Source organism: Candidatus Nitrotoga sp. 1052 (genome assembly GCF_927312905.1).
Taxonomy (GTDB): Bacteria; Pseudomonadota; Gammaproteobacteria; order Burkholderiales; family Gallionellaceae; genus Nitrotoga.
In genome coordinates this window covers 1-57,671 of the sequence record NZ_CAKMHQ010000045.1, presented here as the reverse complement: position 1 = coordinate 57,671, position 57,671 = coordinate 1, and the positions used below count along the sequence as shown (strand labels likewise).

Genomic DNA, 57,671 nt, shown 5'->3' with positions numbered 1-57,671 from the left:
GAATAAATTTGCACAGATCGCGTCTGTAGCTTTCCAGTGTGTTGCGCGACAAGCCGTCCTCCAGCCACAGGCAGTCGCAGAATTCATCCAGGATGTCAGTGTTGTTCATACATTTTGCACATAACGCATTGATTTTTATATATTAATTCGTGTGGTTAACAATTGGCGCATCAATGTAATTAATTGGTTACGAGCGAAGTCCGACAGACTCCCTGGTTTGATTGTTCTTCATATGCTAGCAACCAGCATTTGATATCCAACGCATCCCCTCCGCGCTGGTGTATGAAGCCGCCGATACCAGACTTGCTCACCACGCGATGGCAGGGGATGACAATGGGAATGGGATTTGCACCACACGCCTGACCAACCGCTCGCGGGCTGGAACCTAGCAAAGTGGCAAGATCGCCATAATTTCGTGTTTGTCCAGATGGAATAGCAGATATTGCTTGCCACACTTTTGTTTGATGGGTAGTGCCGTTAAGCTTGAGTGAAAGATTAAAATGAAAATTTGGATCAATGAAATAGGCCTGTAATTGTTCGCACACCTCTCGAGCGCACGCTTGGCTCGGCGGTTGTGGCGTGGCACCCGGCTCCAGAAAGTCGATGCCGGTAAGCGCATCCGCCTCACAGCGGATACCAAGCATACCAAATGGTGTAGGTAGCTTTGCCTGGTAATTCATTTACCTTCCTTACACGAACATTTGGCTAGTTTCATGAGGTAAACCCTCGGCTTCGCCGGGGGCTCCCCAAGGTTTGACCTGTACGTCGGCCGTATTGAAACTTCTGTGTTTATCAAAAGAAGGAGTTTCAAAATAAAAGAATATCAGGGTCTGAGCCATATGGGATGGAACCTGAAAATATCAGGTAGTTTATATTCCCAAGAGACGGAAGCAAGCAATATTTGGTGCATTGCGCAAGCATTCATTCAGGAGAGATATTTCGGGAATTGGCGTTACAAAGAATGTGCAAGGTAGTCGAATGGTACTTGATGGTTGACACATGTTCATGTGTGTTTAATCAGGAGCAGGAAGACGAACGTTACAACCAAATGAAATTTGGGCTATAACCGCTTATAGGTGGCTTATGGGTTACCAGAGCCTTTGAGGTGCCCCAGCAGAAAACCTCCGGTTTTGCCGGAGGCAATTAATTTGTCAATTCTCATTTTAATTAAATAAAAATGAGGATGACTAACTGCAAACTTAAACTGCTTTGCGGTTAGGGAGTTTTTCCTTGATACGTGCGGATTTTCCGGAACGGTCACGCAAGTAGTACAGCTTGGCACGACGCACATCACCACGCCGCTTTACTTCGATACTGGCGATGGCTGTTGAATAGGTTTGAAAGGTACGTTCCACGCCTTCACTAGCGGAAATTTTCCGCACAATGAAAGATGAATTCAGGCCACGATTGCGCTTTGCAATCACTACGCCTTCATAAGCCTGAACGCGTTTGCGTTCACCTTCGACCACGTTCACATTGACGATAACAGTGTCGCCAGGAGCGAAGCTCGGGATTACTTTTCCCAGGCGGGCAATTTCTTCTTGTTCAAGTATTGCGATAAGATTCATTTTATTTCCTCTTGTTGTACGGACGCTTGTTCCTGCTGGTACTCTGCCAGTAGCCGAGCTTCCTGTTTTGTTAACTGGCGTTGTGCCAGCAAATCTGGGCGGCGTTGCCAGGTCCGTCCCAACGCCTGCTTCAACCGCCACTTCTCTATCTCGGCGTGGTGCCCGGAAAGTAAAACCTCCGGTATGCCTTCGCCTTCAAAAATTTCTGGCCGCGTGTAATGCGGACAATCCAGCAAGCCCGCTACAAACGAGTCCTGCTGTGCTGATTCGGCATCCCCAAGCACACCGGGCAAGTGCCGCACCAAACTGTCTATCAGCACCATTGCTGCCAGCTCGCCACCGGATAACACGTAGTCGCCGATGGAAAGTTCTTCATCCACCTGCTGTCGTATCAGGCGTTCATCTACACCCTCGTAACGGCTTGCCAGCAGAATCAATCCATCATTCCGCTCCAAAAATTCCTTTACCACTTCGTGGGTTAGTTGTCGTCCTTGTGGTGACAGGTGAATTACACAACTTTTGACCACGCCAGTTTGCGCTTGGCTTTGTTTCGCTGTTGCGATTGCCTGCGCTAGTGGCTCTGCCAACATCAACATTCCCGGACCGCCGCCATAAGGCCGGTCATCCACGGAACGATGCTTGTCGCTGGTGAACTCACGCGGATTCCATGTGTGGAGCACAAACTTGCCTTGTTCCGCCGCACGCCGCGTTACCCCATATTGGGTAATCGCGTCGAACATTTCTGGGAATAGCGTAATAACATCAAAGCGCATCGCCGCCGCTCAGTGTTTTGCGGCCCAATCGACACGTATCACTTTTTTCGTCAAGTCCACTTGCTTGATTGCGCTGGCAATGAACGGGATTAATAATTCCCCCCGATTTTTTTTGGACAGATCTTCCTGCACACACAGCACCTGATTAGCACCGGTATCCATAAGGTTGTCCACCACTCCCAGGCATTCGCCAGCGAGATTAACGACCGTCAACCCGATTAGATCCGACCAATAATATTCATCCTCAGGCATTTGAGGCAGACTGCTGCGCGGCACTGCCACCAGCAAGCCTTTATATTTTTCGGCGGTGGTTCTGTCGTTGCTGCCGGGGAACTTGGCGACCAAGCCTTTGCTGTGCACAGCAAAGGCTTCCACAGTTATCTCGCACCAAGGTTGCTTCTCGTCTCCTAGCCACCAAGTGGGATAGTCGGCAAGACTATCCACGGACTCGGTGTAAGTTTTAATCTTCACCCAGCCGAGAATTCCCTGCGCACCTGCCACGCGCCCCATAACTATCATGGAGTCTGATTGGTTATGCTTTTGCTGCGACACCAGCGCGCTTGACCAGCTTGGCGACGGCGTCGCTCAATTGCGCGCCTTTCTCTTGCCAGAAAGCCACGCGATCCAGTTGGATACGCATGCCTTCAGGGCCTTCCGGGGCAACCGGGTTATAAAAACCAACGCGCTCGATGAACCGGCCATCACGGCGATTGCGCGAATCGGCCACAACTACATTAAAAAACGGGCGATTCTTGGAGCCGCCACGTGCAAATCGAATAATAACCATAGTTTCTACTTTATCGTTAGCAAATGCCAAAGGGCGCAGATTTTACGACACTTTACAGAGTTATGGCAAGTGACATCAGCGATGCAGTAATACTTCCAACACGAATTTGGTGCCCAGATAGGCGAGTAGCAAAAAAATGAAGCCGCTCATTGTCCACCGCACCGCAGTGCGCCCGCGCCAGCCTTTATAATGATGGCCCAGTAATAACACTGCGAACACGCACCAGGAAATGAAACCGAACAGCATTTTGTGATTGAATTGCCACGGCTTGCCAAATAGCTGATCGGAAAAGACAACGCCCGACACCAATGTCAGAGTGAGCAGAACAAAGCCAGCGCCGATGATGCGGAATAATAAGGTTTCCATGGTGAGCAATGGTGGCAAGCCTTGCAGCACGCGCGGTAGCGTAGCATGGTGCAGGCGTTTTTCCACCAGTGACATCAGGCCCGCATGCAGCACCGCAATGGTGAATAGACTGTAGGCGAGCATTGCTGCCAGAATATGCGCCTCAAGGATAAATGAAAGATTGTTCGTTAGCGGATGGACCGCAGGAAACAGCGCCGGCAGTAACGCACCTACTGCTGCCAGAGGCAACACTAAAGTTTGCAGGCTGGCAATCGGGTAAAAAAAACGTGCTACCCAATACACCAGCATGGTCAGCCACAAAATCAACGATAGCGCATTAATTAACCCCAAGTTCAGATCACCTCCACTGAATAAATTGCCATACAGCAGGTATGCATGGAGTGCTAGCGGCAGCAATACAGCATGGCCAATCATTCCACGGTTTAAGACATCTATACTTCCGGCAGATTGTGCACGCCAAAAATAAACTGCTAACACGCTGTACGCAAGAAAGGTGATTACATAGAGCGGAAGATTCGACATTTTTGGTCAGGATGTTTTAGACTTCACAGATTCTACACTATAGCCAATGCTGCGGAAAACAGGAGCGAGATCATGCTAGACAACCTTACACAACGCCTTTCAGGCGTTATAAAAAACCTGCGGGGACAAGCGCGCTTGTCTGAAAGCAACATTCAGGATGCCTTGCGTGAAGTACGCTTGGCCCTGCTGGAAGCTGACGTGGCGTTGCCCGTGGTTAAAGAATTTACTGCCCAGGTGAAACAGGCTGCGTTGGGACAAGAAGTGTTGAGCAGCCTGACGCCGGGACAAGCATTGATTGGTATCGTACATCGCGAGCTGACCAAGCTGATGGGTGAACACAACGATGCGTTGAATCTCACCACCGTGCCGCCGGCCGTGATTTTGATGGCTGGTTTGCAGGGCGCAGGCAAGACTACCACTAGTGGCAAACTTGCCAAATTGCTGCGCGAGCAAATGAAGAAAAAAGTGTTGCTGGTTAGTTGCGACGTTTACCGTCCTGCTGCTATCGAGCAATTGCGTACCCTGGCGCAGCAACTTGAAATCGATTTTTTCGCCTCTGACATTAGCCAGAAGCCGCGCGATATAGCACTGGCGGCGCTTGATTACGCGCGCAAGCATCACCACGATGTGCTGATTGTGGATACTGCTGGTCGCCTTGCGATCAATGCGGCAATGATGGAAGAAATTCAGCAATTGCACGCCGCCCTTAATCCGATTGAAACTCTGTTTGTTGTGGACGCCATGACCGGTCAGGACGCCGTGAATACCGCAAAAGCATTTGGCGAGGCATTGCCGCTAAGCGGTATTATTCTCACCAAGCTGGATGGTGATGCGCGGGGCGGGGCGGCCTTGTCGGTACGGCACATCACCGGCAAGCCGATCAAATTTGTTGGCGTGAGCGAAAAGCTTAATGGCTTGGAGGCCTTCCATCCAGAGCGCATGGCTTCGCGCGTGTTGGGCATGGGAGATGTATTGTCGTTGATTGAAGATGTCCACCGTGAGATTGATCAGGCCGAGGCTGAAAAACTCGCCAAAAAAATTAAAAGTGGTCACGGATTTGATCTCAACGATTTCAAGATGCAAATCGTGCAAATGCGCAAAATGGGCGGCATGTCTGCCCTGATGGACAAACTACCTGCACAACTCGGTCAGGCTGCGGCGGGCGCCAAGATGGACGACCGCGCCATCAACCGCACTGAAGGCATCATTAACTCGATGACGATGCAAGAACGTTCCCACCCGGAACTCATTAAAGCTTCGCGTAAGCGCCGCATCGCCGCCGGAGCGGGGGTTCAGGTGATGCACGTCAATCAACTATTGAGCCAGTTCGAACAAACGCAAAAGATGATGAAGATGTTCAGCAAAGGCGGCATAGGTAAATTGATGCGCGGCATGAAGGGCATGTTGCCCGGCAAACGTTAAGCTCTGGAAGCTGAAGATGGTCAGTCATAGCAAGGCAAAGTTAACAAGTAAAATCAATTAAGTAACAAATTATTAAATTTATTGATTTTAATCCGCCATTGATTAATCTGTAGTTGTGTTTGCTCAATGGAATAACTTTATTGAACCAACATGACATCACTGTATATGCAGCTAGGCTCTATGAGAGTCGTAATGAAGTCACCATACTTAATCGGGCGGTAGTATCTTCGGAATCGGTCCATGCAGGAGATCATCAGGGAACATCGGGATATTCCATTACCGATAAAGGGAACAGGCCGCCCAGGCTACCTGTCCCCCTTGCTTTCATGCAGCGATACCATGCAAATCTACTCGCTGCTTGACCCGTTGAATTTCACAATTGCCAGCCCCTCACTTCAAGCGGTCTTTGATCTTAGCGATTCCTGCCTCCGCGCACTGTTCATCGAGATGGCCGCCGGGTGCGCCACCAATGCCGATGGCACCAATTGTGTCGCCTTCCACTTGAATTGGTATTCCGCCACCCAAGGCAATGAAATCATTTATGTAGACAAGATTGGCAGCTGCGGGGTTCTTCTGTGTATTTTCCATGAGCCGCGCGGTCGAAGTTTTCATCGAAAGAGCTGTGTACGCTTTCCTGCGGCTGGTATCAATCGTATGCGGGCCTGCGTTGTCTGCACGTTGTAGCGCCTTGATCTGTCCAGCGCGGTCGACCACAGCTCCGCTGACGTTATAGCCCTTCGAAGAGCAGTCAGCGACGGCGGCGGCGACGGCTTCTACTGCCAGTGCGGTCGGAATGTCCCTGACGGTGCGAACCTGTGCATGAGCATTGCCCGCAGTAACGAGAGTTGCGAAAATGAGAGTGCATGTGACGCGAGAAATCATGGTAATTCTCCTGGTGATTGTTGCGCTTATTAAGCGTTTCCAATGAAGTTTCAAAAAAAATTTCGGGGTAACTTTTAAATCTTTAGTTAGGATTTCGTTGAAGAAGTTTCAGCTGGGTTGAGTCTGTTTTCTTCGGCATGTCGCTATTTTGGCCCAGCTAATAAAATTAAAGTTAACATGTCCATTAGCAATAGGAAATGATAGCTTGGCGCATGGATGCCTCTAATTGAGTGATTAATTTCAAACAAACTTATTATTAAAATATAACATTTAAAGGTTGATTTCTGTGCGCTACTGAACAGACAATGTTTTGAGATTGGCAATCCGTAATAAATGGCTATCATCAATTAAATCCGTAAGCTGCTGAAAAATAGTGGTGAGATAGCCAGCGCTTCAATTTGGAAAATTGGTGGTTCTGAGACGTTAATCAATAATAGAGAAGAAATGATGTCAGGAGCGATTGAACGAGGAAATACGCCGTCGGGAATGGGTGTTCATATCTTCCAGTATGACGATGTGACGATGATTCAGCGATGCAACTGATCGGTGCATTGCTTGCTGAACAGAACGAGATTTGGCAGGAATGCCGCTACCTCGGCATGGACGAATTCGCTGAGAGAGCCGCCGCACGAGTAATAGCTGGCGAGTACAACAATGCCGTTGCGCTCGCCAGCTAATAACCAAACGTCCGTGAACCAACTGAAAAAAATTTACAGCAGATTTTAAACTTGGCCCGATTGTACGAGAACACGAACGTGGCTGTCGTATTGTTCATGCATGGTGAAGTGCGGTAGTACTATCGAACATCGAACAGGAGACCTAATTATGATCTATGAGCTCTATTACTGGCCTGGAATTCAGGGACGGGGCGAATTTGTGCGCCTCGCGCTCGAAGAGGCAGAAGCGGAGTACATCGACGTAGCACTGATCCCGGAAGAAGAAGGCGGCGGAATAACGGCCATGGAAAAATTCTTTGAAGATGAGAGCATCGAGCGTCCTCCATTCGCTCCCCCGTTCCTCAAAGCCGGTCGGCAATTAATTGGGCAGACTCCAAACATTCTCTTGTTTCTCGGCGGCCGCTTGGGTCTCGCCCCGCGAGACACGGCCAGCAAGCTGTGGACTCATCAATTGCAACTCACCATCGCTGATTTCGTCGTGGAAATTCACGACACTCATCACCCCCTCGGCAGCGGACTTTATTACGAGGAACAGAAGCTGGCCGCGAAGCGGCGCTCGAAGGATTTTCTGGCAAATCGCCTGCCGAAGTTTCTCAATTATTTCGAGCGCATATTGGACCGCAACTCGGCCGACGGCCCGTGGATGGTGGGCACGCGGCTTACCTATGTAGATTTGTCCATGGCGCAGATCATCGCGGGGCTGCACTATGCCTTTCCATCAGCAAGTCGAAAAACATTACGCGCTTGTTCGCGCTTGCGCGCGCTGCATGACCTGGTTTTTGCCCGGCCGCATATCAAGCGTTACGTGGCGTCCGGCCGTCGGCTCGCCTTCAACAATGATGATATTTTTCGTCGCTATCCAGAGCTAGATGGATGACAGCATGCATAATGCTGCGCGTTCCGTTAGAGCAGGTCCGCAACAACACAACCCCGGAGGAAAACAACCTTCAGGTCAAACTGCTGGAGCAAACCTGTTCGCACGAAATCGTGCCTGTCGGATCAGCACATCCGTTGGCATTATTCAGAGGGACACGAATTTGGCGTTGCCAGGCATGGGCGTGATTGCAGAATGCTCTTTATTGAACCGATAGCTCATGTTTTGCTTGGTGAGCAGGTTGAGCGGAGGTGGCAGCCGATTATCGTTACGCCCTTGGTGCGGGCTACGGGACATGCCGCTTATCCCAATAATCCCGCAAATTCTGCCGGCTATGTCCAATTGTATTGGAGTCATTTCATCGTTACGAGGTGCCGAGTACCGGGTTTCACCACTCAGGTAAATATCAATCTCGTTGGCAAGAGCAATCATCTCCACTTCGGCTTCAAAAACAGTGAGTCGCCCGACATCCGTCACCACGACCTGATATCTCGGCGATCTCATTCCCCTGAGCGTATAGCCCCTGACCAGACGCTCCACCTTGTTGCGCTTGCCGCCGAGTTTACGGCACACCTCCTCACTCGCCGCTTGCTTGCCTTCCGGATGTTCAGGGCAATGGGTGTATGTCGCGTGCAGCAGTCCAGCCATCACGACTTCAATCCCAAAATCATAGCGCAGGAGCACGCTGGCGGTACCTGATAGATGGTTAATAATGCTTGGCGACAAGTACAGCGCTATTTGATCTCCATAGACTGTTCTCATGTAATTCCGCATAACGCCTGTTTTTCGCCACGCGATAATTCTTTAATCTGTAGCTCGCGCTTTAAGGCAGCGGATTTGTCGGCGCATGGCTCGACATGCATTAGCCGCACTGGGCGACGGCCGCGAGTATATTTCGCCGCCTCACCAGCATTGTGTGCGGCCAGACGTTTTTCCAGATTATTGGTGATGCCGCAATAGAGAGTGCCGTCAGTACAACAAACGAGGTAGCAAACCCAGTTCATTGTAAATCCCTCAATGCGTTCTTTCACCTTGATTTTTTTACACTGGGAGAATGCGTTGAAGGTGAGTGAGAGCGTGACCTGCGCTGCACCAGTTTGGCCAAGACGAGCATCATTAGCAAAATAATCAGCACTGCCGCATTGCCCCAGCGCACATATGGTGTGCTGCCGGTATAGCCCTGCGCCTGTCCAGTGAGTACGCCTTCCTCATGCTGTGGCAACATCTGCTGAATGCTGCCATCGCGCCTGATGATCGAGGTTACGCCAGTGTTCGTGGCGCGCAGCATCATGCGCCCTGTTTCCAGTGCGCGCATTTGTGCGATCTGGTTGTGCTGCATCGCTGCGTGCGATTTGCCATACCAGGCATCGTTGCTGACATTTACCAGCAAGCTTGCCTCCGGCAAGTAACGGATGACTTCTTCGCCGAATACATCCTCATAGCAAATCTGCACGGCAACGCGTTGGCCCGCTATGCGCAATACCGGTTGTCGCTCGCCGCCGCGCGCTAAGTCAGACATGGGGATATGCAATACTTCGTTAATGATCCAGCCCAACGCCGGGCGCAACGGGATGAATTCGCCGAATGGCACCAGATGGTTTTTACGGTAATTTTGGCTATTTGCTGTGCCAAGCGTGAATACGCTGTTGTAGTGCAGCTCGTTGTCACTTTCAAATGCACCGATAAGAATATCGCCGCCGTTTTGCCTGGCGTGCTTGCGAAAAATATCCATGTAATTTTCCGGCAGGTCGTGGCGTAGCAGTGGCAATGCGGTTTCCGGTAAAATGATCAAACGCGCATCGGTTTGCAGCACCAGTCGGCGATAGGTTTCCAGTGTGTCGACAAGCTTTCCTTCGTGGAATTTTAGATCTTGCGGAATATTGCCCTGCAACAACGCAACCTTGAACGGCTCGCCTTCAGGCTGTGTCCAGTCTATGGTACGCAGCGCCGCAGCGCTAGCCCATAGCAGCAACAGCGCCACCAGCGCCGCTTTTCTTTGAGCATTCCAACGCATTTGCCACAACAGCGCCAGCAATCCCGCACTTATCGTTACCGCTAGTGATACACCATAAACGCCGAATATTGGCGCATATCCCACCAAGGGGCTAGCAGATACTTGTGAATAAGCCAGTGTCAGCCAAGGGAAACCAGTGAACAGCAGCCCGCGTATCCATTCCAGAAGAACCCACAACGCAGGCATTACAAGTATCAAGCGTGCCCAAGAAGGAGCTCGCAACCTTGCCTGCGCATATCCAATCAACGCGGGAAATAACGCCAAGAATGCAGCGAACAGAGCGGTAGTGGAGAGCGCCAGTAAGAACGGCATGTCGCCGTAATCATGCTGCGCAATGTATAGCCAGCCTATGCCGGCACTGAATAAGCCAAAACCAAAGGAAAACCCCAGCAATGCTGCCGCACGCTTCCCATTTGCGTGCTGCCACTGCCAGAATAGTGCGGCTAGTGAAAAAATAGCGAGAGGGAACAGCGAAAAAGGTGCAAAGCCTAGAACGGTAAGCAGGCCAAGACAAAAAGCTATAATGATTCTATACGCAGAAATGAATTTCACTAAAAATTACCGCCGGATTGATCTTGCCAATTATATGGCTTCTCCAATATTATTTAAAATTACCTCTGGGGACTCGGAGTTCGACTAAAATGCAAGGTGCAATTTTTAATGAGTATTGCTAAATCGCTAATGGAAAGTGCAGAATGAAAACTAAAGCTATAATATTTGACGTAGATGGCACGTTAGCAGATACCGAAGAGGCGCATCGCCTCTCGTTCAATAAAACATTCGCGGAAAATCATCTCGACTGGAACTGGGATGTTGCCCTGTATGACAAGTTGCTTAAAGTGACCGGCGGAAAAGAACGAATCAATCATTTCGTTACTACCTATGTGCCTGGTTTCCAGAAGCCGGCTGATTATGAGAGTTTTGTGAAACACCTCCATTTGGTCAAGACCGCGCATTACACTGCGATGTTACGCGAAGGCGGTATTCCATTGCGCCCTAATATAAAACGACTGATAACCGAAGCCAAACAGGCAGGATTGAAGCTTGCCATTGCCACCACCACTTCGCTGGATAACGTCGTCACGCTTTTACAACAGGGGTTGGGCGTGGGTAGCGAAGCTCTGTTTGATGTCATTGGTTATGGCGATATCGTTCAGCATAAAAAACCCGCACCCGACATTTATTATTGGGTGTTGGAGAGGCTAGGCCTCGATGCTGCTGAGTGTATTGCGCTGGAAGACTCTGAGAATGGTCTGCGTTCCAGCTTGGCCGCTGGATTGAAAACTTTCATTACAATTAATCACTACACGAGCAAGCAGGATTTTTCTGGAGCGTCAGCGGTGCTGGATGATTTAAGTAATTTAGAAAGCTTTTATCAGGTTGCTGGTCTAGACTTTTCCAAACGGACGGCATCTGTTTAAATTTCTGCAACCCAATTTTTTTTCATACACTCTCCCAATAGGAAGAATTTCCTTCTTGCTGAATAGCGTGAATTTTGTGGCTCCTCTCTATAGCTATCAAAATCACGTTCGCAGCGAATGACATAACCATAGGGATAATACGAGATGCAATCGTGTAGCATAGCGCTCCCGCATCGTTTCTTGAATAGCCGCACAGTATGTATTGCTGCTACTGCATTAGACTTGAATACAAAAATTTATGGAAAAAATACGTCTCTCCAAATTGATGTCCGAACAGGGCTTGTGCTCCCGCCGCGAGGCAGACAGCTATATTGAACGTGGGTGGGTGCTGGTGGATGGCAAGCCAGTAACTGAGCTGGGCACAAAAATAGATCCCACCCAGCGCATCACGCTGAACCGCGCCGCCCAAGCGCAACAACAAACGCGCGTAACTATCTTGCTGAACAAGCCTATCGGTTTTGTTTCCGGGCAGGCGGAAGACAACCACAAGCCCGCAGTTACACTGATTAATGCTTCATCGCGCTTTGCCAACGATCAATCACCGCTGTCTTTTCATCCCATGCATTTGAATGGCATCGCGCCCGCAGGTCGGCTGGATATTGATTCGCAGGGTTTGCTGGTATTGACTCAGGATGGCCGCATCGCCAAACAACTGGTCGGCGAGGATTCCGAGCTTGACAAGGAATATCTGGTGCGCGTGCAGGGCAAAATTTCAGCTAACGGCCTAACCATGTTGAACCACGGCCTCAAACTGGACGGCGAGATGCTTAAGTCCGCCAGAGTGAGCTGGCTGAATGACGATCAATTGCGCTTCATCCTGCGCGAAGGCAAAAAACGCCAGATTCGTCGCATGTGCGAACTGGTCGGACTTAAAGTTACCGGGTTAAAGCGCGTGCGTATCGGCAAAATTAAATTGGGCGATTTGCCCATTGGGCAATGGCGCTACCTGCGCGAAGATGAAGCGTTCGGATAGCTGCAAATTTTTTTGATGTTCACCGACGAATTTAACTTCGAACTTCCCGAGCACTTGATCGCGCAACACCCACCCAAGCGGCGCGATGCCAGTCGCTTGTTGTGCGTACACGGGGAGTCTAGAGAAGACTCCGTGTTTGCCCAGTTGCCCTCCTTGGTACGTGAACACGATTTGCTGGTATTGAACGATGCGCGCGTGCTCAAGGCGCGTTTCTTCGGAGTAAAGGAAAGCGGCGGCAAAATTGAGGTATTGATCGAGCGTATTCTCGATGAACATCATGCGCTGGCCCAAGTGCGCGCCAGCCATGCGCCCAAGCCGGGCAGCCAGTTGTTGCTGGCAGGCCATCTCCCCGTTACGGTGCTGGGACGCGAGCGAGAATTTTTCCGCTTGCGCTTCGACAGTAAAGAAAATGTGTCGTTATTGCTGGAACAATATGGGCGGTTGCCGCTGCCACCCTATATCACTCATGCAGCAAATGCCGAAGACGAAGAGCGTTATCAGACGGTGTATGCATGCCAGCCCGGTTCGGTAGCCGCGCCTACGGCAGGGCTGCATTTCGACGACGCAATGCTTGCCGTTTTACGCGCTCAAGGTACGCAACTGGCCTATCTAACTTTGCATGTCGGCGCCGGCACTTTTCAGCCAGTGCGTGTAAATAATGTCCGTGATCATGTGATGCACCGCGAACGCTATGCTATTCCGCAAGCAACGGTGGAAGCCATTATGCAGGCTCGGGCGCGGGGCGGACGGATCATCGCGGTGGGTACTACCAGTTTGCGTGCGCTGGAAAGTGCAGCGCAACAAGACAGGTTGTGTGCCGGGGAGGGTGAAACAAGTATATTCATTACTCCAGGTTACCGTTTCAAAGTAGTGGATGTTTTACTGACTAATTTCCATTTGCCCAAGTCTACCCTGCTGATGCTGGTGTGCGCCTTCGGTGGCATGGACGCAATGCTTGCCGCCTATAACCATGCGGTAGAACGGCAATACCGTTTTTTCAGTTATGGTGATGCCATGCTGATTGAGCGGTAGCATGTTTGAGCAAGTAATCTGTTCAGGCTTCTTTTTAAAAAGGAATAATCGCTTTGCGTGAATGACTGTGTCATTACCAGACACTCGTTTGGTGTTTCACTAGGAACCTCTCGTCAATAGAAATTGACCATTCGTCCCATATAAATTGACAGTATTGGAAGTGCCCAATAACCTGCACTCACTTGGCAACTTTGCTGAAAGGTATCTTGTTTCGATAAGCCTAGGATAGACATGATGATTAGTATTGAAAATGACACGCCTGCCGTGTTAGATGCTTTCGACGATGTGTCGCCGATTAAATCATCGCAGCCACAAGGTGTCAAAGAGCTCCGCAAGGGAACTCGTTATAAGGCCTCATGGAGAGTTGCCGCTATCGTCGAAGGTCAAGACTTGCATGAAGGAAAAATCAAGGATATTTCTATTCATGGAGCGGCAATCCTGGTTGGATGCAACCTTAACCACCGCACCAGCGTAACGCTACACATTTACATACCCCCATTGGCCGGCCATGGCGCACCGAGGATCATGATAGTTCACGGCATTACCTCCCACGCCATCCATGATGCGTATGATCAATGTTTCAGGGTTGGTATTGCTTTTGTTAAATTCGAGTTGGCATCAGCCTGCGCCTACCTGGATGCACGCTTGACAAAGCACCATTTGGAGGCTTGGTAGTGACAGAATTAAAGAGTAGATGTATATCTGCAAAGCTTGACAACCCGTTGCAGCGGACGATGCTCTGAGATACCAGCCGGAGCGTTAAACCCAGATTGTTCATTGGAAGTCTGAATCCATTAAAATCAATGAGGTTTCTAATAGTATCCATTTGGAATTTTCATTATTTTTCAATGCGGTGCTGTTCTAATGGACAACATGGATTAAAGTTTTCAGTCTATGGTCTATAAGTTATTTCCTATCAGTTCGGAAGGAGCCTTGATCAATGTAAACCTGCCGTTGTAATAATAAAGGTGGCCGGATACACACCCATGGCTTGAACCGTCTGGAATACTCATAAGAAATAACGCTTCAATATAGGCCAGAAGGAACCATGGCATCAAGACGTCTGAATGGACTGCTTTGTCTTGAACACATAGCGACCGATAACGGTCAATGGCCAAGTGAATACCTTAACGATGCTGTAATAATTTTCAACTATCAGTTGTAACAATTGCTTAATAAGCATCGTTTTTTGGCGCAATATTTTTCATGAAAAACATTGGTAAATATATAACCGTCAAGGAGTTGGGGTCTGGGGCGACTAGCAAGGTGTTCCTTGCAATAGATCCGTTTAGCAATAGGAAAGTTGCAATCAAGTTGTTTGAACTGTATTCATCAAACGGTACGACAGTCGAAAAAACGTTCCATAAGCTATTCCTTACTGAGTCCTCCTTGGCGGGGAAATTGCAGCACCCGCACATTGTGAAAATTTTCGATGCAGTGCTAAGCGACGACCTCAATTATTTGGTAATGGAATACGTCGATGGTGGATCGCTGGAAAAATATACCGAAGCAGGGCAGCTATTGCCTTTCACCACCGTCGCGGAAATCATTTTCAAGTGCTGTAAGGCATTGGAATATGCGCAAACTCAAGGTGTGATCCACCGCGACATCAAGCCAGCTAACATCCTGTTGCATGGAGAAAGCGACATCAAACTTTCAGATTTTGGCGCAGCGATTATTGAGAACTATGAGGATACGCATGTCAGCGGGGTGGGATCGCCTGCCTATATGTCGCCTGAGCAAATCAGTGACCTGCCATTGACGCAACAATCAGATATATATTCGCTCGGCGTGACGATGTACAAGCTACTCACTGGCAGGTTGCCGTTCGAGGCGAATAGCAGCCACGGTCTCCTTTATCAGATTGTTCATGGCGAACCACCTCCACCCAAGACTTTTCGTCTAGACATCCCAGATGAACTGAATGCCATCGTTCAGCATGCTATGAAGAAAGATTTGTCTCAACGGTACCAGAATTGGGATGAATTCGCTCAAGACCTATCATCTTTCTTCGCCTTTAGTTCACTGTTCCAAGAGCAGAATGAAATTTATGATACGGAGAAATTTGATACTCTGCGTTCGCTTTCGTTTTTCGAGAGATTCAGGGTTGTAGAGTTGTGGGAAGTGCTGCATTTCAGCAACTGGCGCAAGGTGAGTAAGGATACATTGATCCTGAAAGAGGGTGATATAGGCAATACGTTGTTCATTCTGGCCAACGGTATGGTCAAGATACTCAAGAATGGTAATGTGTTGGGCCGCTTGCATAAGGGTGAGTGTTTTGGTGAGATAAAACGTTTCCCGGACAGCACTTTTATACGTAGCACTGCGGTGGAAACGGGAACTGAGGTCACCCTGATTGAGATTAATCTGGATACTCTGGCAAGAGCATCGGTGGAATGCCGTTTTCAGTTTGATGATTCTTTTTTGCATGTCCTTTTGAAACGCTTGGATGTAGCGAACACCCGTATTTCGAAATTGCTGGCTTAATAGGAATTCCTTCGCCCTTCCGCTAAGCCCCCAGGTAAATCTCACCGATTGTTGACTCTTTTGAACGGCTGCTTCTGCGCAGGTGAAATGACCGTATATGGACTTTTCTTCATTTGCAATCACTCCGTTTTTTGGATTGTGGGTTCGATTATTCACGTATATCCGGTGTCTTACATCATCTACATCCTATTGTGAGATGCTGAACCGTCCGGAGGTAGTCGATTCTATGTGACCAAGCGATTTGTAACGCATTGCGCGCTTCAATCAAAACGGTGCGTGTGGCGCGTCCATTCGTCATTGATGCATAAATTGCGTGTGGACATTACCTGACGGTGATGCCGATTTTCCCACCCGTTGGATGATGATCAAGCGAGCGATTTCTTTGGCCTGCAGAGAGATTATCGTCGTGCCGGCTGGCTGGCTGCATCAAAATCAAACGTTGCGAATCGACTATCTGGCAACGGCGATTCTGGGAACACCAAATTCGTGATGAAAATGATTTTGCTGCCATGTCAATTACATTCATTTCAATCCGGTTAAACGCGGACATGTACAACGTGCGGTTGATTGGCCTCATTCGACATTTCACCGCTATGTGCGTGATGGGGTATATGCGCATGACTGGGCTGATACGATGGATAGTGCGGTGCTGGGATATGATTGACGCTGATCGCGTGTGCACAAGGGCGTGCCCACCCTACTTGACGAAAAAGAGAGGCAATTGAAATGGACCCTTTGAGCAGCTTCAACGGCAACTCGGATTTTTGCGCAGATCGTGTGAATTGTATGACGCGGAACACAAAGATGAGTCGCTTCGTCTCTCTGTTGTGATTCGTACTTAGGTGCACGACACACGCAGTAGTACGTCATTTCTTAAACAAATGGGCATCAAAGACCGGCTTTTTTTGATTCGTCCATAGGATTTGCAGCAAAGTTGCCTCCCGGTTTTAAGCCGACGATGATTTTGCCAATTATGCTGACATCTGCTGGCGGGGGGTACCGCTCCGTTTACCGGGTCGTTGCCCAATATAAAGCTGAGCGTCAACGACTGGTGGGAGGAAATCGTGATGAAGCAAGGTCATAGTTTCACCCGCAAGGACATTGTGCTATCAGCAGCAAATCAAGATGGGGGAGCGCATGACCAGAAATTTGGTCAGCCAATCGCTGTTTCGGGGTGTGGCGGCAAAATGCCCACCGCGCGAACTGATACACCACTCGGATCGGGGTAGCCAGTATTGTGCGCCCATGAGTACAGAAAATTGCTCGATCAGTTCGGCATGGTGCCATCGATGTCGCGCCGGGGGAACTGCTACGGCAACGCCCCATGGAAAGCTTCTGGGGATTGCTCAAAATGAATTGGTGCATCACCGGCGCTTCAAGACTCGCGCCGAGGCCATTCAGGCCATCACTGAATACATCGAAATGTTTTACCGACGGCAGCGCAAACAGGCACGTTTGGGATATCTGTCTCCTGTCGCATTTGAGCGCCAATTCTATGGAAACAGGTTGGCGGCATGAACCCGTTGGTGTCCATTATTGACAACCGACCTCAGCCCGAACGGTGTCGGCTCTACCGGATATGCAACGCGATAAAATTTTTCTCGAGCTTTATCTCGCTCAGGATTTTGAATTAAGGGAGGTGTCATTAATGTGCAGGGCTTTAGTCACTACCTCGCGGGTAAGGTGAGGGGCAAATAGCTCGATGAAGTGATAAGTATAGCCGCGCAGAAATTCGTTGCGGCGGATGGCAATGCGCGTGGTGCTGGATTGAAATAGATTGCCAGTATCTATTATGCGTAAGAGTTTATCTCGATCTGGAATGAATGCCATTTGGGCGACTATGCCGATACCCAAGCCTAATTCTACATACGTTTTAATTACGTCCGCATCAATAGCAGTGAGTACGATGTTAGGAGTGATGTTGTGCGCATTGAAGGCGGCGTTGATCTTGCCGCGTCCGCTAAATGCGAAGTCGTAAGTAATGATGGGATATTGAGCAATTTTTTTCAGTGTCAGTTTTTTTTCCGCCAATAGCGGGTGTCCTATCGGCACCACAATACAGTGGTGCCATTCATAGCATGGCAAGGTTGTCAGCTCGTCGTACATAATAAGACTTTCAGTAGCGATGGCGATATCTGCCTCTCCATTAAGTACCTGCTGCGCAATTTGGGTGGGGCTGCCTTGATGTAGGCTGAGTTTGACTTTTGGATAACGTTTAATAAATTGTTTGACCACTGGCGGCAAGGCATAGCGTGCCTGGGTATGGGTGGTGGCGATGGTAAGTGAGCCACTATCCTGGCTGCGAAATTCCTGCCCCACTTGTTTTAAATTGCCTACTTCATGAAGCATGCGCTGGGCAATTTCGAGCACGGCCTTGCCTGGTTCGGTGATTGCGGTAAGGCGTTTGCCATTGCGCACAAATATCTCGATTCCCAGCTCTTCTTCCAAAGATTTCATTTGCTTGCTCAGCCCGGGCTGTGAGGTATATAGAGCTTTTGCTGCATCGGAAATGTTGAGTTCATGCTTAACAATCTCATGCAGGTAACGCAATTGTTGTAAGTTCATATCGATTTTTCTTATAACTATAGATTATAAGATACTAACATAATGTTATTGGATAACAATATGGAGGTGCGCTACCATGCGCGCCGTTTTAGGGAGTTTAGATGGACTGGCTTTATACATTTTCTGGTTTTATAGTCGGCTTTGTGGTTGGCGTGACTGGCGTTGGCGGCGGCTCCTTAATGACACCGGTACTCGTGCTGATGTTCGGCATTGCCCCGGCCACGGCAGTCGGCACTGACCTGCTGTATGCGTCGCTGACAAAGATGGGCGGCAGTTGGGTGCATGGACGACGCGGTACGGTAGATTGGAAGGTGGTTAAGCTGCTGGCGATGGGTAGTTTGCCCGCCGCTTTGCTCAGCATGGCGCTACTCCATTATTTGGCGCTGGACGAGAAGCATCTTAAGTCGCTTATTACCAGCGTATTGAGCGTTGCATTGTTGCTGACTGCTGCGGCACTGCTGTTCAAGCCGTATTTGATAAAGCTTGGGAGGCGTCCGGATGGCGTGATGTTTGAACTGCATGCGCATCATTTAACCGGTGCAACTATTTTAACCGGTGCGATTCTGGGTGTACTGGTAACAATTTCATCGGTTGGTGCGGGTGCATTGGGCGTGGTGGTATTGCTGTTCCTTTATCCACGCGCGCCTATGGCCAGGATCGTCGGCACTGACATTGCACACGCGGTGCCGCTCACCCTGATTGCCGGGTTGGGTCATGCCGCGCTGGGTACGGTAAATTACGGGCTGCTGGGCAGTTTATTGCTGGGTTCGCTGCCAGGGATTTATCTGGGTAGCCATCTTGGTATAAAGGTTCCAGACCAGGTGTTGCGCCCGATTCTGGCGACCATGTTGACTGTTATCGGTGTCAAGCTGATGCTGTACTGAAAATTGTTACCTGATAGTTAAAGTGCGTTTTTAAAATTGGCCGCGGAGGCAAGGTTAGCTTAACTTGGCTTTATAATGCGCCGTTAATGTAAGGAAATTGAAAAATGTATAAATACGATGTTTATGATCATCAAATTGTTAATGAGCGCGTCGCTCAGTATCGCGACCAAGTGCGCCGCCGTTTGTCAGATGAACTGACCGAAGATGAATTTCGTCCGCTGCGATTGCAGAACGGACTTTATATGCAAATTCATGCTTATATGCTGCGTATTGCTGTGCCCTATGGCATGGTGTCTTCTGCGCAGATGCGCATGTTTGCGCACATCGCGCGCAAATACGACCGTGGCTATGGTCACTTCACGACCCGTCAAAATCTCCAGTTCAATTGGATCAAGCTGGAAGAAACACCGGATATTTTGGCTGATCTTGCCACAGTTGAAATGCACGGGATTCAGACCTCTGGCAACTGCATCCGCAACATTACATCCGATGAATATGCGGGTGTTGCGGCAGATGAAATTATTGACCCGCGACCATACGCCGAAATTCTGCGCCAGTGGAGCACTTTCCATCCAGAGTTCGCCTTCTTGCCGCGCAAATTCAAGATCGCAATAAATGGTGCAGCCGAAGACCGCGCGGCGATCGCGGTGCATGACATCGGGCTGTCCGTGCTCAAGAATGAGCAAGGGGAAATTGGTTTCCGCGTGTTGGTAGGTGGTGGTACGGCACGCACGCCTATTATCGCTAGCGAGATATGCGGCTTTTTGCCGTGGCAGCATGTGTTGACGTACATTGAATCCATCATGCGTGTCTACAACCAATATGGCCGCCGCGACAATATGTACAAGTCACGCATCAAGATACTGGTTAAAGCCGTCGGGATTGAAGAGTTTAGACGCCAGGTTGAAGCGGATTGGGCTGATATCAAAAACGGCCCGGGTACTTTGACTGTTGAAGAGCTGAACCGTGTCGCGGCCTACTTTACAGCGCCCGCTTATGAAAAATTACCGGCAAATGATCCCGGTGTGGCGTCATACAAGACCGAGAACAAGGCTTTTGCGAATTGGTTGCAACGCAACGTGAAGCCGCACAAAATTCCGGGCTATGCGGTTGTGGTGTTATCACTTAAGAGAACGGGCGTAGCGCCGGGAGATGCGAGTGCAGAGCAAATGGATGTTGTTGCAGATCTGGCCGACCGTTTCAGCTTCGGCGAACTGCGAGTCACTCATAAGCAAAATTTGGTGCTGGCTGACGTTAAACAATCTGACCTTGTCAGCCTTTGGAAAGAATCAGCAGAACATGGCATGGCATCGCCGAACATTGGTTTGCTGACCGATATCATCTGCTGCCCCGGTGCGGATTTCTGCACCCTGGCATTTGCCAGATCAATCCCGCTTGCAAAAATGATTGCAGAGCGCTTCGATAACCTCGATTTTCTCCATGATATTGGCGAGATCGAACTCAATATGTCAGGCTGTGTCAATGCTTGCGGGCATAATCATGTTGGACATATTGGCGTCATCGGCGTCGACAAGAAGGATGGGGGTGAGTGGTATCAAGTGTCGGTTGGTGGTGCACAGGGTAACGATGCCGCAATCGGTAAAATAATTGGCCCCTCTTTTAACTTTCAACAAATGCCTGAGGTGATTGATCGGCTGCTGCAAGTTTATATGCGTGAGCGCCTTGAAGAAGAACTTTTCATCGACACGGCACGCAGGATAGGCATGACGCCCTTTAAAGAATATGTGTATGCAACACCAATTAATGCAGAAGATGCTGTTGATAAAAATGCTTATGGGTTTATAAATAAGCCAGATAATTATACAGTTCAACGTAAATCGAGGTTTTAACAATCATGATTATTAAAAACAAAGCCGTTGTCAGCGATGATTGGATCGTCCTCCGCCTGAGTGAAAATGAGACGCCAGAATCAGTCACCGTTCCTGCCGGAAAAATCATTGTGCCGCTTAAAGTGTGGCAGGCGCAACGGGCCAAGCTGCAAAGTCGCGCGGAGCTGGGTGTCTGGCTTGCCAGTAATGAGAGGCCGGAAGAATTGAAAGGCGAGGTGGATAAATTTAACGTCATCGCTGTTGATTTTCCTAAATTCGCGGATGGCCGGGGTTATTCGATTGCTTACAATTTACGCGCACGTCTTGGCTACGTCGGCGAATTGCGCGCTATTGGCGATGTGTTGCGTGACCAGTTGTTCTACATGCAGCGCGTCGGCTTTGATGCTTTTGCACCGCGTCCGGACAAGAACATCCATGATGCGCTAAAGGGTTTGACGGACTTTTCAGAAACCTATCAAACTTCGTCGGATCAAAAATTACCACTGTTCCGTCGTGTAAAACGCGATGGAATTGCAACAGTAGGTTCAGTCCATGAGTGAGTTGCATCAAAAAATTGATCAAGTACGCGCTGTGTTGGCCAATGCTGTGCGTGACTACGCGCCGGTTATTTTTGCTAACAGTTTGGGAGCGGAAGACATGGTACTGACCGATTTGATTGACAAATATCAGCCCGACATTGAAATGTTTAGCTTGGATACCGGACGTCTGCCGCAAGAAACTTACGACCTGATGCAGGAGGTTCGTGCGCATTACAGCGTGCCGCTGCAAATTTTTTTCCCAGATGCTCGTCGGATCGAAGAGTACGTCGCCCAAAATGGGGTGAACGGCTTTTATGACAGCGTGGAGTTGCGTAAGAGTTGCTGCCATATCCGCAAGGTAGAGCCGCTGCGTCGCGCCTTATCCGGCAAACGCGCTTGGATCACTGGTATGCGTCGTGAGCAGGCGCCTACGCGGGGTGTTTTGCAGGTATCGGCGTTCGATGTCGAGAATGGCTTGCAGAAATTCAATCCGCTGCTCGACTGGAGCAATGCTGATGTGTGGGAATACATCAAGCAGTATGAGGTGCCCTACAACAAACTGCATGACCGTTTTTATCCCAGTATTGGTTGCGCTCCCTGTACGCGTGCTATCACTCCGGGCGAAGATATCCGCTCCGGGCGCTGGTGGTGGGAGGATACGCAAAATAAGGAGTGCGGTTTGCACGTGAACAAGATTACTCCGATCAAGCAGGTATAGCCTGTTCTGGGTTTCAGTAGATGTCTGAAAAGGCGTGCCTCATTTACCCGCGGCATTTTATTTGTTGAACCATAGATTCAGTTATTTTGAATTTGTATTTTTAGAAGTTGAGAAAAAAATGAGTAATCAACCTTTTACCCATCTGGATGTGCTGGAAAGTGAATCTATCCACATCATGCGAGAGGTGGCGGCGGAATGCAAAAATCCTGCGTTGCTATTCTCTGGTGGTAAGGATTCCATCGTTATGCTGCGCCTGGCAGAAAAGGCTTTCCGCCCAGCGCGCTTTCCGTTTCCGCTGGTACACATTGATACTGAGCATAACTTTCCGGAAGTGATCGCTTGTCGCGACAAATTGGCATCTGATTTAGGCGAGCGGCTAATCGTGCGTTCGCTGGATGACTCGATCAAGAAGGGAACGATTGTGCTGAAAAATGCAGATCAGGGACGCAATGCCTTTCAGTCTGTGACCTTGCTGGAAACTATTGCCGAGTTTGGTTTCGATGCTTGTATTGGCGGTGCGCGCCGTGACGAGGAGAAAGCACGAGCCAAGGAGCGCATCTTTTCTTTCCGCGATGAGTTCGGTCAGTGGGATCCGAAAAATCAGCGCCCCGAGTTGTGGGATACATACAACACGCGGGTGCATGCCGGTGAAAATATTCGCGTGTTTCCGATCAGTAATTGGACAGAGATGGATATTTGGGAATACATCGCACGTGAGAAGCTATATATCCCCGACATCTACTACGCGCATGAACGCGAGGTGATTCGCCGTGACAATGGTATTTTGCCGGTGTCGCATCTGGTGCAGCCCAGGTCAGGTGAAAAGGTGGAAAAAATGATGGTGCGTTTCCGCACTGTGGGCGATATGACTTGTACCTGTCCGGTAGAGTCGCATGCACGCAACGCGCAGGAAATTATTGAAGAAACAGCCATCACACGCATTACTGAGCGCGGTGCGACACGCATGGATGATCAGACTTCAGAGGCATCAATGGAACTGCGCAAAAAAGAAGGTTACTTTTAATTATGAGCAATACCACACAGCTTCTTCGTTTTATCACTGCTGGTAGCGTTGACGATGGCAAGAGCACGTTAATTGGCCGCTTGTTACATGACTCCAAGTCCATTTTCGAGGATCAACTTTCTGCCATCACCAAAACCAGCGAGCGGCGGGGCGGCATGGGTGCAGTGGATTTGTCACTGCTCACCGATGGCTTGCAGGCGGAGCGCGAGCAGGGAATTACCATTGACGTAGCGTATCGTTACTTTGCCACGCCCAAGCGCAAATTTATCATCGGCGACACACCTGGGCATGAGCAGTACACGCGCAACATGGTTACTGCGGCCAGTACCGCGAACCTTGCCATCATATTAATTGATGCACGCAAGGGCGTACTGACACAAACACGCCGCCATACCTTCATCACCAGTTTGGTGGGTGTGCCGCACATTGTGCTGGCCGTCAACAAAATGGATATGGTGGATTATTCAGAAGAAACGTTCGACGCGATTTGCGCAGAGTATCGTGCATTTGCCGCGCAGCTGGGCCTGCATGAGATGACCTGCATTCCAATGTCGGCATTGAATGGCGACATGGTAGTGGAGCGCGGCGAAAACTTAAATTGGTATCAAGGCAGCCCACTACTGGAACTGCTGGAAAATGTGGTGATTGACCATGACATCAACACTACCGACTTCCGCTACCCGGTGCAATGGGTGTGCCGTCCGCAGACGCAGGAATATCACGATTTCCGCGGTTACATGGGACGTATAGAGTCGGGAGATATCGCGGCGGGCGATGAAATTACTATCCTGCCTTCCGGCCGCACCACCAAGGTGAAAGAGATCGTCACCTTCGATGGCAACTTGCAACGTGCTTGCGCGCCACAGTCGGTCACGCTAACCCTGACGGATGAGATCGATATCTCACGCGGCGATATGTTCGTGAAGTCTGCCGCTATGCCGCAAGTTTCCAAGGAATTTGAGGCCATGCTGTGCTGGCTGTCTGAATCGCCGCTTGACCTGAGTCGCAAATACATTATCAAGCACACCACGCGTGTGGTGAAGTGTTTGTTTGCGCGCCTTGAATATCGTGTGGACGTCAATACATTGGAACAGCACAGCAGCGCCACGCTCAATATGAATGACATTGCTCGCGTGGCGATGAAGGTGCAACAGCCGCTGGTTTTCGACAGCTATATTACAAACCGTTTTACGGGCAGCTTTATTGTCATTGATGAAGCGACGAATAATACTGTTGCGGCGGGAATGATTATTATTGGATAAAGGCAAACGTGGTTGCGACATCTCCTTACAGAGTGGCGGTGGTGAATATGTCGATAAGCGGCAGTGGTGTGAGCCGCAGCAATCTTACGTTCGTAAATAAGGTGGCCGCGCTAAACAACGCAGTTTGGACGCCGACATACGGGTGGGTGTACCCAAAGATATTTTTTGTCCAGGCTGCCGGAAACACTCAAGTGGACGCATATGACGCGGCGTATTCACCGCCCTCTCTAACCGCATCGCCAAACGATGGTGTTATGGTGGTCGGCGCACACGACCGCTTCTGCGGCATTTCTGGGTTCTTCAATAATGGCGCCCTAGCAGGTTCCGAACCCGGTTCGAATGTCGGGGTATGTATCGACGTGTTTGCGCCAGGCACTGACATTTGGTCGGCCTGGAGCGATGTGTCGTATCCCCAAAAAGGAAACGGTACGATTTACAACAACTATGGACGATTGAGTGGAACGTCAATGGCAGCTCCGCATATTGCTGGCGTTGCAGCATGGTTGGCGGAGACGTACAACCCCTCAAGCGTCGGCGCGCTTGAGACGCTCGTGCGTAGCTATATCGTCGCAGGATCAAATCCACAGCGTGTACGGCTTCCATGATTGCATTCAGTCGATCGATGGCGCATAAAAACTGGCTCTTAGCAGCGGCTTTTGCGTTACTCTGGTTAGTTCCGTTTTTGCCTTCACGGGCTGCAAGTGTCGTTGAACCTGGCCCGTTTTCAGTCGTTCCACGCGAGGGGCTTTTTTTGGAGTTTGTTATATCCCCTCAACTGGACTATCCCCCCGCCACTTACACGCGGCTCTTTACACAAACAGAAAATCTGCCGCCGACCGCACAGGGTGACTTTCCGAAGCGATCTAGTGTTCGGTTTATGGATATTTCGCAACCGCCCTCTCTTCTATCTGCTTTTGGATTCGACCTGCGCAGTAGAAGTGGGATCGAGCCGCATGTCCACTTTGAAAACTTGTTTTCAAGTTTTAATGGTGCCACTGTAATCTCTGAGTATTATCCGTCTGGCCCCTTTCTCCCCAACGCACTTTCAGAAAAAGGGACTATAAGCGCTCCGGGCGTGCCGAGTTGTGGCGTATCCCTTATGCCGCCTCTCTTCGGCTTTAGTCCACCCCCAATGGTTCCTTGCTACACAACCTCTGAAGGTGTGCAGCGAGCTACTACAGTTACGGGGTTTGAGTTTGAAGAGTTTGTCGTCTCTGGACTTAACGCTGGTTTATGGATTGGCTATGAGCTAGGAGTAACAGGCTACTTTGATGTGATCAAGTTGCGCGACCTCCCCGCTCCAAAACGCGCTGGTACGGTGATCGAATTCCGCAACACACAAGATTTCCCCAAATCACCAGGCGGTAATTTTTTCTACACAAGCGATCCGGCAGAAGCGGCATTTGTTGATTCCGGCGGCGCGGGTCACTTTGTTCGCACGGGTAAGTCGTTCAACGCAGGCGGTTTCGTGCGTATCTGTCGCTTCTATGGCAGCGTCTCGCCCGGGCCAAACTCACACTTTTTCACGGTGGGCGATGCCGATTGCGCGGCGTTAAAAAACTTGCAAAAAACGCCGCGCCCAACGACTGAGCAACAGTGGAATTTCGAAGGTTATTCGTTCCCGATGAATGTGCCACGGAAAAACGCTGACGGTTCATTTTCATGCCCGCAAGCGAGTGTTCCGGTGTATCGGGCTTACAACCGCGCTTTTGCTGACAACGGGGCGAAAAATGCGTGGGATTCAAATCATCGGTACTCAACGAACCAGCAAGACATCGCCGAAGTGGTGGCGCTCGGTTGGGCAGACGAGGGCGTTGCGATGTGCGCGCCCGCTTAAATGCGGAGCATTTGCTCTAGCAGCGTGTTTTTGAGTCAGGAGTAGAGATGGGCTAAGGCGCGGCGCAGGTTCTCGTCGCTGACGATCTTGTTCATGCCAAGTATCTGCGGTGCGACTTCGTCACCGCGCAACTCGGCGACGTGCGCATAACGTCGCTGCCCATCGAGAATCGAGAGTAGTCAGGTGCCGGGGACGTCGACTTTTGCGGGTGCGTTGGGGCTGGTGTACAACATCGGGCAGCCTTCCATCTAGCGGGCGAATAACCCGGTTATTTTGAGAAATTCGGCAAAGAACGTCAACTGCCTCAGTGCGGTCGGACTTCCGTTCTCGTCCCAACGAACCTGAAATCACCCGCCTGGTGTCACCAAGCGAATGTCTTCCACTACCCGTTCCTGGGCTTGTACCTGTAACGCCGAATCAACGACTTGTAGCCTCGCTTTTTGCTCAAATTCACTCACCCATTGGGTAACTCTCCGCATCCGCCGTTAATCCGCTCCAGTATTGGGTTCGCAGCCGTTTTTACAAGTTCAGCTGAAGGAAATAGGATGAATGGTGTGTCGCATAATTATGCGTGTGTGTGGTATCTTGCGGGCTAACTTAGCCTATGCACCCTGAGATGCCATGAGCCTGTTTTCACTAATTGCCGCCCTGTTGCTGGAACAATTACATCCGCTTGCTTCGCGCAAATACTTGTTTGTTCGGCTCACACGCTATGTCAATTTTTTTCAACATCACTTAAATACAGGTGAGCATAAGCATGGCAAGATTGCTTGGCTACTGGCGGTGTTGCTACCGTTATGTGGTACAGCAGCATTGTATTGGTTGTCGTACTTCATCCACCCGGTGTTCGCCTGGGCATTCAGTGTGCTGGTTCTGTACCTCACCATGGGCTTCCGCCAGTTCAGTCATTACTACACCGACACTCACCAAGCGCTACGTGACAACGATTTGGATAAAGCGCGCAGTATTCTTTCTACATGGCGTGGAATGCCATGTCATGATCTGAGTTACGAGGAAGTTGCGCGCGTCACTATTGAAGAAGGACTGCTGGCCTCACATCGTCGTGTGTTCGGAATAATAGCGTGGTTCGTGATTACAATGATGCTGGGGCTGGGGCCAGTTGGCGCAATATTGTATCGTATGGCACAGTTCATTTATACGCGTTGGGATAACCAGAATGAAGCTGAGCTCAGCGAATTCGGCGTATTTGCACGTCAAGCTTATCATTGGATAGAATGGCTTCCGCTGCGTCTTACCGCCACGATCTTTGCTATTGTCGGCGATTTTGAAGACACGGTGTATTGCTGGCGTACACAGGCACAAAACTGGCCTGATCCAGAAGCTGGCATTGTGCTGGCAAGTGGTGCAGGAGCGATCGGTGTACGGCTTGGATCGCCAATTTCACAGGGCGGTTTGCCACTGGACCGTCCCGAACTGGGAATAGGGGATGAGGCTGACGTGGACTTCATGCAAAGCGCTATAGGTTTGGTGTGGCGCGCGCTGGTATTCTGGATTGTGTTGTTGTTACTGCTAGGATTGGCAACGTTAGTGAGGAGCTGACGTATCCGGAACATTTTGGCTCCTTGTTTGATAAATGTTATAACCCCCCTGATTGTTCAAGGAGGCGAGTCAACATTTGTTCTGGCTTATCTCCTGAAACAGCTTTAGTCTCCGTGCATCTATCTTCCCTTCTTGCTCTGTTTTTTTCAGTGCGCAGCCCGGCTCGTGCGTGTGACGACAGTTATTGAAGCGACACTGGCCGTGTAGTGCTGCGAATTCCACAAAACCAGCTTCGATGGCACCAAAATTCAGATGATGTAGCCCGAATGCTTGCACACCGGGGCAATCTATCAGATGGCTTTCCGTATCCAAGTGATAGAGACGTGCGTGGGTGGTGGTGTGTTTTCCTGAATTCAGTGCGGTGGATATTTCGCGTGTGGGTGCTTGTGCATCCGGTAGCAAAGCATTGATGAGAGTGGATTTACCCATACCGGATTGCCCCACCAATATGCTGGTGTGACCTTGTAGAAAGGGACGCAGAGGAGAAACATTCTCTTTGGCAGACAGTTCCAGCACACGGTAGTCAATGGCGCGGTAGGGTTCCAGTTGGGCACGCGCAATTATTGCTGCTTCCAGTAAATCGCATTTATTCAGCACAATAAGAGTTGCAAGTTGCTGATCGTGTGCGGCGATAAGGCAGCGCGCCAGTAGTTCATCGCTGAATGACGGCTTGCTTGCCACGACCACAATAATTTGTGTAATGTTGGCGGCAATAAGTTTCTGGCGGTAGGCATCAGAACGATACAGTAAAGTCTGGCGCGGCAGGATACGTTCGATCACCCCTTGTGCATCACTTATGCGCTGAATTTCTACAATATCACCACATGCAACTTCGCTTTTTTTTCCGTGTGTCAGACATGGCAGCATCTCTCCGTCACACAGTTCAACCATATATTGGCGGCTGAAGGCGGCGACTACTTGCCCTTGGATTGGTGGATTCAAACCTTAAACAAGGCGTCTACCTTGGCGGCGCAGATGAAGTCATTCTCCGACAGACCATTAATGGCATGCGTGGAATATTCCACATGGCACTTGTTGTAGCTTACGTTCAGATCGGGATGATGATCTTCCCGGTGCGAAAGCCATGCCACTGCATTTACGAAGGCCATAGTCTGATAATAGTTCTTGAAGTCGAAAACCTTGCCGATGGTGTGATCGCGCTGTGCCCAGCCATCCAGCTGCTTTATCAGAATGTTGATTTTATCCTGAGGCAACGGTTGTATACCGCCTTCGCAAGGTTTACATTTTTTGTTTGCCAAATCACAGGAAGTTGTCATATCGCTCACTTGAATTTATAGAAATTCTTGTTGAGATAGGCTGCAAGGTCTAGTTTTTCCTGTGTGGACAAATTAGCACGCGCATTACGAGCGCATACTAAAATTTGTGCCGCTAGCTGCTGCGGATCCTTCACCTTGCGGTCGGGGCGCGTGAAGATGGCATTGCCGTCACCGCCCATCTTGCCGTTGTGACAACGGTTACATTGGTATTTGTCGAACAATTTTTTACCGGCTTCAGCTTGGCCATCGGCAAAGGGCTCAGCTTGTGCTGTACCGCACAGAAGTAGAAATATAGCAAAAAATTTCTTCATGACTAGGCTCCTTGTAAAGTTTGTAATCGGGCAATACGCATCAGCGCGGGTGGATGCGAGTCGTAAAACGTAGAATACAACGGATCTGGCGTAAGTGTTGCAGCATTGTCTTGGTACATCTTTACCAGAGCGCCGGCCAAATCATGCGCATTGGTTTGTTGCGCGGCATAGGCATCTGCCTCAAATTCATGTTTGCGCGAGTAGTAGCTCATAAGCGGATGCAGTAAAAAGCTGAACACCGGCAATATCATGAAGAACAGTAATAGCGCCAGTGCGGTCGATGGAGTGGTAACACCGAGTCCGTCATAGAACCAGTTTGCCTCCATCAATTGTGCTAGCAGCCATAAAAAACCCAGGCTCAAGGCAAAGGTGAAAACGATACGCTTCAGCACATGGTGACGCTTGAAATGTCCCAGCTCATGCGCTAGTACTGCCTCAATTTCTGTTGGCGCGAGGCGTTCCAGCAGGGTGTCGAAAAACACAATTCGTTTGGTTTTTCCGAAGCCCGTGAAGTAGGCGTTCCCGTGTGAGGTACGTTTGGAGCCATCCATTACGAATAGCCCCTGTGCGGTGAATCCGCATTTCTGCAGTAGTGCCTTAATACGCATTTTGAGCGTCTCATCTTGCAGTGGAGTGAACTTGTTGAACAGCGGTGCGATGAAAGAGGGATAGATGAATAGGAGCAGCAGATTGAACGTTACCCATACTCCCCACACATAAAGCCACCAATTTGCGCCCATGCGTTCCATCAGCCACAACACTCCAAATAATAATGGCAGGCCGAATATGGCGCCGAGCAACAAGCCTTTTGCGGCATCGGCCAGATACATTGCCAGCGTCATTTTATTGAAGCCGTAGCGTGCCTCAATGACGAATGTGCGGTAAAGGCTGAACGGCATTTCCAACAGGGATGAAAGTAGCAGCACCGTTAGGATGACCGCCAGGCCTTGTATAAGTGAATTGGTAAAGGTGGTCAACCATAAGTCTGCGATCCACTGCACTCCGCCACCGAGGGTGAATACGAGTAGCAGTAGAGCATTGAATGGTGCACTCACCATAATCAATCGCGTTTTGGCGCTTGTGTAGTCTGCCGCTTTTTGGTGTGCTGAGAGATCTATCTGCTCGCGAAAATCCGATGGCACTTCGGCGCGATGCGCCTGGATGTGGTTAAGATGACGTCGTGCCAGCCACATTTGGGCGATCGTGGTTAAAAACAGTGCGCTAATAAATAACGCGGAAAATTGGAATGGATTCATTTATTTTTATTTTTATATATATAATGTAAGAAATTGATATTATTTGTTTATTTTATATTTTATAGCGTACTCTAGCTATGTTTTGCTAATTATAAATAATTTGCTTATGGTGTTGATATGGCACAATACCTGCTAGATATTATCAATAAACAAACTCAGTGAATTATGGCACAAAATCAAAACTACCTTATTTGGATAGACATGGAGATGACCGGTCTAGTTCCGGAAACTGATTGCATTATTGAAGTTGCGCTGGTTATTACCGATAGCGATTTGAATACTATTGTTGAAGCCCCGGTTTTGGTAGTGCATCAAGCAGATATCATATTGGATGGCATGGATAGCTGGAATAAAGCCACCCATGGCAAATCTGGCCTCATCGAAAAGGTAAAAGCATCTACGCTGGACGCCGCAGCAGTGGAAGCTCAGATGCTGGAGTTTCTCAAGGAGCATGTGCCCGCTCGCACATCACCGATGTGCGGCAATTCCATCTGCCAGGACCGGCGCTTTCTTGCACGCTGGATGCCGCAACTGGAAAGCTATTTCCACTACCGCAATTTGGATGTAAGCACCCTTAAGGAACTTGCTAAACGCTGGAAGCCTGAAGTGGCTCAGGGAATAAAGAAACACGGTAAGCATGAAGCGCTGGCCGATATTTACGAATCTATCAATGAGATGAAATATTATCGCGAAAATTTTATTCGGGAATAAGACATTTTTGTACCGCTGTATGGGTTAGCCCATATGGCGAAATGTACATTAGCTTTACAAGCTAACGCTTAGCGCCCATTGCCAGAGCCCTTAAGCGGCTCTGTTCCAGTTGCACAGCTTGTGGTTTATCCAGCCAGCCGTGAAGGTTATCCAACACCAAATCCGTTAAGGCGTGTATCCAGCCTGGTCGTTCATTGAGGCAAGGAATGTAGTGATACTCGCCGCCGCCTGCATGCCTAAAGTCTTCTTTACCTTCCATTGCAATCTCTTCCAGCGTTTCCAGGCAGTCTGCAACGAAGCCAGGACAGACTACATCAACGCGTTTAGTTTTTTTCATACCTAACTCTTTAAGTATGGCAGTGGTATAAGGTTGGATCCACTCGGAGCGGCCGAAGCGCGACTGGAAGCAAACAGTGTATTGATCTGCATTAAGTTGCAGTGCCTCAGCTATCAGACGTCCGCTCTTTTGGCATTCACAGTGATAGGGGTCTCCCTTTTCCAGCGTATAGCGCGGTAAACCGTGAAAGCTCATCACCAGCTTATCCGGACGGCCATGCAGCGTCCAATAATCGCGAATGTTTTGAGCAGTGGCCGCAATGTAGCCAGGGTTGTCGTGGAAGTGCTTAATGGTGCGTAGAGCGGGCATGTTGCGCTGTTTGGAGAGTTCATTAAAAATGACATCCCATGCGGTGCCGGTTGCACTAGCGGCATATTGTGGATACATCGGAACGAGCAGGATGCGCTGGCAGTTTTGCGCTTTGAGTTTGCCTAGCACGCTGGGAATTGAGGGGTTGCCGTAACGCATGGCGTAATCCACCACCAGTGGCATGCCATGGGTGCGTTCCCCCAGATAGCCTTGTAGCAGGCTAGTCTGACGTTCAGTATGAACTTTCAGGGGTGAGCCTTCCGGCATCCAAATGCTGGCATATTTGGCGGCAGATTTCTTTGGTCTAGTGTTCAGGATAATGCCGTTCAGAATGAACCACCAGACCAGCTTGGGAATTTCCACCACGCGCGGGTCGCTCAGAAATTCACGCAGGTAAGGTTTGACCGCCTGGGCGGTGGGAGCATCAGGCGTGCCAAGGTTAAGCAATAACACAGCACATTTTTCAGGTGTGCCGTGGGTGAAAGTGGGTTCAGTTGGGTAAGGCATAAAGTTTTATCCAAAAAAATTTGCAACTGAAAAAAAGCCAAACAGAATACCAATTGAAAAGTTTTGGACTGTACTTCCCTATGCCTTTAATGTTGGTATTTTGTTTTTGCTAATATTGCGACAGTGCATTGCTGAGCAGCTTGGAGGTGATGTCCACAATCGGGACGACTTTTTCGTAATTCATGCGCTTGGGACCGACCACCGCCAGTGTGCCAACAACCTGACCGTCAGAAGTGTAAGGTGCACTTACTACACTGCACTCGTCCAACCCGGGCAAACCGGATTCGTTACCGACAAAAATATGCACGCCGGGTGCATGGCGGCTTGCATCAAGCAACTGAAGCAGCTCGGTTTTCTGTTCGAACACGGTGAACAGCCCGCGCAGCTGTTGCATGTTTGATGAAAGATCGTTTATATACAGAAGATTGCGTTCACCGCTGATCACGTAATCTTCATTTTTTCGTGCAATTACCGCATCACCTGCCGCCATCGCCGCGCTCATTAGCGATGTCAGGTCATGCTGCAATTGATGTAATTCGGACTGCACGCGTTGGTGGATATCCTGGAATGGGCAGTCAGCATAGTGCTGGCTTAAAAAATTACCAGCCTCAGTGAGTTGTGACTGGGTGTAATCCTTATGAGTTAGCAATACGCGGTTTTCCACCTCGTTATTTGGCATTACGATAATTAGCAGAACTCTCTTTTTGGATAGGCGTAAAAATTCGACATGGCTCACTGTGATGGTGGCGCGCTTTGGCGTGGCGACCACACCGGCAAAATGGGTGAGCTCTGACAACAAATTGGACGCCTGCATCAGCAAGCGGGAAGGATTGTCCGGTTGTAATTGGTGTTCGAGTTGTTGCACACGTGCGCTGTCCAGCGGTTGCACTACCATCAATGTGTCGATAAACAAACGATAACCCCGTGCAGTCGGCACGCGTCCAGCGGAAGTGTGCGGACTGCTCACCAGCCCCATTTCTTCGAGGTCGGCCATTACATTACGAATAGTGGCAGAGCTGACTTCCAAACCGGAAAACTGCAGTAGCGCGCGCGAACCCACCGGCTGACCATTGTTAATATAGCGATCCACCAACGTCTTAAGCAAAATTTGTGCGCGGTTGTTAAGAATTGTTGACATTTAATCTGATCTGGAAGTAGCGGCGTTGTTCTTCGATAAAGGTTTGTTGTGTTCGTGGTTGGTCGATAAGCGAGGTCGGCTCGAATATCAGCAGTTTAAAACTTAATGAATTCGACAATAATTTATGTTTCATTTATGCCATGCACAAGCATTTTTTTCACATCAAAAATAACATAATGCTCAGACTTGAATACACAGGTGAACATTATATTCACTTGGTAAGCTGGAAATTATTCTAATGTTGTTCTACATTTGATATATCTCCGTACAACTTATTTTAATGATAATCTAAGGTCTGATTTAAGTAAAAAAAGTCTCTAAGAAGTAAAGATATAAGCTATCTCGTTTAGTGTCTGCAAAGTTTGAGTAAACACCGTTAATTATATTCATTCATTCCTTATTGAATCAATATACTCTTTGCTTAGTATGCTCTTGATGAAGTTGACACAAAATATTAGTTATATTTATGGTTACCAAATATCCTACGCTTGGATGGTCTGCAACCCAAGCCCTGAAAATATTATAATTAAATTTATTTGTTCAACCGAGGAACTACAAATGAAACCACAAGCCGAACTTATTGTTCGAGAATCTGGTTATGGGTACAGATCGCTATAGGGGGTTGTTTCTAAAAAAATCCAACACCACCCCAAAATTATCCCGCAAAGTACTAACCATTTTTTTCAATTAGTAGTTCCTGACAATAATGAACTTGCCCGTGGTACATTACGCGCCATTCTGCACCAAGCCAGTCTCGGCGTCGATGAACTTAACGCATTACGCTACCCATCAATAATGGTGGTTAAGATTTAAAGATGGATAAAATTTCCACCCCAATCATTTTATTAAACGGAGAAATCATGAAATCAGTTTATATTTCAACCCTACTAATTCTAGCTCTTGCGGCATTCGCTGACGTATACGCGGCTGACTCCACGCTGAGTGTAACCTGTAAAGGTGATGACGTGGGCGCTGATGTGTTGGTTAATGGCAAATTCAAGGGCGAATGCCCTGTGGACGTGCTGGTACCGGAAGGCAAATTAAAGTTGAAGGTGCAAAAGAAAGTTGATACTTCCAATGTACGCATATTCGAGCAAGAAATTCGTATGGGCGATAACGTGCTCAAAACGATCGAAGTGTTATTGGGTGCGCCGCAAAGTAACGCCGAAGGCAAGCATCAGGAGCCAGCACAGTTGAGCTTGGAGCAGACTGAGGCGAAGAAGGGATCATTGCTGAGTGTCACCTGTAAAATTGATGATATGGATGCTGAAGTATTCGTCGACGATAAACTCAAGGGCGCATGTCCGCTGGACGTGCAGGTGCCTGCAGGCACGTTGAAGTTGCGGGTGCAAAAGAAAGTCGATGCTTTGAATGATCGCATATTCGAACAAGAAATCCGTGTGGGAGATGGCGCGATCAAAAAGGTCGAGGTCCAATTGGGCGCGGCGCAACTTAATGCTGCAGGTAAACGACACGAACCTGAACAGGCTGAGGTAAAAAAGGGAACGTTCAAAGATTGTCCAGGCTGCCCTGAAATGATAGTCATCCCTGCAGGAAGTTTTGACATGGGTTCGCCGGATAATGAGGTCGGTCACGGCGTTGATGAAGCTCCTGTTCATCGGGTCACTCTACCGTCCTTTGCCTTGAGCACAACCGAAGTTACCCGAGGCCAGTATGCGGCATTTGTGGGCGATACAAAACATGACGCAGGGACATGTTGGGCAGTCAACGAAAGTGGTTGGGTTGAAGAACGTGCTGGCCGCAATTCGGGTGACTTTGTCTTTCGGAAAGACCTTGCTGGCGACAGCCAGTTTGATAACCGCCCGGTTTCCTGTGTCAATTGGCATGATGCTCAAGCCTACGTCCAATGGTTATCAAAGAAAACCGGAAAGAACTACCGTCTTCCGACCGAAGCAGAATGGGAATATGCCGCCCGCGCCGGCACGACAACCGCCCGCTACTGGGGTAATGATGTCGGACGTAATAATGCTAACTGCAGTGATTGCGGTCACAAGTGGGATGGGTCTGCCACTCCGTGGGAGGGAGCATCATCTTCCCCGGTAGGCAGCTTCCAGCCTAATGCTTTTGGTCTGTACGACATGCTTGGCAATGTGTGGGAATGGACGGAGGATACTTATCATAATAATTATAAAGGTGCGCCAACCAATGGAAGTGCTTGGGTGCAAAGAACATCTGGAAATGATAGGTCTGTAGGACGTGTTATTCGCGGCGGCTCTTGGAAATACAGTTCGGAGTTTATGCGCGCAGCATACCGTATGGGGAACGAAGAGATAAAACGTTATGAATACAAGGTTGGAATTCGTCTCGCCAGAACGCTCCCGTAACCAGAACGCTCTCGTAAATAGTATATTTTCCTTTTGCTCTTTATCTTTTTTAGCATGGGATGCAAGCAAATGAGGTAAGTAATGAGGGGTGGTTGGTGGATGGGGATAGTGGGAGCAATTTATATTTTACTTTAATCTGATTGGGCCTCTTTTTTTGTTTGTTTAAAAAGGGGATGCAGTTGAATTATTTGTCTCAAACTAGCGTCGGATTAGTTATAGAGAACCTTGAATAATATTCAGAGTGGCAATACGTATTTTTCTAATCTGGCTGTGATGTTTGAGTTTCGATCTTTGAAATTAAACCATTGTTGTAGTTTAATTTCATCCATGGTTTTATTGTGATAAATTTATGTTTTAAATTAGAATTTGAACTCCACCAATTCCAAATTCAAAGAGGATGTCGAAGGGGACGTTGCCAAAAAGATATAGAGAGCAATAATTTTTGCTATGAAATTCCCATTTAAAACTATCGCTCTGATTGGAAAATACAAGACGCCGGAAATTACCGAGCCGCTGTTGCGGTTGGCTGCATTTCTTGCCGAACAAGATGTTTCTGTAGTAGTGGATAGTCTCACGGCCGAGCACCTAAAGCAGCACGACTACAGCGTTATGGCTCTGGACGCGATGGGGGATGGGGTGGATCTGGCCATCGTGCTGGGCGGCGATGGAACCATGCTAAACATTGCTCGTACCTTGGCACCCCTCGGTATTCCGCTAGTGGGAGTGAATCAGGGGCGATTAGGTTTTCTTACCGACATTTCGCTTGATACCATGCAGCAAACCATAGCCGCTATGCTGGGCGGCAATTTCGTCACTGAGCAGCGCATGTTGTTGTCTACATGTATTTTGCGCGATGGTGTAGAGGTATTTAATTCGCTAGCGTTCAACGAAGTGGTGTTGCACCGCGGCAATACCAGCAGCATGATTGAATTTGAGGTGCGCATCGACGGTGAGTATCTATACCTTCAGCGTGCAGATGGTTTGATTGTAGCGACCCCTACTGGCTCTACAGCATATGCGTTATCCGCTGGCGGCCCTATCTTGCATCCTTCACTCGACCTTATTGCTCTGGTTCCTGTCTGTCCGCATACCTTAAGCAATCGTCCCATCGTTGTTAAAAGCGAATCGCTGCTGGAAATTCTGCCGCACCGCATATCTGATGCGCGTGTGCATTTTGATAGCCACGCCTATTTTGACTTGCAGGAAAATGACAAAGTGATGGTGAGCCGTCATCAACAGCCGGCTTGTTTATTGCATCCAGTAGGACATAGCTATTACCGCACATTGCGTGAAAAATTGCTCTGGAATAAAACATTGTAATGTTGAAATTTCTTAGTATCCGCGACTTTGTCATCGTTGATTCCCTTGAGCTCGATTTTTCCTCTGGCTTTACCGCGCTTACCGGCGAAACCGGTGCGGGAAAATCCATCTTGATTGACGCTTTGTCGCTGGTATTGGGCGAGCGTGGTGATGCGGACATGGTGCGTAGCGGTTGTGAGCGTGCCGAGATTAGTGCGGAATTCGATATGACTGACTTGCCAGATTTGCAATCCTGGTTGTACGAGCAAGAGCTGGTAGGCGATGCGAATGTATGCATGTTGCGCAGGGTGCTGGATGCCAACGGGCGTTCGCGTGGTTTCATTAATGGGCGTAGCGCCACGTTGCAACAGATGCGCGATGCGGGTGAGCATCTGCTTGATATCCACGGTCAGCATGCGCACCAGTCCTTGCTGCGTCCCGATGCTCAGCGCGACCTGCTGGATGGCTATGCTGGTTTGATAAACGAGGCGGAAGAACTGGCGGGATTATTCCGCGAGTGGCAAACGTTGCTTCGCCGCCACACAAAACTGGAGCAAAGCGCTGAAGCGGTGGCTAGCGAGCGCGAATTACTATTGTTCCAACGGCAGGAACTGGAAATGCTGAACTTCAGCGTACAGACATGGATGGAATTACAGGCCGATTATGCGCGTCTGTCGCACGCCGCTGACCTGTTGGAAACCGCACAGTTTGGCGTGGAAGTATTAAGTGAAGCCGATACTGCCTGTCTTGCCCAATTGAATGCGCTTACTACCCGTTTACGCGCGGGTATTGAATTCGACGGATCCTTGCAGGACACGCTTAATATGGTGGAAAGTGCCCAAAATGATTTGCAGGAAGCCGTGTACGCGTTACGCCATTACCCGCAGAAAGTGGATGCTGACCCGCAAAAATTGCGTGATCAGGAACGGCGCATGGCTGCGGTGGTGGATGCGTCGCGCAAATACCGGGTAATGCCGGAGCAATTGCCCGGAGCCTTGCAGAGTATTGTCGCGCGGCTGGAGGATCTGGGCAGCGATGCTGACCTTGCCGCATTGGCGCAGCAAGAGGTTGCCGCACGTGAGCAGTATTTATCCGCCGCGAAAAAATTGGGTGCGGCACGCAAGATAGCAGCTGAAAAATTATCGCGTGAAATTACTACTGCAATGCAGACTCTGGCAATGCAGGGCGGCCACTTCGCCGTGGCACTGAAACCGCTTGCCGAAGGAAGTGCACATGGGCTGGAAGCGCTCGAATTTCAGGTGGCGATCAATCCCGGTTCGCCGTTGCGCAGTTTGGCAAAAGTTGCCTCTGGTGGCGAATTATCGCGTATCAGTCTGGCGATACAGGTGGCAGTCAGTCAGGCAGCCACCGTGCCCACGTTGATCTTTGACGAAGTGGATAGTGGTATAGGTGGGCGTGTGGCGGAAATTGTTGGTATTTTGCTTAAGCGCTTGGGACAGCGCCATCAAGTAATGTGCGTAACGCATTTGCCGCAGGTGGCAGCGATGGCGGATGCACAATGGCAGGTGAGCAAGTTCAGACGAAACGGTGCCACTGTAAGTACTGTATCTATCCTCAAGCAGGTGGAACGTGTCGAGGAAATTGCGCGCATGTTGGGCGGAGTAAGAATTACCGATACCACACGCAAACATGCGGCCGAAATGCTTGAGGTGGGGCTAGGTCTGTCGTCCTGAAGACGCTTTGATGTATCATGCTGAAGTTCCATTATCAATGGTTTTTATTATGCGCATTAAGTTAATTGCTGTCTCTGTGTTGCTCGTTTCGTGCAGTGAAATGACTATGCCCAAGCTACCCTCGTTCACTGCTCACAAGATGGAAATTAATCAAGGTAATATGGTTACTCCAGAGATGCGTCATAAGCTCAAGTTGGGTATGACGCGGTTGCAGGTGCAGGCCATCCTTGGCACGCCGCTGGTCAATGACGTCTTTCATACTAACCGTTGGGACTATGTGTATAGGCTCGAAAAAAAGGGTAAGTTACTTGAAAAACAAAGCATGACACTATATTTTGAGGGTGAATACCTAACTCGTATTGACGATGGCAACATGCCCGCACTACCCGCAGTGGTCGTACCCCTGCTGCCGGTTGAACCAGCCGACGAGAACTAGCCCTGAAAAATACTCAAGGAGTAGCGATGAATAAAATAAAAGTCGCAATTGCCGGTTGTAGTGGGCGAATGGGCAAGGCTTTGCTGGAAGGCATACTGCAGTCGGATGATCTGGAATTACATGCGGCTTTGGAACATACCTCAAGTGCGCAGTTAGGGAAAGATGCTGGTGAGTTGGCTGGTAGCGTATGCGGCGTGAAGATTACCGCTGATGTGGAGAATGCTTTGCAAGGTGCGAATGTGTTGATTGATTTTACTCGCCCGGAAGGAACGGTGAATCACCTTGGAATATGTATAAAACTCGGCGTGCCTATGGTTATAGGCACCACCGGTTTTACTGCGCAGCAAAAGGCGCAACTGGGTGCGGCAGCGCAGCACATCGGCATCGTGTTTGCTCCCAATATGAGCGTAGGCGTGAACCTTACTTTCAAGCTGCTGGAAATGGCGTCCAAAGTGTTAAGCCATGGCTATGATATTGAAATCATCGAAGCACATCACCGTCACAAAGTGGATGCACCCTCCGGCACCGCGTTGGGCATGGGAGAAGTAATTGCAAAAACGCTGGGGCGTGACCTTGCTAAATGCGCTGTATATGGTCGTGAGGGTGTCACTGGTGAACGTGACCCGTCCACTATTGGCTTCGCCACTGTGCGCGGTGGCGACATTGTGGGAGACCACACCGTACTATTTGCAGGCACCGGCGAACGTATCGAAATTACTCACAAGGCTAGTAGTCGCGCCACTTTTGCTCTCGGTGCACTACGCGCCGCACGTTTCCTGCAAGGCAATGCGGCTGGGATGTATGACATGCAGGATGTGCTTGGGTTGAAATAAGTGCTTTGGTAGCGCGCTTCAACAGAGAAAAAATTAATATTTAGCACAATCATTTTGCTTAATATTGTGTTGAGATGCTAAAGATGGCAGCATGATTACTAATACTCCCCGCTTTGAGCAAGCGTTTGACAAATTTGATGCCGCTAACGCCGCTGATCCTAATCAGGAAGTTTTCGAGGGTGTAATTTATCCAAAAGAATTACTCTATGCTAAACGCATGACTACCATGCTTAAGCATTTTGAGCCTGATGCCTCTGAAACGTTGCAACTTGCAGCGCGTTGCCAGCATATCTGCCGCTGGAGAATCTCACGAAACAATTATCCGATGGATAAAGTGGGTTACAAATGCTGGCGCATTGAATTGTATAAATTTCACGGTGAAACTGCTGGTGGAATTATGCGCGAGGTAGGTTACGATGAGGAAATGATCGTTAATGTACAAGCACTGTTGCGCAAAGAAAAGCTCAAAACGAACCCGGAAAGCCAGATATTGGAAGACGTCGTTGGCTTAGTGTTTCTTCATTATTATCTGGTAGATTTTGTTAATAAATATAGTCATTTTGAAGAAGAAAAACTGCTCAACATTCTCCGCAAGACTTGGAAAAAAATGTCCGAGAAAGGCCACATAACCGCATTGAAATTTAACTTCAGTCCAGAACTGCGGGTGGTAATTAATAAAGTGCTGGCTGTAGCCTGACTATTTACCAGGTGGGACAGTGAATTCAGTTAAGCAGGCAGACAGGCAGATTAGGTTTCGCAATTGATACCCCCCCCGCTATCAGGTATAATTCAAAAATAGCAATGGCGGGATGAACGATCGGTTCGTCCCGCTTCTTTATGTCATCCGAGCTGTTAGCCCGAATGTTTCATAAATTGGCGCGTGCTCTCTTTGGTCTTTTGATTGCCATGCAAGGTTTTGTTCTCTCGGGTGTATGACCCCGTTCGTTCACAAAGCTGGCTAATCAAGTAAGTAAGATTCGCTGGGATGGGAAAATATTTCCCAGTTCGCAAAATCTTGCGCAATCATCACGCGAATTTATGAAACGTTCGGGCTAGTAGCTAGCCTTGGAGAGTATCTGGTGTCGCAAACGAACCCTGCCATTCTTGTGCTTGCCGATGGGACGGTGTTTCGTGGTACTGCCATTGGCGTTTCTGGCATGTGCGTGGGCGAGGTGGTGTTTAATACCTCGATGACCGGCTACCAGGAAATTCTTACCGACCCTTCTTACTTTAAACAAATTGTCACCCTGACTTATCCTCATGTCGGCAACGTGGGCGTAAATGCTGAGGACGAAGAATCGCGCCGAGTGTTCGCCAGCGGATTGGTGATCCGCGATTTATCCCTGACGGTGAGCAACTGGCGCAGCACGCAATCGCTGTCCGATTACCTCAAAGCCAATAAAGTAGTGGCGATTTCCGATATTGACACCCGCAAGCTAACGCGCATTCTGCGCGAAAAGGGTGCTCAGAACGGCTGCATTGCCACCGGTATGGATGAGGGGGCGGCGCTTCAAGCGGCGCGCGACTTTGTGGGGCTAAATGGGATGGATCTGGCGCAGCATGTCTCTTGTGAAAAGCATTACGATTGGACGCAGCGAGAGTGGAATTTGAAGGACGGTTACCGCAGTAATGTGCATTCCGAGTTTCATGTGGTGGCATATGACTTTGGCACGAAGCTCAATATTCTGCGCAAACTGGCCGAACGCGGCTGCAAGATCACAGTCGTACCCGCCAAGACCAGCGCCGAAGATGTGTTGGCGCTCAAGCCGGACGGTGTGCTACTGCCAAATGGCCCGGGTGATCCCGAGCCGTGCGATTATGCCATTGCTGCAACGCAGCAATTTTTACGTGTGGGTGTGCCGTTGTTCGGTATCTGTCTGGGACATCAGATTCTTAGCTTAGCAGTGGGAGCCCGGACGGTGAAAATGAAGCTCGGTCATCGAGGCGCAAACCATCCGGTTCAGGACATGCAGAGTAAACATGTGATGATTACCAGTCAGAACCACGGTTTTGCGGTGGATGCGACGACCCTGCCGGCGAATACGCGTGTGACACATGTATCTCTGTTCGATGGTACGCTGCAGGGCTTCGAGTTGACCGATAAGCCTGCGTTCTGTTTCCAGGGACATCCTGAGGCCAGCCCCGGTCCACATGATGTGGATTATTTGTTTGATCGCTTCGTGGCGCTGATGCGCAAGAGTTCCTGACATGCCCAAACGTACTGACATAAAATCTATCCTGATCATCGGAGCTGGCCCCATCATCATCGGACAAGCATGTGAATTTGATTATTCCGGTGTACAGGCTTGCAAGGCGCTGCGTGAAGAAGGTTATCGCGTGGTTCTGGTGAATTCGAATCCGGCCACCATCATGACCGATCCAAACATGGCAGATGCTACCTATATTGAGCCGATCACTTGGCGGATAGTGGAAAAAATCATTGTCAAGGAAAGGCCGGACGCGATCCTGCCTACCATGGGTGGGCAGACCGCGTTGAATTGTGCGCTAGATTTGGCTAAACATGGCGTGCTGGAAAAGTATGGCGTAGAAATGATAGGCGCCTCGCGCGAGGCCATCGACATGGCGGAAGACCGCGAAAAATTTAAGCAGGCGATGACGCGCATTGGCTTGGCATCGGCGCGCTCGGCGATTGCGCATAGTATGGAGGAGGCGTTGCAGGTGCAGCAGGTGATGGGCTTCCCTACAGTTATCCGTCCATCCTTTACCATGGGTGGTTCGGGCGGCGGTATCGCTTACAATCGCGAAGAGTTCGTCGAAATATGTGAGCGCGGCCTGGAGGCTAGCCCCACTAAGGAATTGTTGATTGAAGAATCGCTACTTGGCTGGAAAGAGTTCGAAATGGAAGTGGTGCGTGACCGTGCTGACAACTGCATAATCATCTGCTCGATTGAAAATTTAGACCCGATGGGTGTGCACACTGGTGATTCCATCACTGTGGCACCAGCGCAGACGTTGACCGATAAGGAATACCAGATCATGCGCAACGCGAGCATTGCCGTGCTACGCGAAATTGGCGTGGATACGGGTGGCTCCAACGTGCAGTTTGCCATTAACCCAGAAAATGGGCATATGGTGGTAATTGAGATGAATCCGCGCGTATCGCGTTCTTCGGCGCTGGCATCCAAGGCTACCGGCTTTCCAATTGCCAAAGTGGCGGCGAAACTGGCGGTAGGATACACGCTGGATGAGTTGAAGAATGAAATTACGGGTGGGGCAACCCCGGCTTCATTTGAGCCGACAATAGATTACGTAGTGACCAAGATTCCACGTTTCGCTTTTGAGAAATTTACGCAGGCCAATGATCGTTTAACCACACAGATGAAATCGGTGGGCGAAGTGATGGCAATCGGTCGCACTTTCCAGGAATCATTTCAGAAGGCGCTACGCGGACTGGAAGTGGGTGTGGATGGACTAGACGGAAAAACAACCGATCATGAGTTGATTGCCGCTGAATTGGGCGCACCAGGGCCGGATCGTATTTGGTATGTGGGAGATGCTTTCCGCATGGGCATGACGCTGGAAGAGGTGTTCAGCTTAAGCAAAATTGATCCTTGGTTCCTAGTGCAGATCGAAGACCTGATCAAGCGCGAAGTGGCGCTGGCGGGTCGTACGTTGGATAGTATGGGTATGGAAGAGTTGCGTGGATTAAAGCGGAAAGGTTTTTCGGATAAACGTTTGGCCAAGTTGCTGGGAAGTGATGCAGCTGCCGTGCGCGCTTGCCGTCATGTGCTGGGTATCCGTCCGGTGTTCAAACGGGTGGACACTTGTGCCGCCGAATTCGCCACCAATACTGCCTATATGTACTCTACCTATGAAGAGGAATGTGAGGCACAGCCTACAACCAGAAAAAAAATTATAGTGCTGGGTGGTGGGCCGAATCGTATTGGTCAAGGGATCGAGTTTGATTATTGCTGTGTGCATGCCGCGCTGGCGTTGCGTGAGGATGGATATGAAACCATTATGATTAATTGTAATCCAGAGACTGTGTCTACTGATTACGATACGTCCGACCGTCTTTATTTCGAACCGCTGACGCTGGAAGATGTGCTTGAAATTGTGGCTGTGGAAAAACCGGCCGGCGTGATCGTGCAGTTTGGTGGCCAGACGCCGTTGAAGCTGGCGCGTGGCTTAGAGAAAAACGGTGTGCCCATCATAGGCACCACGCCGGACATGATCGACTGTGCAGAAGACCGTGCGCGTTTCCGCGTGATGTTGCAGCAATTGGACTTAAAACAACCGCCCAATCGCACGGTCAGCACGCCGGAACAGGCGGTGCTGGCAGCGCAAGAAATTGGCTACCCGCTGGTGATGCGGCCCAGCAACGTGTTGGGTGGGCGTGCCATGGAGATCGTTCATTCCCAGCCTGATTTGGAACGTTATATGCGCGAGGCAGTGGAGAGCGCCAATATTTTTCCAGAACGCATGCCGATTTTGCTCGACCGCTTTCTTAATGATGCGATTGAGGTGGATGTGGATGCGGTAAGTGACGGTATAGACGTGCTGGTCGGCGGTATCATGGAGCATATCGAAGAGGCTGGTGTACATTCTGGCGACTCGGCCTGTTCTTTGCCACCTTTTAGTTTGTCGTTAAAGCTTCAGGATGAGTTGCGTCGCCAGACCAAGGCGATGGCCAGAGCGCTGAATGTAGTCGGCCTGATGAATGTACAGTATGCCATTCAGGGTGAATCTGTATTTGTACTGGAAGTAAATCCGCGCGCCTCACGCACCGTGCCCTTCGTGTCCAAAGCTACTGGAATTCCGCTGGCCAAGGTGGCTGCACGTTGCATGGTTGGTAAAACTTTGGCGCAGCAGGGCGTGACTAAAGAAGTTATTCCGTCGTATTATTCGGTTAAGGAGGCGGTGTTTCCATTTATTAAGTTCCCCGGTGTGGATATCATTCTTGGCCCAGAAATGAAATCCACTGGAGAGGTAATGGGTGTGGGCGACACCTTTGCGGAAGCCTTTGTTAAATCCCAATTGGCGGCGGGAGTGAAGTTGCCGTCCACCGGCAAGGTGTTCATCAGTGTACGTGGTGCGGATAAGTTGGGTGCCGTGGAAATTGCCAAGAGCCTGCGCGATATGGGCTTTGCCGTGTTGGCCACGCGTGGTACTGCTGCAGCATTAGCGGCCGCGGATGTTGTTGTGACTGTGGCGAACAAGGTGGCAGAAGGTCGTCCGCACATCGTGGATATGATCAAGAACGGCGAGATCAGTCTGATTATTAACACAGTGGACAGTAAGCGCAGTGCGATGCAAGATTCTTATTCTATCCGTCATGCCGCATTGCAGGGACGTGTGACTTATTACACCACTCTGGCAGGTGCGCGCGCAGCTTGTTTGGGCATGCAGCACATTGCTGAATTAAATGTGTATGACTTGCAGACGCAGCATCAGCGTCTGATTCATTAAGAACGTAAGAAGGAAGAATCAGTATGAGCAAGATTCCATTAACCGTGGTAGGTGCTGAACTATTGCGTAACGAACTGCATCATTTGAAAACCGTGGATCGCCCATGGGTAATAAATGCCATTTCCGAAGCGCGCGCGCAAGGTGATTTGTCGGAAAATGCTGAATATGAAGCGGCTAAAGAACGCCAAAGCTTTGTTGAGGGGCGCATCATAGAATTGGGAAGCAAGCTGGGTAATGCTCAAGTGATAGATCCAAAGACCCTCAACGCAGACGGTCGTTGTGTGTTTGGCGCGACCGTGAGGCTGGAAGATCTCGCAAGCGGCGATGTGGTGACTTATCAGATTGTTGGAGATGATGAAGCGGACATCAGGCAATGCAAGATTTCCATCAGCTCACCAATTGCGCGGGCACTGATAGGCAAGTACAGCGGAGATGTTGCTGAAGTTCAAGCTCCAGGCGGGGTTCGCGAATATGAAATCGTGAACGTGCAATATATTTAAGCCTTCCAAGCACTCGTGGCAACCATAAGAAATACGCAGGTGCGCCCTCCATCACTGCTAGTGACCTCTAAGCATCTAGGGGTAGCAGTATGGCCGTTTCGCTCACCTCTGCTCTAAGAGGTGGCAGGACGTAATGCAAGGCTGGGAGGTTTAGCGGCTACCCAACTGTTTTTTGCTGAGTAGTTTGCCTTTATGCTGTGCAGGTTTTTTCTCGGGTACATCTTCTTGTGGTTGATATATAACCAGGATTTTGCCAATATGTTGCACCGCTACTGCGCTCAATTGTGTGCAAATTTGTTCCAAGATTTTCACGCGTGCGTCCCTATCCTCATTCATAACCCTGATTTTGATTAATTCATGACTCTTCAGGGCGCAGGAGATTTCTCCCAGTACAGTGGGGGTCAGTCCTGCTGATCCAATCATGACGGTGGGTTTAAGCGGATGAGCGCGCGCTTTGAGGTTTTGGCGTTGTAATACAGATAGTGTTAGCAATTTTATTGGCTCCTGATAAGACTGATATTTTAAACGATGAAGCGATCCAAAAGTAGTAAACAGTGGATGAATGAACATGTAAATGATTCATATGTGCAGCGCGCGCAGAAGGAAGGTTACCGCTCGCGTGCGGCATATAAGTTATTGGAAATTGATGAGCGTGACCGCCTACTCAAACGTGGCATGGTGGTGGTTGACTTGGGTGCGGCCCCTGGCGGCTGGTCGCAAGTCGCTGCCATCAAGGTGGGCGAAGGTGGCAAAGTAATTGCAGTCGACCTGTTGCCATTACACCCGATAAATGGTGTAGAGTTTATTCAAGGTGATTTCCGCGACGACAGTGTGATGGCGCAAATTGAGGGCAAACTAGGCGGCAAGAAAATTGGACTTGTAATCTCTGATATGTCCCCCAATATTAGTGGCATCAACATGACCGATCAGGCACGTGCTATGCATTTGGCGGAACTGGCGCTGGACTTTTCATTACGCCATTTGCAACCAAGCGGCGCATTTCTGGTGAAAGTGTTTCAAGGCGTAGGTTTTGAGGACTATATTAAATTGATGCGCAGTTACTTTGCTCGAGTGGTGACGCGCAAGCCAGATTCATCACGTGATCGAAGCAATGAACTATATCTCTTGGGAACCTCAAAATTTGAGAGCACATTTGAAAATGCAACTTTCTAAGTTGAGACAAGACGCGAGATAAGTTTAATACGCAGTACATATTTTACATGTAAGCGGTAAAATCTATAAATTAACGCAGTAATGCAATATTGTTGGATTTATAGTGGTGCCCTTGAGTAATCGGGTCAGACGTAGTCTAATGGATGCATGGTAGCGACTGTGCGCTGGTTAAGGAGTAACTTTGAACAACTTGTTTAAGAGTATCGGAATTTGGATGGTCGTGGCGCTGGTGCTGATGACCGTATTCAATCAATTCAACACGCGCCAGCAGCAGACTTCGCAAACGCAGATGGATTACTCGCGCTTTCTGGAAGAAGTCAGGCTGGGGAGCATCACCAAAGTAACTATCGAAGGACGCATGCTGAAGGCTGTTACTAACGATGGTAAGCGCATCACCAGCTATGCGCCGCAAGATTTGTGGTTAGTATCTGACTTGATCAAGAACGGCGTCACGATTGAGGCCAAGCCGGAAGAGGAGCAATCCTTTCTGATGAGCATTTTTGTTTCGTGGTTCCCAATGTTGCTGCTCATTGGCGTGTGGGTTTTTTTCATGCGCCAGATGCAAGGCGGCGGTAAAGGAGGGGGGCTTTTCTCTTTTGGCAAGAGCAAGGCGCGCATGCTGGACGAGACTAAAGAACGTGTTACCTTTGCAGATGTGGCAGGTTGTGATGAGGCCAAGGAAGAAGTATCCGAGATTGTAGATTTCCTGCGCGACCCAACAAAATTTCAAAATTTGGGCGGTCGTATTCCGCGCGGGGTGCTATTGCTGGGTAGCCCCGGTACCGGCAAGACGCTGCTGGCAAAGGCCATTGCGGGTGAAGCGAACGTGCCGTTCTTTTCAATCTCTGGTTCTGATTTTGTAGAAATGTTTGTCGGAGTGGGCGCGGCACGCGTACGCGACATGTTCGAGCAGGCTAAGAAACAGGCGCCGTGCATTGTGTTCATTGATGAAATTGATGCAGTCGGTCGCCAGCGCGGCGCTGGCTTGGGCGGCGGCAATGATGAGCGTGAGCAAACCCTTAATGCGTTGCTGGTGGAAATGGATGGTTTTGAAGGAGCCAGCGGCGTGATAGTGATCGCTGCGACCAATCGTCCCGATGTACTCGACTCAGCACTGTTGCGTCCGGGCCGTTTTGATCGCCAAGTAGTCGTGCCGTTGCCGGATATTCGTGGCCGCGAACAGATTCTGATGGTGCATATGCGCAAAGTGCCTATTGCGCCTGACGTGAAAGCCGATATTTTGGCGCGTGGTACACCCGGCATGTCTGGTGCTGACCTGGCGAATCTGGTAAACGAGGCGGCACTGTTTGCCGCACGGCGCAGCAAGCGCTTCGTCGAGATGGACGATTTCGAGGCAGCCAAGGATAAGATCATGATGGGTGCGGAACGCCGCTCAGTTGTCATGCCAGAAGAGGAGCGTCGCAACACCGCTTACCATGAATCTGGCCATGCGGTTGTGGCCAAGTTGCTGCCAAAAACTGATCCGGTTCATAAGGTTACTATAATTCCGCGTGGACGTGCGCTGGGGTTGACCATGCAGTTGCCAGCGGAAGATCGTTACAGCATGGACAAGAATCGGATCCTTGATACGCTTGCGGTATTGTTCGGCGGCCGTATTGCGGAAGAGATTTTCATGCACCAAATGACTACCGGAGCTTCCAATGACTTTGAGCGTGCCACTGAAATGGCACGCCGCATGGTAACACAATGGGGTATGTCGGAAGCCTTGGGGACGATGGTATATGGCGAAAATGAAGGTGAGGTATTTCTTGGGCGCTCCGTGACTACCCACAAGAATGTTTCAGAAGCCACCATGCAGAAAGTGGATGAGGAAATTCGCCGCATCATAGACCAGCAGTACGCATTGGCTCGAGGACTGATTGAAGCCAATCGGGACAAAGTCGAAGCGATGGCGAAAGCACTGCTTGAATTTGAAACCTTGGATTCCGACCAGCTCGACGATATTATGGCCGGTAAACCGCCACGTCCGCCCAAGGTCATCCAGTCGAGCAAAGATGCCCAGCCGCCCCAGGATGCAGCGCCGACAGCATCGGGAACTCCATCTGCTCCTCAGCCAGCGCCGGGAGCTTGAAAAGCTGAGAAGGATGATTTAAGGGAAAGGGATGAGGTGCATGTTTCCGTGCTTCTAGATGTTCCCACTTCCCTTTTTATCCTTTTACCTTCACCTATCACATGCTTCTCCACTGTGGCTCATTCAAGCTGGACCTGTCCCGCACTTTGGTTATGGGCATCGTCAATATTACCCCCGACTCATTTTATGATGGCGGGCATCATTCACAACGCGATGCAGCGCTAGTTCATGCACACCAACTGATTCAAGAAGGCGCTGACCTTCTCGACATAGGCGGTGAATCCACGCGTCCCGGCGCGCTATCGATCAGCGTGCAGGAAGAGTTGGATCGCATCATGCCGGTAATTGAAGGCTTGCACGGTGCCCCGGTTCCTCTTTCAGTGGATACCTATAAACCAGAAGTGATGCGCTCGGCATTGGCGGCAGGAGCGAGCATGATCAATGATATCAATGCGCTGCAACAACCGGATGCGCTGGCCGTTGTGGCAGCAAGCGATGCAGCGGTGTGCCTGATGCACAAGCAAGGCCCGCCCCAGACAATGCAGCAACCGCACTATCAGGATGTAGTGGCAGAGGTGCTTCAATTCCTGCGTTCACGTACATTATCCGCGCAAAAGGCAGGTATCGCGCGGGAGCGCATCATGGTCGATCCGGGTTTTGGCTTTGACAAAACCTTGGCGCATAATCTCGCCCTGTTAAGGCATCTGGATAAATTTTCTGTATTGGGTGTACCACTACTAGCCGGGATCTCACGTAAATCCATGTTGGGGACAATTACTGGCCAAGACGTGGAACACCGAGTACATGCCAGCGTAGCGGCTGCGTTGCTGGCAGTGATGCGGGGAGCATGCATGGTGCGCGTGCATGATGTGCGTGCCACAGTAGATGCTTTGAAAATTTGGAACGCTGTGGAAGGAGTCGACTTGTGAGTAAAAAATTTTTTGGTACTGATGGTGTGCGTGGACGGGTGGGTGAATATCCTATTACGCCGGAATTTGTCATGCACTTGGGCTATTCCGCAGGCAAAGTGCTGGCTTCCGCAGATTGGCACTTGTCACAGGGTGAAAATCCCGGAGTACTGATAGGCAAGGACACGCGTATTTCTGGCTATCTGCTTGAATCGGCTTTGCAGGCGGGTTTGATTGCCGCCGGGGTAGACATTTATCTGGCCGGACCGGTGCCAACGCCTGCAGTGGCTTATCTAACTCGTGCATTGCGTTTGCAGGCGGGTATCGTGATTTCCGCTTCGCATAATCTGTTCGAGGATAATGGCATCAAGTTTTTTTCCAGCCAAGGCAGCAAGCTGGCAGATGAAACGGAGTACGCCATCGAAGCAATGCTGGAAACATCAATAGAAACCATGCCTTCGGCTAGGCTGGGTAAAGCCAAACGCTTATCAGATGCGGCAGGCCGTTACATTGAGTTTTGCAAGAGTAGCTTTCCTTACGATTTAGACCTGCGCGGCCTGAAATTGGTGGTGGATTGCGCGCACGGTGCTTGCTATCAGATTGCCCGACATGTTTTCCACGAACTGGGTGCGGATGTTGTAGCTATCGGTGTGCAGCCGGATGGTAAAAATATCAACGATGGTTATGGCGCGACTGCTCCGGCCAATTTGCAGCAAGCCGTTAAAGATCATCATGCCGATCTCGGTATTGCTCTCGACGGTGACGGCGACCGATTGGTGATGGTGGATGCGGATGGATGTTTGTACGATGGCGACCATCTTCTCTACATTATTGCCAAACACCGCCATGTGCAGGGCACGCTCAAGGGTGGGGTGGTGGGGACACTAATGACCAATCTGGCTTTCGAGCATGCCATGCAACGCATGCACGTTCCCTTCGCGCGCGCCAAGGTGGGTGATCGTCATGTGATGGAAACGATGTTGCAACAAGACTGGCAACTTGGCGGTGAAAATTCCGGCCATATCATCTGTCTCGATCGGCACACAACGGGCGATGGCATCATCTCCGCCTTGCAAGTATTGCATGCACTTCGCATTAACCAGCAGACCCTGGCTCAAGCTGTTTCAGATTTGACACTTTATCCACAAATATTGCTGAACGTGCGAGTTGCCAGAGGGGCTGATTGCTCTGCGCATGCCAGCATACGTGAAGTGGTGACTGCTGCCGAAGCGGCGCTCGATGGTTGTGGCAGAGTATTGCTGAGGCCTTCTGGAACCGAACCATTGTTGCGCGTGATGGTGGAAGGCGAGGATGGCGAGAAAGTGCGGCACTGGGCGGAAACCATCGCACAAGCCGTACGAGAGGTGGCGCAGACAACCTGATAGGAATTAAGTCCTTCCCAACCGAGGCACGTGCTCATTGCCGAGAGCAATTCTTGCTAAATTATATTGAACCCAATTGCATGTGAGTAACGATGACGGCTAATCTGACGCATTACCGTTAGATTAGCGGCCTGGTTGCGCTGGTTGTTTCACGCTTGTATCAGATATATCTTTTTTGATAAGGTTTTCGACGCTCACCGCAAGAGTTTTGTCCTCACCATGATTGGACGGCGTGAGCTTGAAATTCCGTGACAGCGTTTGTGCTTTCAGTACTTCAGCTGCATTCATGAGACTTGCCACATTATCTCGCCCCGAAATGCCGGGTTCATAGCCTTGTGCGGACGCGAGGTTGTACCAGACGTAAGCCTGCGTCAGATCACGTTGGATGCCTTCACCGGTTTTGTAAAATGTTCCAAGTTGATACTGAGCTTCAGGGTAACCTTTGTGGGCTGCTTTCTCAATCCATTGAGCAGCAGCGGTGAAATCCTGCAATACGCCACGGCCATTTCTATAAAGCAGGCCGAGATTGAATTCCGCCCCTGCATGCCCCTGCTTGGCGGCCAAATCAAACCACTTCAGCGCCTCCTTGTAATTTATTGAGAACTCGCCACCTGGCATGTACATGAGCCCCGCAGCGTATTGATCATCGGCTTTGCCCTGTCTTGCTTTCTCGAGGATAAGTGTTCTGCTTGGCTTTATCTCATAAGCGCTGGGTGGAGAGGCAATGGTAGTGGCAGGTTTGGATAGCAGATAAATCGTGACAAGAAAGCCTACGCAGGCAAGCAAACCCAAGGTGGCTGTGACAGAAAGCTTGAAGGGCCCGCTGAATTTAAAGAACCGATGCTTGCAGTCACGGCAACGGTACGGCGCATAAAGAAAATGGTTCATGTGGTCTTCGTTTTTCTTCCACGAAGAACGGCGCACGTTCATGCTTTCGCAACGCGTGCATATCATTTGGTCAGCGTCCAATGGATGTTAGGCTTGCCGACACTAAAACGATGACCCGGTTTAGGGATAAATATTGAAGTTGCGGATCGCACTATCAAGAGCACCTTGTGAATAAGTCGAATATATTACACTATTGATTCGGCCCTCGAAAAGTTTCAGCCTTGTCCAATGTGGTATGAGCGAAGTAATCGGCCCGGTTGCCGCAAATCGCGCCGAAGAATCACTGTGCTTCGTTGTGGCAAAGTGGGGCATGGTACCGCTGAATACCGATTAGACAATGATGCACCGTTACAAACATCAGAATGATTATATCCGCCCTTGTTAAGCTGTTAAAGCTGTCTGCAGCCAGCTCGGACGATTGTTGAATTCTTCCTCCATGCTTAACTGGCAGGACGGGCAGCCGTTTTCCAGCCGTTTTAGCAATGCCTACTTTTCAAACGATTCCGGACTGGAGGAAAAACGCCACGTTTAAATCTGCGGCGGCATCGATGCATGGATTCTGGATGGTTTTTCACCGGCTCGCAATCCCGGAATGTGGACGCAGTCTGTGTTCGAGAAAATCGTGCGAATCTCTCAGCCGGGTGCCTCATTCGCCACCTATACTTGTGCCGGTTGGGTACGGCGCGGTTTGGAACAAGCGGGATTCCAGGTCAGCAAATCTCCAGGCTTCGGACGTAAACGCGAAATGCTGCAAGGTCATCTTCCCGGTTCGCCGCCGGTGCGGGCTAAGGTAACAAAAGTCATCGTGATCGGCGGAGGCGTGGCTGGCTGTGCCGTTGCCTCAGCTTTGGCGATGCGCGGAGTCTCCGTTACCCTGATCGAAAGCGCGCCGGCATTAGCTGCGGCGGCATCGGGCAATCCGCGCGGAATATTGCATATTCGGCTAAGCGCAGGCATGGACTCATTGCAACGTTTTTTGCTGGCCTCCTATGGGCATGCGCTTGCCTTGCTGGATGAAAAGCTTCCCATTGACGGCATCGCCCGTGCGGAATGCGGAGAGCTGCAACTGGCATTTTCTGCGCAAGAAGCGAAACGTATCGACCGGCTGGCGGCACTTGATTGGCCAGCGCATGTATTACGTCGCGTAGATGCGGCTGAAGCATCCGAGCTGACTGGTATCGAGTTGGCACATGGCGGCCTGTGGTTTCCCGCCGGCGGCTGGCTGGTTCCGCCACAGATGTGCGAGGCATTGGCAGCGAGCCCAGCCATAGTGCGGCGTACCGGCTATCGCGCGGAATCCTTGGCAGCGGTAGAGTCCGGCTGGCGGGTGGAGGGAAAAGACGAGCGCCAACAAGCATGGTCTGATGAGGCTCAGGTAGTGGTAGTTTGTACCGGTTATCAGGTGAAATCGTTTGCGCCATTGTCACACCTTCCCCTGACGCCGGTGCGCGGGCAAATCACTATGCTGCCTGCCACACCGCATAGCGAAAATCTGCGAACAATTGTATCTGCCAATGGTTATCTCGCTCCATCAGACGGAGAGCTGCACGTGCTGGGAGCGACGCATGATTTCAATGATGAGGCGGTGGATTTGCGGGCATCCGATCATGCAGAGAATTTGTCCAAGCTGGCGGACATATCGCCGACGCTAGCCAAGTCGATGAATATTGATTCATTGGATGTTGAGCAACTGAATGGACGTGCATCAGTGAGAGCTTCCGTTCCCGGAGCCATGCCGCTAGTGGGCGAACTATTGCCGGGGCTATATACCAGCTTGGGTCATGGCACTCGCGGTCTGATAACTGCCGGGCTTTCCGGTGAACTGATTGCGGCGATTGCATGTGGACAATTGTTACCACTGCCATTGGCAGTAGTAAATACATTGGCTCCTGTGCCGGGGCTTGTACGGCAGGTGGGCGACTGATGAATTCTTGGCGCGGAGTTTGGCAGCTCTTATTCCAATGCAAGCGTGCGGATCAAAACGTTGTGGCCGACAACACCAACCTGACCAAATCAGCCTGCCCCGTTGCGCCGGTCTTGCCGTAGATGGCGACCAGCTGACTGCGAACCGTGCTGATTTTTACGCCCAGTGTTTGTGCAGATTGTTCCGGTGTTAGGCCGTTGACAGTTTTGGCGGCGAGTCGCGCTTCGGCGGGGGTTAAATTAAATGTAGCTGACAAGATAAATGGATCAATATCTACCGCTGCACCTGGCTCGAATACTGTGAATAATGCCTGCGGTGTGCGGCCAAAGCTACCCATTGTGGCCTCGGGACGTAGCGCCAGCAACGTAGTCGCCACGCGTCGACCATCACGTCGCTTTAATCGAATCGACTGGCGATCTGCTGGGACATAGTCCGCGCCATGCGTAGTGAATGGCACCAAAGCCAGCTCGCGAATAGCGATAGTGAGATTAAGGTCACTCTCGCTGTCGCGGCATACCAGCAGCCCGCCCTCATCGTAAACCATGTCGTTACGCATGAGTAAGTCTCTGCCGGCCTGATTGCGATAGCCGATACGGCGCTGACTATCAATCAGCAGCATCGGCTGGCGCATTCTTTCCAATAGCTCAGCACCTACCGATAGCTGATCCGATTTTTCGGCCAGTGTTCGCTGGATATTAAGTGCCTTTACTAAATGTTCAGTGATACGCATGAAGACCTGCTTTTCGTCCAGACTAAGCGGTGGTCTGCCGGCCTTTGTGATGGTGCAGAATAAGCAAACTGAAGCACTATCTTCAAAAATTTTTGCAGCCAACAGAAAACGACCGCCATAAGGAATCAGGAATTCGGAGTAGTAGCGATCCTGTTGAACAAACGCTTCATCATAGTGGTCTTCACAGGAATACCAGTCATTGACAGGCAATATAGCCACATCCTTGAGACGTGGATCGACCAAATGATACTTGCGAAGATAATCTAAGCCTGCCGCTGGTTCCGCACTCCCGCCTTCATACGACCATTAAATGGCGTCCGTTTGTTTACGCAAAAGAACTGCACCGCCCATGATTCAAATACATCCGCCAACATGCTGATCGGCGTGCGCCAATTTTCGACACCGCTTCCTGCACTATAAATACGAGCAACAATATCATCATAGTGCAGCGCAAGACGTTGCAGAACGGCGGATGGTGGGTCGCACATTCGCGGTGCATTTTTTGTGTAATCGTCAGGCACAATACCACTGTTACTTTGCTCTTCTGTCATCACCTGCCCCCCCTTCACGCATTATTATATACAAGCGAGTGGTATAGCGGCTCGCTACCGAATGACAGAACAGACGATCTCCCGGTTCACGTTTAAGCAGATCGGCAAGCGTGGATCGACGTGAAAAAATATTTTTACATACTCTAACTCATCCTCGGCGGGAACTGAGTCGAAAGAGCCACTTTAGATGAGCGCCTGAGTCTGATTATCGATACAGACAAATTGGCAACCGAATCCATAAAAGCCAGTCGTGACTAGACCCAGCGCAATACGCCCGGTAAAGCTCCGCTACTGCCCGATCAAAATTATTCATGCTGGAAGTTCCCCGTAATTACTTTCACGCCGACTGAATTTTTTTCAACACTCCTAATGTCTCGATGTAACAGCGTTCAGTGTGCAAGACAATTATTTACGCTTCATTCTCCAAATGGTGGATGACAGTTTGTCACAGGCTCAGGTACCATTCGATCCGCGCATTGAAAAGCAGCCAGTAATTGCCAATAGCGCAGAGGACATTAACAGGAGCGAGTGATTTCCTACCTGTTAACCCAGCATAGGAAATCCCCCGGCTATGCCGGGGTGGCAGTAGAAGTTTGACATTTACGGGAGTCCATCTGCGACACTCCGAATCGTGAGCCGCCAAGCAAACGAAGAAGGGAGTATCGAGATGGACGACAGCGAAAGCCTAAGCCATAGTAAATGGGAATGCAAATATCACGTAATATTCATTCCGAAGTGTAGACGTAAAACGTTGTACGAGCAGTTGAGGCCGCACCTTGGGCAAGTGTTCAAGAGGCTGTCCGAATACAAAGAAAGTCGGATAGAGGAAGGACATCTGATGCCTGATCATGTGCACATGTTGATATCGATTCCGCCGAAGTATTCGGTATCGCAAGTCATCGGGTATATCAAAGGGAAAAGTGCAATCCATCTGGCGCGAGTATACGGTGAGCGCAAGCGTAATTTTGTAGGGCAACACTTTTGGGCGAGAGGATATTTTGTGTCAACGGTAGGCCGTGATGAGGAGTCGATCCGGCAGTACATTCGGCACCAAGAGGAAGAGGGCAAGCGCCTAGAGCAGATGCACCTATGGCGCTGACCTGCCACCGAAAGGTGGCCACAAGAGCAGGGGCCGCGTAAGCGACCCCGTTAAGCCGCTTTGAGCGGCTCACAAATTAAAGCCCCCGGCTTTGCCGGGGGATACTTACTAAATTTTAGCTTCACTTTAAAGCGACTATTGAAGCAGAGCCAAAATGGCAATTATAGGGATTTGTTTTCTTATCCATAGCAAAACATCGCAGTTTTATCCCTTTTGGTAATTTGACACTTTCTGAAGTTACAAGAGCGTTGATAAACCATAAACCATGGCGGATTCAACTCTGAAGTGCAACTGTTGTAAGCGAGTTCAGGTGACGACCCACCTGAATATACTGGAGCGATTGAATGTCGAAAATATGAGATGAGGCAGTTTCAGTTTCCTTTCGGGTTGGCTGGTTTTCTGTTTCTGTTAGGGCTGGCTGGTCTAGTCACAGTTGCGTCGGCTGGTACCGAGAAATACGACTATGACCCACTAGCAGCCTGTCGGACTTCCCCCCATTAAAAATAACAAATTGCAAGTGTAAAA

General features: G+C 49.8%; 56 protein-coding genes and 2 pseudogenes (1 of these 58 running past the window's edge). 35 read left to right on the top strand and 23 right to left on the bottom strand.

The genetic code is table 11. The features are described from left to right. The 7 genes from xerD to MJ768_RS09465 form a co-directional block, all read right to left on the bottom strand. Window positions 1–109: the 5' portion of a site-specific tyrosine recombinase XerD gene (gene xerD, locus MJ768_RS09495; RefSeq protein WP_239290971.1), read on the bottom strand. Its footprint begins 788 nt before the window's first position; 109 of the gene's 897 nt are visible here — the first part of the coding sequence; it begins with the start codon at window positions 107–109; the stop codon falls past the left edge of the window. A gap of 70 nt (window positions 110–179) precedes the next feature. Continuing rightward, window positions 180–680, bottom strand: coding sequence for a methylated-DNA--[protein]-cysteine S-methyltransferase (locus MJ768_RS09490; protein ID WP_239290969.1), 501 nt, complete (start codon window positions 678–680; stop codon window positions 180–182). A 519-nt stretch (window positions 681–1,199) separates the two neighbouring features. After that, the gene (gene rplS, locus MJ768_RS09485; RefSeq protein ID WP_173053534.1) at window positions 1,200–1,568 is read right to left on the bottom strand and encodes a 50S ribosomal protein L19; all 369 of its coding nucleotides are present in this window, start codon (window positions 1,566–1,568) and stop codon (window positions 1,200–1,202) included. Then, the gene (trmD, locus tag MJ768_RS09480; RefSeq protein ID WP_239290967.1) at window positions 1,565–2,341 is read right to left on the bottom strand and encodes a tRNA (guanosine(37)-N1)-methyltransferase TrmD; all 777 of its coding nucleotides are present in this window, start codon (window positions 2,339–2,341) and stop codon (window positions 1,565–1,567) included. The genes rplS and trmD overlap by 4 nt, the downstream gene beginning before the upstream one ends. 9 nt (window positions 2,342–2,350) lie before the next feature. Next, window positions 2,351–2,860 (bottom strand): ribosome maturation factor RimM, encoded by a 510-nt coding sequence (gene rimM / locus MJ768_RS09475; protein WP_239290965.1) that lies wholly within the window; start codon window positions 2,858–2,860, stop codon window positions 2,351–2,353. Window positions 2,861–2,873: 13 nt separating this feature from the next. Continuing rightward, window positions 2,874–3,128, bottom strand: coding sequence for a 30S ribosomal protein S16 (gene rpsP / locus MJ768_RS09470; protein WP_239290955.1), 255 nt, complete (start codon window positions 3,126–3,128; stop codon window positions 2,874–2,876). Window positions 3,129–3,203: 75 nt separating this feature from the next. Continuing rightward, the gene (locus MJ768_RS09465) at window positions 3,204–4,016 is read right to left on the bottom strand and encodes a cytochrome C assembly family protein (protein ID WP_239290953.1); all 813 of its coding nucleotides are present in this window, start codon (window positions 4,014–4,016) and stop codon (window positions 3,204–3,206) included. A 72-nt stretch (window positions 4,017–4,088) separates the two neighbouring features. Here MJ768_RS09465 and ffh point away from each other — a divergent pair, with 72 nt between their 5' ends. Continuing rightward, complete coding sequence (gene ffh, locus MJ768_RS09460) at window positions 4,089–5,438, top strand: signal recognition particle protein (protein WP_239290943.1); 1,350 nt, start codon at window positions 4,089–4,091, stop codon at window positions 5,436–5,438. A gap of 390 nt (window positions 5,439–5,828) precedes the next feature. On the opposite strand, the gene MJ768_RS09455 is transcribed toward ffh, so the two are convergent. After that, complete coding sequence (locus MJ768_RS09455; RefSeq protein ID WP_239290941.1) at window positions 5,829–6,320, bottom strand: GlcG/HbpS family heme-binding protein; 492 nt, start codon at window positions 6,318–6,320, stop codon at window positions 5,829–5,831. A gap of 451 nt (window positions 6,321–6,771) precedes the next feature. On the opposite strand from MJ768_RS09455, the pseudogene MJ768_RS09450 reads away from it, so the two are divergent. Continuing rightward, window positions 6,772–6,997 (top strand): annotated as a pseudogene (locus MJ768_RS09450) (IS256-like element ISCARN59 family transposase); the annotation flags it as partial. Window positions 6,998–7,145: 148 nt separating this feature from the next. Next, window positions 7,146–7,874: a glutathione S-transferase gene (locus MJ768_RS09445; RefSeq protein WP_239290939.1), complete on the top strand. Its 729-nt coding sequence runs from the start codon at window positions 7,146–7,148 to the stop codon at window positions 7,872–7,874. 144 nt (window positions 7,875–8,018) lie between these two features. Here the strand turns inward: MJ768_RS09445 and MJ768_RS09440 are convergent, their stop codons facing one another. From MJ768_RS09440 to lnt, 3 genes are read right to left on the bottom strand one after another with little or no spacing between them, the layout of a single operon-like run. After that, complete coding sequence (locus MJ768_RS09440) at window positions 8,019–8,633, bottom strand: hypothetical protein (RefSeq protein WP_239290937.1); 615 nt, start codon at window positions 8,631–8,633, stop codon at window positions 8,019–8,021. Continuing rightward, a complete protein-coding gene (locus tag MJ768_RS09435; protein ID WP_239290935.1) occupies window positions 8,630–8,875 on the bottom strand; it encodes a GIY-YIG nuclease family protein in 246 nt (81 codons plus the stop codon). The genes MJ768_RS09440 and MJ768_RS09435 overlap by 4 nt, the downstream gene beginning before the upstream one ends. Window positions 8,876–8,898: 23 nt before the next feature. Then, window positions 8,899–10,437, bottom strand: a complete 1,539-nt coding sequence (lnt, locus tag MJ768_RS09430) for an apolipoprotein N-acyltransferase (RefSeq protein WP_239290933.1) — start codon at window positions 10,435–10,437, stop codon at window positions 8,899–8,901. A gap of 143 nt (window positions 10,438–10,580) precedes the next feature. Here lnt and MJ768_RS09425 point away from each other — a divergent pair, with 143 nt between their 5' ends. The 7 genes and pseudogenes from MJ768_RS09425 to MJ768_RS09395 all read left to right on the top strand — a co-directional run. Beyond that, window positions 10,581–11,306, top strand: coding sequence for an HAD-IA family hydrolase (locus MJ768_RS09425; protein ID WP_239290931.1), 726 nt, complete (start codon window positions 10,581–10,583; stop codon window positions 11,304–11,306). A 238-nt stretch (window positions 11,307–11,544) separates the two neighbouring features. After that, window positions 11,545–12,279 (top strand): pseudouridine synthase, encoded by a 735-nt coding sequence (locus tag MJ768_RS09420; RefSeq protein ID WP_239290929.1) that lies wholly within the window; start codon window positions 11,545–11,547, stop codon window positions 12,277–12,279. 15 nt (window positions 12,280–12,294) lie between these two features. Further along, window positions 12,295–13,311: a tRNA preQ1(34) S-adenosylmethionine ribosyltransferase-isomerase QueA gene (queA, locus tag MJ768_RS09415; RefSeq protein WP_239290927.1), complete on the top strand. Its 1,017-nt coding sequence runs from the start codon at window positions 12,295–12,297 to the stop codon at window positions 13,309–13,311. A gap of 231 nt (window positions 13,312–13,542) precedes the next feature. Beyond that, a complete protein-coding gene (locus MJ768_RS09410) occupies window positions 13,543–13,986 on the top strand; it encodes a PilZ domain-containing protein (RefSeq protein ID WP_239290925.1) in 444 nt (147 codons plus the stop codon). A gap of 531 nt (window positions 13,987–14,517) precedes the next feature. Then, the gene (locus tag MJ768_RS09405; protein ID WP_239290915.1) at window positions 14,518–15,798 is read left to right on the top strand and encodes a serine/threonine-protein kinase; all 1,281 of its coding nucleotides are present in this window, start codon (window positions 14,518–14,520) and stop codon (window positions 15,796–15,798) included. A gap of 313 nt (window positions 15,799–16,111) precedes the next feature. Next, a complete protein-coding gene (locus tag MJ768_RS09400) occupies window positions 16,112–16,288 on the top strand; it encodes a hypothetical protein (protein ID WP_239290913.1) in 177 nt (58 codons plus the stop codon). A 635-nt stretch (window positions 16,289–16,923) separates the two neighbouring features. Then, a pseudogene (locus MJ768_RS09395) lies at window positions 16,924–17,316 on the top strand (IS3 family transposase); the annotation flags it as partial. 99 nt (window positions 17,317–17,415) lie between these two features. On the opposite strand, the gene cysB reads toward MJ768_RS09395, so the two are convergent. Beyond that, a complete protein-coding gene (cysB, locus tag MJ768_RS09390) occupies window positions 17,416–18,363 on the bottom strand; it encodes an HTH-type transcriptional regulator CysB (RefSeq protein ID WP_239290911.1) in 948 nt (315 codons plus the stop codon). Between the two features lie 101 nt (window positions 18,364–18,464). Here cysB and MJ768_RS09385 point away from each other — a divergent pair, with 101 nt between their 5' ends. From MJ768_RS09385 to MJ768_RS09350, 8 genes are all read left to right on the top strand, one after another. Further along, entirely contained in the window at window positions 18,465–19,247 is a 783-nt protein-coding gene (locus tag MJ768_RS09385) for a sulfite exporter TauE/SafE family protein (protein WP_239290901.1), read from the top strand. Between the two features lie 104 nt (window positions 19,248–19,351). After that, window positions 19,352–21,097: a nitrite/sulfite reductase gene (locus MJ768_RS09380; RefSeq protein WP_239290899.1), complete on the top strand. Its 1,746-nt coding sequence runs from the start codon at window positions 19,352–19,354 to the stop codon at window positions 21,095–21,097. Window positions 21,098–21,102: 5 nt separating this feature from the next. Then, on the top strand, window positions 21,103–21,636 hold the full coding sequence (locus tag MJ768_RS09375; RefSeq protein ID WP_239290897.1) for a DUF934 domain-containing protein: 534 nt from the start codon (window positions 21,103–21,105) through the stop codon (window positions 21,634–21,636). Continuing rightward, window positions 21,629–22,333, top strand: a complete 705-nt coding sequence (locus MJ768_RS09370; RefSeq protein ID WP_239290895.1) for a phosphoadenylyl-sulfate reductase — start codon at window positions 21,629–21,631, stop codon at window positions 22,331–22,333. Before MJ768_RS09375 ends, MJ768_RS09370 begins: the two co-directional genes overlap by 8 nt. 118 nt (window positions 22,334–22,451) lie before the next feature. Further along, entirely contained in the window at window positions 22,452–23,357 is a 906-nt protein-coding gene (cysD, locus tag MJ768_RS09365) for a sulfate adenylyltransferase subunit CysD (RefSeq protein ID WP_239290893.1), read from the top strand. A gap of 2 nt (window positions 23,358–23,359) precedes the next feature. Beyond that, window positions 23,360–24,619, top strand: a complete 1,260-nt coding sequence (gene cysN / locus MJ768_RS09360) for a sulfate adenylyltransferase subunit CysN (RefSeq protein ID WP_239290892.1) — start codon at window positions 23,360–23,362, stop codon at window positions 24,617–24,619. 8 nt (window positions 24,620–24,627) lie between these two features. Beyond that, window positions 24,628–25,224 carry a S8 family serine peptidase gene (locus MJ768_RS09355; protein ID WP_239290890.1) on the top strand — a complete coding sequence of 199 codons (597 nt, stop codon included), beginning with the start codon at window positions 24,628–24,630 and terminating at the stop codon, window positions 25,222–25,224. Next, entirely contained in the window at window positions 25,221–26,456 is a 1,236-nt protein-coding gene (locus MJ768_RS09350) for a hypothetical protein (protein ID WP_239290888.1), read from the top strand. Before MJ768_RS09355 ends, MJ768_RS09350 begins: the two co-directional genes overlap by 4 nt. 347 nt (window positions 26,457–26,803) lie before the next feature. Here the strand turns inward: MJ768_RS09350 and MJ768_RS15170 are convergent, their stop codons facing one another. Continuing rightward, a complete protein-coding gene (locus MJ768_RS15170) occupies window positions 26,804–26,935 on the bottom strand; it encodes a hypothetical protein (protein ID WP_256449848.1) in 132 nt (43 codons plus the stop codon). Window positions 26,936–27,077: 142 nt separating this feature from the next. Between MJ768_RS15170 and MJ768_RS09345 the strand changes: the two genes are divergently transcribed. Next, window positions 27,078–28,016, top strand: coding sequence for a CobD/CbiB family protein (locus tag MJ768_RS09345; RefSeq protein WP_239290886.1), 939 nt, complete (start codon window positions 27,078–27,080; stop codon window positions 28,014–28,016). Window positions 28,017–28,085: 69 nt separating this feature from the next. Here MJ768_RS09345 and rsgA read toward each other — a convergent pair whose 3' ends face one another. Genes rsgA through MJ768_RS09325 form a run of 4 tightly spaced genes read right to left on the bottom strand, consistent with a single transcriptional unit; the run spans window position 28,086 to window position 30,860 of the window. Next, entirely contained in the window at window positions 28,086–28,958 is an 873-nt protein-coding gene (gene rsgA / locus MJ768_RS09340; protein ID WP_239290884.1) for a ribosome small subunit-dependent GTPase A, read from the bottom strand. After that, window positions 28,955–29,293, bottom strand: coding sequence for a 4a-hydroxytetrahydrobiopterin dehydratase (locus MJ768_RS09335; RefSeq protein WP_239290875.1), 339 nt, complete (start codon window positions 29,291–29,293; stop codon window positions 28,955–28,957). The genes rsgA and MJ768_RS09335 overlap by 4 nt, the downstream gene beginning before the upstream one ends. Window positions 29,294–29,298: 5 nt before the next feature. Next, window positions 29,299–29,604, bottom strand: a complete 306-nt coding sequence (locus MJ768_RS09330) for a c-type cytochrome (protein ID WP_239290873.1) — start codon at window positions 29,602–29,604, stop codon at window positions 29,299–29,301. A 2-nt stretch (window positions 29,605–29,606) separates the two neighbouring features. After that, window positions 29,607–30,860, bottom strand: coding sequence for a M48 family metallopeptidase (locus tag MJ768_RS09325; protein WP_239290871.1), 1,254 nt, complete (start codon window positions 30,858–30,860; stop codon window positions 29,607–29,609). 165 nt (window positions 30,861–31,025) lie between these two features. Here MJ768_RS09325 and orn point away from each other — a divergent pair, with 165 nt between their 5' ends. Next, on the top strand, window positions 31,026–31,571 hold the full coding sequence (orn, locus tag MJ768_RS09320) for an oligoribonuclease (RefSeq protein WP_239290869.1): 546 nt from the start codon (window positions 31,026–31,028) through the stop codon (window positions 31,569–31,571). Between the two features lie 61 nt (window positions 31,572–31,632). Here the strand turns inward: orn and hemH are convergent, their stop codons facing one another. Both hemH and hrcA read right to left on the bottom strand, forming a co-directional pair. Next, window positions 31,633–32,724, bottom strand: a complete 1,092-nt coding sequence (gene hemH, locus MJ768_RS09315; protein WP_239290867.1) for a ferrochelatase — start codon at window positions 32,722–32,724, stop codon at window positions 31,633–31,635. A 109-nt stretch (window positions 32,725–32,833) separates the two neighbouring features. Then, window positions 32,834–33,853 (bottom strand): heat-inducible transcriptional repressor HrcA, encoded by a 1,020-nt coding sequence (hrcA, locus tag MJ768_RS09310; protein ID WP_239291151.1) that lies wholly within the window; start codon window positions 33,851–33,853, stop codon window positions 32,834–32,836. Window positions 33,854–34,722: 869 nt separating this feature from the next. On the opposite strand from hrcA, the gene MJ768_RS09305 reads away from it, so the two are divergent. The 9 genes from MJ768_RS09305 to greA all read left to right on the top strand — a co-directional run bounded on the left by MJ768_RS09305 (window position 34,723) and on the right by greA (window position 46,399). Beyond that, entirely contained in the window at window positions 34,723–36,207 is a 1,485-nt protein-coding gene (locus tag MJ768_RS09305) for a formylglycine-generating enzyme family protein (protein WP_239290858.1), read from the top strand. A gap of 447 nt (window positions 36,208–36,654) precedes the next feature. Continuing rightward, window positions 36,655–37,527, top strand: coding sequence for an NAD kinase (locus MJ768_RS09300; protein ID WP_239290856.1), 873 nt, complete (start codon window positions 36,655–36,657; stop codon window positions 37,525–37,527). Continuing rightward, window positions 37,527–39,200 (top strand): DNA repair protein RecN, encoded by a 1,674-nt coding sequence (gene recN / locus MJ768_RS09295; protein WP_239290854.1) that lies wholly within the window; start codon window positions 37,527–37,529, stop codon window positions 39,198–39,200. The genes MJ768_RS09300 and recN overlap by 1 nt, the downstream gene beginning before the upstream one ends. A gap of 106 nt (window positions 39,201–39,306) precedes the next feature. After that, window positions 39,307–39,636 carry an outer membrane protein assembly factor BamE gene (locus MJ768_RS09290; RefSeq protein ID WP_239290853.1) on the top strand — a complete coding sequence of 110 codons (330 nt, stop codon included), beginning with the start codon at window positions 39,307–39,309 and terminating at the stop codon, window positions 39,634–39,636. Window positions 39,637–39,662: 26 nt separating this feature from the next. Next, window positions 39,663–40,469: a 4-hydroxy-tetrahydrodipicolinate reductase gene (gene dapB / locus MJ768_RS09285; protein ID WP_239290852.1), complete on the top strand. Its 807-nt coding sequence runs from the start codon at window positions 39,663–39,665 to the stop codon at window positions 40,467–40,469. Window positions 40,470–40,560: 91 nt separating this feature from the next. After that, complete coding sequence (locus tag MJ768_RS09280) at window positions 40,561–41,166, top strand: DUF4202 domain-containing protein (RefSeq protein ID WP_239290851.1); 606 nt, start codon at window positions 40,561–40,563, stop codon at window positions 41,164–41,166. 382 nt (window positions 41,167–41,548) lie between these two features. Continuing rightward, window positions 41,549–42,676, top strand: coding sequence for a glutamine-hydrolyzing carbamoyl-phosphate synthase small subunit (carA, locus tag MJ768_RS09275; RefSeq protein ID WP_239290850.1), 1,128 nt, complete (start codon window positions 41,549–41,551; stop codon window positions 42,674–42,676). Between the two features lies 1 nt (window position 42,677). After that, window positions 42,678–45,899: a carbamoyl-phosphate synthase large subunit gene (gene carB, locus MJ768_RS09270; RefSeq protein ID WP_239290849.1), complete on the top strand. Its 3,222-nt coding sequence runs from the start codon at window positions 42,678–42,680 to the stop codon at window positions 45,897–45,899. A 23-nt stretch (window positions 45,900–45,922) separates the two neighbouring features. Next, entirely contained in the window at window positions 45,923–46,399 is a 477-nt protein-coding gene (greA, locus tag MJ768_RS09265) for a transcription elongation factor GreA (RefSeq protein ID WP_239290848.1), read from the top strand. A gap of 150 nt (window positions 46,400–46,549) precedes the next feature. Here the strand turns inward: greA and yhbY are convergent, their stop codons facing one another. Further along, window positions 46,550–46,891 carry a ribosome assembly RNA-binding protein YhbY gene (yhbY, locus tag MJ768_RS09260; RefSeq protein ID WP_239290847.1) on the bottom strand — a complete coding sequence of 114 codons (342 nt, stop codon included), beginning with the start codon at window positions 46,889–46,891 and terminating at the stop codon, window positions 46,550–46,552. Between the two features lie 36 nt (window positions 46,892–46,927). On the opposite strand from yhbY, the gene rlmE reads away from it, so the two are divergent. From rlmE to glmM, 4 genes are all read left to right on the top strand, one after another. Then, complete coding sequence (gene rlmE / locus MJ768_RS09255) at window positions 46,928–47,572, top strand: 23S rRNA (uridine(2552)-2'-O)-methyltransferase RlmE (RefSeq protein WP_239290846.1); 645 nt, start codon at window positions 46,928–46,930, stop codon at window positions 47,570–47,572. A 181-nt stretch (window positions 47,573–47,753) separates the two neighbouring features. Then, the gene (gene ftsH / locus MJ768_RS09250) at window positions 47,754–49,664 is read left to right on the top strand and encodes an ATP-dependent zinc metalloprotease FtsH (RefSeq protein WP_239290845.1); all 1,911 of its coding nucleotides are present in this window, start codon (window positions 47,754–47,756) and stop codon (window positions 49,662–49,664) included. Window positions 49,665–49,765: 101 nt separating this feature from the next. After that, window positions 49,766–50,593 carry a dihydropteroate synthase gene (folP, locus tag MJ768_RS09245; protein ID WP_239290834.1) on the top strand — a complete coding sequence of 276 codons (828 nt, stop codon included), beginning with the start codon at window positions 49,766–49,768 and terminating at the stop codon, window positions 50,591–50,593. Further along, a complete protein-coding gene (glmM, locus tag MJ768_RS09240; RefSeq protein WP_239290832.1) occupies window positions 50,590–51,954 on the top strand; it encodes a phosphoglucosamine mutase in 1,365 nt (454 codons plus the stop codon). Before folP ends, glmM begins: the two co-directional genes overlap by 4 nt. A 123-nt stretch (window positions 51,955–52,077) precedes the next feature. Here glmM and MJ768_RS09235 read toward each other — a convergent pair whose 3' ends face one another. Continuing rightward, window positions 52,078–52,842, bottom strand: a complete 765-nt coding sequence (locus tag MJ768_RS09235; protein WP_239290814.1) for a tetratricopeptide repeat protein — start codon at window positions 52,840–52,842, stop codon at window positions 52,078–52,080. Window positions 52,843–53,374: 532 nt separating this feature from the next. Between MJ768_RS09235 and mnmC the strand changes: the two genes are divergently transcribed. After that, window positions 53,375–54,766: an FAD-dependent 5-carboxymethylaminomethyl-2-thiouridine(34) oxidoreductase MnmC gene (gene mnmC, locus MJ768_RS09230; RefSeq protein WP_320415731.1), complete on the top strand. Its 1,392-nt coding sequence runs from the start codon at window positions 53,375–53,377 to the stop codon at window positions 54,764–54,766. A 52-nt stretch (window positions 54,767–54,818) separates the two neighbouring features. Here the strand turns inward: mnmC and MJ768_RS09225 are convergent, their stop codons facing one another. Further along, entirely contained in the window at window positions 54,819–55,739 is a 921-nt protein-coding gene (locus tag MJ768_RS09225) for a helix-turn-helix transcriptional regulator (protein ID WP_239290804.1), read from the bottom strand. A 20-nt stretch (window positions 55,740–55,759) separates the two neighbouring features. Next, window positions 55,760–56,050: a hypothetical protein gene (locus MJ768_RS09220; RefSeq protein ID WP_239290802.1), complete on the bottom strand. Its 291-nt coding sequence runs from the start codon at window positions 56,048–56,050 to the stop codon at window positions 55,760–55,762. A gap of 664 nt (window positions 56,051–56,714) precedes the next feature. On the opposite strand from MJ768_RS09220, the gene tnpA reads away from it, so the two are divergent. Continuing rightward, window positions 56,715–57,146, top strand: coding sequence for an IS200/IS605 family transposase (gene tnpA / locus MJ768_RS09215; protein ID WP_239290796.1), 432 nt, complete (start codon window positions 56,715–56,717; stop codon window positions 57,144–57,146). Window positions 57,147–57,671: the final 525 nt, after the last annotated feature.

Bases quoted from the DNA above. Each gene is read 5' to 3' on its own strand.
- MJ768_RS09490 (WP_239290969.1), bottom strand. From the start codon at position 680: ATGAATTACCAGGCAAAGCTACCTACACCATTTGGTATGCTTGGTATC.
- rplS (WP_173053534.1), bottom strand. From the start codon at position 1,568: ATGAATCTTATCGCAATACTTGAACAAGAAGAAATTGCCCGCCTGGGA.
- trmD (WP_239290967.1), bottom strand. From the start codon at position 2,341: ATGCGCTTTGATGTTATTACGCTATTCCCAGAAATGTTCGACGCGATT.
- rimM (WP_239290965.1), bottom strand. From the start codon at position 2,860: ATGATAGTTATGGGGCGCGTGGCAGGTGCGCAGGGAATTCTCGGCTGG.
- rpsP (WP_239290955.1), bottom strand. From the start codon at position 3,128: ATGGTTATTATTCGATTTGCACGTGGCGGCTCCAAGAATCGCCCGTTT.
- MJ768_RS09465 (WP_239290953.1), bottom strand. From the start codon at position 4,016: ATGTCGAATCTTCCGCTCTATGTAATCACCTTTCTTGCGTACAGCGTG.
- ffh (WP_239290943.1), top strand. From the start codon at position 4,089: ATGCTAGACAACCTTACACAACGCCTTTCAGGCGTTATAAAAAACCTG.
- MJ768_RS09455 (WP_239290941.1), bottom strand. From the start codon at position 6,320: ATGATTTCTCGCGTCACATGCACTCTCATTTTCGCAACTCTCGTTACT.
- MJ768_RS09445 (WP_239290939.1), top strand. From the start codon at position 7,146: ATGATCTATGAGCTCTATTACTGGCCTGGAATTCAGGGACGGGGCGAA.
- MJ768_RS09440 (WP_239290937.1), bottom strand. From the start codon at position 8,633: ATGAGAACAGTCTATGGAGATCAAATAGCGCTGTACTTGTCGCCAAGC.
- MJ768_RS09435 (WP_239290935.1), bottom strand. From the start codon at position 8,875: ATGAACTGGGTTTGCTACCTCGTTTGTTGTACTGACGGCACTCTCTAT.
- MJ768_RS09425 (WP_239290931.1), top strand. From the start codon at position 10,581: ATGAAAACTAAAGCTATAATATTTGACGTAGATGGCACGTTAGCAGAT.
- MJ768_RS09420 (WP_239290929.1), top strand. From the start codon at position 11,545: ATGGAAAAAATACGTCTCTCCAAATTGATGTCCGAACAGGGCTTGTGC.
- queA (WP_239290927.1), top strand. From the start codon at position 12,295: ATGTTCACCGACGAATTTAACTTCGAACTTCCCGAGCACTTGATCGCG.
- MJ768_RS09410 (WP_239290925.1), top strand. From the start codon at position 13,543: ATGATGATTAGTATTGAAAATGACACGCCTGCCGTGTTAGATGCTTTC.
- MJ768_RS09405 (WP_239290915.1), top strand. From the start codon at position 14,518: ATGAAAAACATTGGTAAATATATAACCGTCAAGGAGTTGGGGTCTGGG.
- cysB (WP_239290911.1), bottom strand. From the start codon at position 18,363: ATGAACTTACAACAATTGCGTTACCTGCATGAGATTGTTAAGCATGAA.
- MJ768_RS09385 (WP_239290901.1), top strand. From the start codon at position 18,465: ATGGACTGGCTTTATACATTTTCTGGTTTTATAGTCGGCTTTGTGGTT.
- MJ768_RS09380 (WP_239290899.1), top strand. From the start codon at position 19,352: ATGTATAAATACGATGTTTATGATCATCAAATTGTTAATGAGCGCGTC.
- MJ768_RS09375 (WP_239290897.1), top strand. From the start codon at position 21,103: ATGATTATTAAAAACAAAGCCGTTGTCAGCGATGATTGGATCGTCCTC.
- MJ768_RS09370 (WP_239290895.1), top strand. From the start codon at position 21,629: ATGAGTGAGTTGCATCAAAAAATTGATCAAGTACGCGCTGTGTTGGCC.
- cysD (WP_239290893.1), top strand. From the start codon at position 22,452: ATGAGTAATCAACCTTTTACCCATCTGGATGTGCTGGAAAGTGAATCT.
- cysN (WP_239290892.1), top strand. From the start codon at position 23,360: ATGAGCAATACCACACAGCTTCTTCGTTTTATCACTGCTGGTAGCGTT.
- MJ768_RS09350 (WP_239290888.1), top strand. From the start codon at position 25,221: ATGATTGCATTCAGTCGATCGATGGCGCATAAAAACTGGCTCTTAGCA.
- MJ768_RS15170 (WP_256449848.1), bottom strand. From the start codon at position 26,935: ATGCGGAGAGTTACCCAATGGGTGAGTGAATTTGAGCAAAAAGCGAGG.
- MJ768_RS09345 (WP_239290886.1), top strand. From the start codon at position 27,078: ATGAGCCTGTTTTCACTAATTGCCGCCCTGTTGCTGGAACAATTACAT.
- MJ768_RS09335 (WP_239290875.1), bottom strand. From the start codon at position 29,293: ATGACAACTTCCTGTGATTTGGCAAACAAAAAATGTAAACCTTGCGAA.
- MJ768_RS09330 (WP_239290873.1), bottom strand. From the start codon at position 29,604: ATGAAGAAATTTTTTGCTATATTTCTACTTCTGTGCGGTACAGCACAA.
- MJ768_RS09325 (WP_239290871.1), bottom strand. From the start codon at position 30,860: ATGAATCCATTCCAATTTTCCGCGTTATTTATTAGCGCACTGTTTTTA.
- orn (WP_239290869.1), top strand. From the start codon at position 31,026: ATGGCACAAAATCAAAACTACCTTATTTGGATAGACATGGAGATGACC.
- hemH (WP_239290867.1), bottom strand. From the start codon at position 32,724: ATGCCTTACCCAACTGAACCCACTTTCACCCACGGCACACCTGAAAAA.
- MJ768_RS09305 (WP_239290858.1), top strand. From the start codon at position 34,723: ATGAAATCAGTTTATATTTCAACCCTACTAATTCTAGCTCTTGCGGCA.
- MJ768_RS09300 (WP_239290856.1), top strand. From the start codon at position 36,655: ATGAAATTCCCATTTAAAACTATCGCTCTGATTGGAAAATACAAGACG.
- recN (WP_239290854.1), top strand. From the start codon at position 37,527: ATGTTGAAATTTCTTAGTATCCGCGACTTTGTCATCGTTGATTCCCTT.
- MJ768_RS09290 (WP_239290853.1), top strand. From the start codon at position 39,307: ATGCCCAAGCTACCCTCGTTCACTGCTCACAAGATGGAAATTAATCAA.
- dapB (WP_239290852.1), top strand. From the start codon at position 39,663: ATGAATAAAATAAAAGTCGCAATTGCCGGTTGTAGTGGGCGAATGGGC.
- MJ768_RS09280 (WP_239290851.1), top strand. From the start codon at position 40,561: ATGATTACTAATACTCCCCGCTTTGAGCAAGCGTTTGACAAATTTGAT.
- carB (WP_239290849.1), top strand. From the start codon at position 42,678: ATGCCCAAACGTACTGACATAAAATCTATCCTGATCATCGGAGCTGGC.
- greA (WP_239290848.1), top strand. From the start codon at position 45,923: ATGAGCAAGATTCCATTAACCGTGGTAGGTGCTGAACTATTGCGTAAC.
- rlmE (WP_239290846.1), top strand. From the start codon at position 46,928: ATGAAGCGATCCAAAAGTAGTAAACAGTGGATGAATGAACATGTAAAT.
- folP (WP_239290834.1), top strand. From the start codon at position 49,766: ATGCTTCTCCACTGTGGCTCATTCAAGCTGGACCTGTCCCGCACTTTG.
- MJ768_RS09235 (WP_239290814.1), bottom strand. From the start codon at position 52,842: ATGAACCATTTTCTTTATGCGCCGTACCGTTGCCGTGACTGCAAGCAT.
- tnpA (WP_239290796.1), top strand. From the start codon at position 56,715: ATGGACGACAGCGAAAGCCTAAGCCATAGTAAATGGGAATGCAAATAT.